The 57671-nt window shown below is 44.5% G+C and carries 52 protein-coding genes and 1 other RNA gene (2 of these 53 cut by a window edge); 27 read left to right on the top strand and 26 right to left on the bottom strand.

What is annotated here, in order from left to right; genetic code table 11:
* Positions 1-291 carry the end of a DMT family transporter gene (locus ACVBIO_RS07290; protein ID WP_447172300.1) on the top strand. Its footprint begins 594 nt before the window's first position, so 291 of the gene's 885 nt are visible here — the last part of the coding sequence; the start codon falls outside the window, past its left edge; it ends in the stop codon at positions 289-291.
* Between the two features lie 30 nt (positions 292-321).
* Here ACVBIO_RS07290 and ACVBIO_RS07285 read toward each other — a convergent pair whose 3' ends face one another.
* The 4 genes from ACVBIO_RS07285 to ACVBIO_RS07270 form a co-directional block, all read right to left on the bottom strand.
* Positions 322-891, bottom strand: a complete 570-nt coding sequence (locus ACVBIO_RS07285; protein WP_447172299.1) for a BON domain-containing protein — start codon at positions 889-891, stop codon at positions 322-324.
* Entirely contained in the window at positions 888-1481 is a 594-nt protein-coding gene (locus ACVBIO_RS07280) for a phosphoheptose isomerase (protein ID WP_012279127.1), read from the bottom strand. Before ACVBIO_RS07280 ends, ACVBIO_RS07285 begins: the two co-directional genes overlap by 4 nt.
* A 63-nt stretch (positions 1482-1544) precedes the next feature.
* Entirely contained in the window at positions 1545-1886 is a 342-nt protein-coding gene (locus ACVBIO_RS07275; protein ID WP_447164039.1) for a YraN family protein, read from the bottom strand.
* A gap of 110 nt (positions 1887-1996) precedes the next feature.
* A complete protein-coding gene (locus ACVBIO_RS07270) occupies positions 1997-3871 on the bottom strand; it encodes a penicillin-binding protein activator (protein WP_447172298.1) in 1875 nt (624 codons plus the stop codon).
* A gap of 102 nt (positions 3872-3973) precedes the next feature.
* Here ACVBIO_RS07270 and rsmI point away from each other — a divergent pair, with 102 nt between their 5' ends.
* The gene (rsmI, locus tag ACVBIO_RS07265; RefSeq protein WP_447161830.1) at positions 3974-4816 is read left to right on the top strand and encodes a 16S rRNA (cytidine(1402)-2'-O)-methyltransferase; all 843 of its coding nucleotides are present in this window, start codon (positions 3974-3976) and stop codon (positions 4814-4816) included.
* A gap of 72 nt (positions 4817-4888) precedes the next feature.
* Positions 4889-5240, top strand: an RNA gene (gene rnpB, locus ACVBIO_RS07260) — RNase P RNA component class A.
* 228 nt (positions 5241-5468) lie between these two features.
* On the opposite strand, the gene ACVBIO_RS07255 is transcribed toward rnpB, so the two are convergent.
* The 6 genes from ACVBIO_RS07255 to ACVBIO_RS07230 form a co-directional block, all read right to left on the bottom strand.
* Positions 5469-6752 carry a carbohydrate porin gene (locus tag ACVBIO_RS07255; RefSeq protein WP_447172297.1) on the bottom strand — a complete coding sequence of 428 codons (1284 nt, stop codon included), beginning with the start codon at positions 6750-6752 and terminating at the stop codon, positions 5469-5471.
* Complete coding sequence (locus tag ACVBIO_RS07250; RefSeq protein ID WP_447172296.1) at positions 6752-8014, bottom strand: quaternary amine ABC transporter ATP-binding protein; 1263 nt, start codon at positions 8012-8014, stop codon at positions 6752-6754. The genes ACVBIO_RS07255 and ACVBIO_RS07250 overlap by 1 nt, the downstream gene beginning before the upstream one ends.
* A complete protein-coding gene (locus ACVBIO_RS07245; RefSeq protein WP_447169671.1) occupies positions 8007-8906 on the bottom strand; it encodes an ABC transporter permease in 900 nt (299 codons plus the stop codon). The genes ACVBIO_RS07250 and ACVBIO_RS07245 overlap by 8 nt, the downstream gene beginning before the upstream one ends.
* An 84-nt stretch (positions 8907-8990) precedes the next feature.
* On the bottom strand, positions 8991-9992 hold the full coding sequence (locus ACVBIO_RS07240) for an ABC transporter substrate-binding protein (RefSeq protein WP_447172295.1): 1002 nt from the start codon (positions 9990-9992) through the stop codon (positions 8991-8993).
* Positions 9993-10456: 464 nt separating this feature from the next.
* Complete coding sequence (locus tag ACVBIO_RS07235) at positions 10457-11665, bottom strand: NAD(P)/FAD-dependent oxidoreductase (RefSeq protein WP_447172294.1); 1209 nt, start codon at positions 11663-11665, stop codon at positions 10457-10459.
* A gap of 282 nt (positions 11666-11947) precedes the next feature.
* The gene (locus ACVBIO_RS07230) at positions 11948-12823 is read right to left on the bottom strand and encodes a LysR substrate-binding domain-containing protein (protein ID WP_447161824.1); all 876 of its coding nucleotides are present in this window, start codon (positions 12821-12823) and stop codon (positions 11948-11950) included.
* Between the two features lie 345 nt (positions 12824-13168).
* On the opposite strand from ACVBIO_RS07230, the gene ACVBIO_RS07225 reads away from it, so the two are divergent.
* From ACVBIO_RS07225 to ACVBIO_RS07205, 5 genes are all read left to right on the top strand, one after another.
* Positions 13169-13435, top strand: a complete 267-nt coding sequence (locus ACVBIO_RS07225; RefSeq protein ID WP_447172293.1) for a DksA/TraR family C4-type zinc finger protein — start codon at positions 13169-13171, stop codon at positions 13433-13435.
* A gap of 236 nt (positions 13436-13671) precedes the next feature.
* Positions 13672-14802 (top strand): S-(hydroxymethyl)glutathione dehydrogenase/class III alcohol dehydrogenase, encoded by a 1131-nt coding sequence (locus ACVBIO_RS07220; protein WP_447161823.1) that lies wholly within the window; start codon positions 13672-13674, stop codon positions 14800-14802.
* A gap of 95 nt (positions 14803-14897) precedes the next feature.
* Positions 14898-15737: an S-formylglutathione hydrolase gene (gene fghA / locus ACVBIO_RS07215; RefSeq protein ID WP_447169666.1), complete on the top strand. Its 840-nt coding sequence runs from the start codon at positions 14898-14900 to the stop codon at positions 15735-15737.
* Positions 15738-15937: 200 nt separating this feature from the next.
* Positions 15938-16264 carry a DMT family transporter gene (locus ACVBIO_RS07210; RefSeq protein ID WP_447167106.1) on the top strand — a complete coding sequence of 109 codons (327 nt, stop codon included), beginning with the start codon at positions 15938-15940 and terminating at the stop codon, positions 16262-16264.
* A gap of 507 nt (positions 16265-16771) precedes the next feature.
* Positions 16772-17314 carry an outer membrane protein gene (locus ACVBIO_RS07205; protein WP_447172292.1) on the top strand — a complete coding sequence of 181 codons (543 nt, stop codon included), beginning with the start codon at positions 16772-16774 and terminating at the stop codon, positions 17312-17314.
* A gap of 74 nt (positions 17315-17388) precedes the next feature.
* Here ACVBIO_RS07205 and ACVBIO_RS07200 read toward each other — a convergent pair whose 3' ends face one another.
* Both ACVBIO_RS07200 and ACVBIO_RS07195 read right to left on the bottom strand, forming a co-directional pair.
* Positions 17389-18987, bottom strand: coding sequence for a ShlB/FhaC/HecB family hemolysin secretion/activation protein (locus ACVBIO_RS07200; protein ID WP_447172306.1), 1599 nt, complete (start codon positions 18985-18987; stop codon positions 17389-17391).
* Positions 18988-19216: 229 nt separating this feature from the next.
* Entirely contained in the window at positions 19217-20437 is a 1221-nt protein-coding gene (locus tag ACVBIO_RS07195; RefSeq protein ID WP_447164028.1) for a threonine/serine ThrE exporter family protein, read from the bottom strand.
* 213 nt (positions 20438-20650) lie between these two features.
* Between ACVBIO_RS07195 and ACVBIO_RS07190 the strand changes: the two genes are divergently transcribed.
* From ACVBIO_RS07190 to ACVBIO_RS07180, 3 genes are all read left to right on the top strand, one after another.
* Positions 20651-21049, top strand: coding sequence for an MAPEG family protein (locus ACVBIO_RS07190; protein WP_447172291.1), 399 nt, complete (start codon positions 20651-20653; stop codon positions 21047-21049).
* 249 nt (positions 21050-21298) lie between these two features.
* Positions 21299-23638, top strand: a complete 2340-nt coding sequence (locus ACVBIO_RS07185) for a YgiQ family radical SAM protein (protein WP_447164027.1) — start codon at positions 21299-21301, stop codon at positions 23636-23638.
* Between the two features lie 126 nt (positions 23639-23764).
* A complete protein-coding gene (locus ACVBIO_RS07180; RefSeq protein WP_447172290.1) occupies positions 23765-24106 on the top strand; it encodes a YkvA family protein in 342 nt (113 codons plus the stop codon).
* 30 nt (positions 24107-24136) lie between these two features.
* On the opposite strand, the gene lpxL is transcribed toward ACVBIO_RS07180, so the two are convergent.
* Positions 24137-25066: an LpxL/LpxP family Kdo(2)-lipid IV(A) lauroyl/palmitoleoyl acyltransferase gene (gene lpxL, locus ACVBIO_RS07175; RefSeq protein ID WP_447161816.1), complete on the bottom strand. Its 930-nt coding sequence runs from the start codon at positions 25064-25066 to the stop codon at positions 24137-24139.
* A 189-nt stretch (positions 25067-25255) separates the two neighbouring features.
* On the opposite strand from lpxL, the gene ACVBIO_RS07170 reads away from it, so the two are divergent.
* Positions 25256-25840 (top strand): hypothetical protein, encoded by a 585-nt coding sequence (locus tag ACVBIO_RS07170; RefSeq protein WP_447161815.1) that lies wholly within the window; start codon positions 25256-25258, stop codon positions 25838-25840.
* A 122-nt stretch (positions 25841-25962) separates the two neighbouring features.
* On the opposite strand, the gene ACVBIO_RS07165 is transcribed toward ACVBIO_RS07170, so the two are convergent.
* From ACVBIO_RS07165 to ACVBIO_RS07150, 4 genes are all read right to left on the bottom strand, one after another.
* Complete coding sequence (locus ACVBIO_RS07165) at positions 25963-26529, bottom strand: YSC84-related protein (RefSeq protein ID WP_447161814.1); 567 nt, start codon at positions 26527-26529, stop codon at positions 25963-25965.
* A gap of 167 nt (positions 26530-26696) precedes the next feature.
* Positions 26697-28757, bottom strand: coding sequence for a prolyl oligopeptidase family serine peptidase (locus tag ACVBIO_RS07160; RefSeq protein WP_447172289.1), 2061 nt, complete (start codon positions 28755-28757; stop codon positions 26697-26699).
* 162 nt (positions 28758-28919) lie between these two features.
* Positions 28920-30464 (bottom strand): MFS transporter, encoded by a 1545-nt coding sequence (locus tag ACVBIO_RS07155; protein WP_447161812.1) that lies wholly within the window; start codon positions 30462-30464, stop codon positions 28920-28922.
* A gap of 27 nt (positions 30465-30491) precedes the next feature.
* Positions 30492-31523, bottom strand: a complete 1032-nt coding sequence (locus tag ACVBIO_RS07150) for an HlyD family secretion protein (protein WP_447172288.1) — start codon at positions 31521-31523, stop codon at positions 30492-30494.
* Between the two features lie 204 nt (positions 31524-31727).
* Here ACVBIO_RS07150 and ACVBIO_RS07145 point away from each other — a divergent pair, with 204 nt between their 5' ends.
* Positions 31728-32321 (top strand): TetR/AcrR family transcriptional regulator, encoded by a 594-nt coding sequence (locus ACVBIO_RS07145; RefSeq protein ID WP_447164022.1) that lies wholly within the window; start codon positions 31728-31730, stop codon positions 32319-32321.
* Positions 32322-32359: 38 nt separating this feature from the next.
* Here ACVBIO_RS07145 and ACVBIO_RS07140 read toward each other — a convergent pair whose 3' ends face one another.
* Positions 32360-33277: a hypothetical protein gene (locus tag ACVBIO_RS07140; RefSeq protein WP_447161809.1), complete on the bottom strand. Its 918-nt coding sequence runs from the start codon at positions 33275-33277 to the stop codon at positions 32360-32362.
* A 159-nt stretch (positions 33278-33436) separates the two neighbouring features.
* The gene (locus ACVBIO_RS07135; protein WP_447172287.1) at positions 33437-36094 is read right to left on the bottom strand and encodes an ATP-binding protein; all 2658 of its coding nucleotides are present in this window, start codon (positions 36092-36094) and stop codon (positions 33437-33439) included.
* A 103-nt stretch (positions 36095-36197) separates the two neighbouring features.
* Here ACVBIO_RS07135 and ACVBIO_RS07130 point away from each other — a divergent pair, with 103 nt between their 5' ends.
* Together ACVBIO_RS07130 and ACVBIO_RS07125 are read left to right on the top strand one after the other, a co-directional pair.
* Entirely contained in the window at positions 36198-36692 is a 495-nt protein-coding gene (locus tag ACVBIO_RS07130; RefSeq protein ID WP_447161807.1) for a hypothetical protein, read from the top strand.
* A gap of 2 nt (positions 36693-36694) precedes the next feature.
* Positions 36695-37735, top strand: a complete 1041-nt coding sequence (locus ACVBIO_RS07125) for a hypothetical protein (protein WP_447172286.1) — start codon at positions 36695-36697, stop codon at positions 37733-37735.
* 120 nt (positions 37736-37855) lie between these two features.
* Here the strand turns inward: ACVBIO_RS07125 and ACVBIO_RS07120 are convergent, their stop codons facing one another.
* From ACVBIO_RS07120 to ACVBIO_RS07100, 5 genes are all read right to left on the bottom strand, one after another.
* The gene (locus tag ACVBIO_RS07120) at positions 37856-38182 is read right to left on the bottom strand and encodes an Hpt domain-containing protein (protein ID WP_447169658.1); all 327 of its coding nucleotides are present in this window, start codon (positions 38180-38182) and stop codon (positions 37856-37858) included.
* Positions 38183-38264: 82 nt separating this feature from the next.
* Positions 38265-38708: an ATP-binding protein gene (locus ACVBIO_RS07115; RefSeq protein ID WP_447161804.1), complete on the bottom strand. Its 444-nt coding sequence runs from the start codon at positions 38706-38708 to the stop codon at positions 38265-38267.
* 109 nt (positions 38709-38817) lie between these two features.
* Positions 38818-39150 (bottom strand): STAS domain-containing protein, encoded by a 333-nt coding sequence (locus ACVBIO_RS07110; RefSeq protein WP_447161803.1) that lies wholly within the window; start codon positions 39148-39150, stop codon positions 38818-38820.
* 13 nt (positions 39151-39163) lie between these two features.
* On the bottom strand, positions 39164-40360 hold the full coding sequence (locus tag ACVBIO_RS07105) for a SpoIIE family protein phosphatase (RefSeq protein WP_447164017.1): 1197 nt from the start codon (positions 40358-40360) through the stop codon (positions 39164-39166).
* 196 nt (positions 40361-40556) lie between these two features.
* On the bottom strand, positions 40557-40952 hold the full coding sequence (locus ACVBIO_RS07100; protein ID WP_447161801.1) for a nitrous oxide-stimulated promoter family protein: 396 nt from the start codon (positions 40950-40952) through the stop codon (positions 40557-40559).
* A 629-nt stretch (positions 40953-41581) separates the two neighbouring features.
* On the opposite strand from ACVBIO_RS07100, the gene ACVBIO_RS07095 reads away from it, so the two are divergent.
* The 9 genes from ACVBIO_RS07095 (at position 41582) to ACVBIO_RS07055 (ending at position 52481) form a co-directional block, all read left to right on the top strand.
* Positions 41582-44158, top strand: a complete 2577-nt coding sequence (locus ACVBIO_RS07095) for a TonB-dependent receptor (RefSeq protein WP_447172285.1) — start codon at positions 41582-41584, stop codon at positions 44156-44158.
* Between the two features lie 189 nt (positions 44159-44347).
* Positions 44348-46357, top strand: coding sequence for an EAL domain-containing protein (locus ACVBIO_RS07090; protein ID WP_447172284.1), 2010 nt, complete (start codon positions 44348-44350; stop codon positions 46355-46357).
* A 195-nt stretch (positions 46358-46552) separates the two neighbouring features.
* The gene (locus tag ACVBIO_RS07085; protein WP_447172283.1) at positions 46553-47488 is read left to right on the top strand and encodes a hypothetical protein; all 936 of its coding nucleotides are present in this window, start codon (positions 46553-46555) and stop codon (positions 47486-47488) included.
* Positions 47489-47610: 122 nt separating this feature from the next.
* Positions 47611-47904 (top strand): hypothetical protein, encoded by a 294-nt coding sequence (locus tag ACVBIO_RS07080; protein WP_447162710.1) that lies wholly within the window; start codon positions 47611-47613, stop codon positions 47902-47904.
* Between the two features lie 60 nt (positions 47905-47964).
* Positions 47965-49428 carry a protein adenylyltransferase SelO gene (locus tag ACVBIO_RS07075; RefSeq protein WP_447172282.1) on the top strand — a complete coding sequence of 488 codons (1464 nt, stop codon included), beginning with the start codon at positions 47965-47967 and terminating at the stop codon, positions 49426-49428.
* 49 nt (positions 49429-49477) lie between these two features.
* Entirely contained in the window at positions 49478-49774 is a 297-nt protein-coding gene (locus ACVBIO_RS07070; RefSeq protein ID WP_447162708.1) for a DUF3630 family protein, read from the top strand.
* 82 nt (positions 49775-49856) lie between these two features.
* Positions 49857-50885, top strand: a complete 1029-nt coding sequence (locus ACVBIO_RS07065; protein WP_447162707.1) for a serine/threonine protein kinase — start codon at positions 49857-49859, stop codon at positions 50883-50885.
* Between the two features lie 129 nt (positions 50886-51014).
* Positions 51015-51626, top strand: coding sequence for a thiol:disulfide interchange protein DsbA/DsbL (locus ACVBIO_RS07060; RefSeq protein WP_447162706.1), 612 nt, complete (start codon positions 51015-51017; stop codon positions 51624-51626).
* Positions 51627-52268: 642 nt separating this feature from the next.
* Complete coding sequence (locus ACVBIO_RS07055; RefSeq protein WP_447162560.1) at positions 52269-52481, top strand: DUF1107 domain-containing protein; 213 nt, start codon at positions 52269-52271, stop codon at positions 52479-52481.
* A gap of 9 nt (positions 52482-52490) precedes the next feature.
* Here the strand turns inward: ACVBIO_RS07055 and zapB are convergent, their stop codons facing one another.
* Positions 52491-52694 carry a cell division protein ZapB gene (gene zapB / locus ACVBIO_RS07050; RefSeq protein ID WP_447162561.1) on the bottom strand — a complete coding sequence of 68 codons (204 nt, stop codon included), beginning with the start codon at positions 52692-52694 and terminating at the stop codon, positions 52491-52493.
* Between the two features lie 180 nt (positions 52695-52874).
* Here zapB and ACVBIO_RS07045 point away from each other — a divergent pair, with 180 nt between their 5' ends.
* Positions 52875-54362 (top strand): Na+/H+ antiporter NhaC family protein, encoded by a 1488-nt coding sequence (locus ACVBIO_RS07045; protein WP_447164012.1) that lies wholly within the window; start codon positions 52875-52877, stop codon positions 54360-54362.
* Between the two features lie 100 nt (positions 54363-54462).
* Here ACVBIO_RS07045 and ACVBIO_RS07040 read toward each other — a convergent pair whose 3' ends face one another.
* Entirely contained in the window at positions 54463-55071 is a 609-nt protein-coding gene (locus ACVBIO_RS07040; protein ID WP_447162563.1) for an outer membrane beta-barrel protein, read from the bottom strand.
* 242 nt (positions 55072-55313) lie between these two features.
* Here ACVBIO_RS07040 and ACVBIO_RS07035 point away from each other — a divergent pair, with 242 nt between their 5' ends.
* The gene (locus tag ACVBIO_RS07035) at positions 55314-56660 is read left to right on the top strand and encodes an esterase/lipase family protein (RefSeq protein ID WP_447172281.1); all 1347 of its coding nucleotides are present in this window, start codon (positions 55314-55316) and stop codon (positions 56658-56660) included.
* Between the two features lie 247 nt (positions 56661-56907).
* Positions 56908-57671 carry the 5' portion of a virulence protein gene (locus tag ACVBIO_RS07030; RefSeq protein ID WP_447162565.1) on the top strand. The gene runs 130 nt beyond the window's last position, so the window shows 764 of its 894 coding nt (coding positions 1-764); its start codon is at positions 56908-56910; the stop codon falls past the right edge of the window.

Genomic DNA, 57671 nt, shown 5'->3' with positions numbered 1-57671 from the left:
AGCTGGGGCTTAATCGGCATTGCGGCACTGAGTAACAGCTTCTTACTGGCGTATCACTGGTTGTGTGTATTGGCTTACCGTAAAGCGCAGGCGAGTCAGATAGCGATTGCTGAATACACCGGATTACTCTTTTGTGTGTTGTTTGGCTGGCTGCTATTCGATGAGTGGTTAGACGGTTTGAGCTGGGTTGGTGCAGGCTTTATTGTACTGCCATCGCTAGTTATTCCATGGATAGTTGCAAGAATGGCTAATTTAAAACCCAAAAAAATCATCGAGCAAAAGGCGGGATGATCTTTTAGGTGTTGGCGAAGGGCATTGTGATTAAGAATCTGTATATTCAAACACCTTAATCACTTTGCGCACGCCGGCGGTATTACGCGCCACTTCCACGGCTAACTCGGCTTGAGCGCGTTCGACATAACCAATTAAGAACACCTCACCATTTTCAGTGACGACCTTAATATTGGTTACATCTAAGCCTTTCTCATTGAGCATTCGACCCTTCACCTTAGTGGTGATCCAGGTATCGTTACTACGAGTCGTAAAAGAGGTTGGATTACCAATACGGATCTGGTTATGGATCTTGCCGCCAATCTTTAGCTCTTTAACAGTACGAACCGCTTTATCTCGCAGCATTGAGTTCGGCGCTTGGCCAATCATCAATACATTAGCGTTCATAACAATCCCGCTAATATTCGCCTGGTTTTTTAAGTCATCATGAGAAGCCAATGCGCTAGAGATATTAAAGTCGGCATTGGTGTCATCAATTTGAGTCTTAAAGCTGCGCTCGTCATTAACCATCATTGCACCGCCGACTGCACCGACCATAACGGCCCCAGCGCAGCCTTGCAGCATTAACACAATCGCGATTAATGGGAGCACTGCTCTCATGCTTGTTCGTCCTGCGGGAATAATGTGTGGTCGATGTTGTCACACAAGCAATGAATCGCGAGCAGGTGAACTTCTTGAATACGGGCGGTGACATTTGATGGCACACGGATCTCAACGTCGTTGACGCTAAGTAGGCCTGCCATCGCGCCGCCATCTTTACCGGTTAGCGATACAATTGTCATGTCACGGCTTAGGGCTGCTTCCATGGCTTTAATCACGTTACCTGAGTTACCGCTGGTTGAAATCGCTAACAAAATATCGCCAGGCTGGCCTAGTGCCATAATCTGTTTAGAGAAGATTTCATCGTAGCTGTAATCGTTAGCAATCGCTGTGATTGTTGACGTGTCGCAGCTAAGAGCAATAGCGGGTAGTGGTGGACGCTCAATTTCATAGCGGTTTAATAGCTCCGCAGAAAAATGCTGTGCATCACCGGCGCTACCGCCATTACCGCAAGCTAGGATTTTATTACCACTAAGCAGGCAGTGAACCATCATCTCAGCGGCTTTAGCAATTGATTCTGGTAGTGCTTCAGAAGCATCAATCTTAGTTTGAATTGACTCTGTAAAGCTGTCTTTAATGCGTTCTAACATGGATAAACCCTATGTTTATTTATGTCCACTTTTGGCTGGTGGTACATATGAAAATTAAACTATTTAAAATGCACCGCGGATCCATTGGATCCCTTGGGGATCGGCCGCAATGACATCGAAACGACAAATAGCATCGATTCGATTTAACTGTATGTAATGGTTTGCTGCTTTTCTAATTCGCCTTGCTTGTGCTGGGCTCAAAGCATTAACGGCACCACCGTATTGAGATGGAGAGCGGTATTTTACCTCAACGAACACCCAATCGCTGCCATCTTTCATCACTATGTCTATTTCACCAAAACGGTATCGCACGTTTTGTTCGACAAAGGTTAGCCCACGTTGCTGCAAATATTGCCGTGCTGCATATTCGGCAATTTGGCCTTGATTTGGGTTAGCTGGTGCCAAATTCGCTCATCCTTGTCGCGTTAATTTGAATATATCTTAAAGATTGTGCCGAGACTATTTGCTTCAGCGTATTTAACTGTAAAGTTTATCAAAAGCTTCCTGCATCGGCTTTATAGCGGACGCAAGTTACCTCTTTGATAGCGGCCCCAGCTGAGCTGGCGATTCAAGGTACCGTCAGGTTGCACCGATAACAAACCGCTACGCCCTGTAAACTGATAGCCAGGTAAGGCGCGCATTTGTGCCAGTTTACCGACTAAATCGAGCGCATCATAGCCCATAATAAATAGACGTTTACGGCTGTTACTCCAGTTAGGCCATAGCTCATTGACCATACGGGTTTCAGTGTTGGGCGTGATCAGCCATGGAATGTCGCTAATCGTTAAGTTATTCAGCTCATTAGCCGTTTCTCGGTCGTTACCTTCAACACGGCTACGGCTGGTGGTATACAGAGGCACAGGCTCAGCAAACACGCTAAAGTTAACGTCGATAAAAGGCTTAAGTAGCGCTAAATCTTGGCTGGCAGAAATCATATAGATAGCATCGACATCGCGACGGGAGCGAAAATCCGCTTCAATCTTAGGAGTCAAAATAGCCTTAATGCGAGAAATACGTTCTTTACTATCGATAACGCCTAAGGCTTTTTGTACGGTGACCTTCATTTTGTCGCCGCCGTCATAGTAATGGATTTCGGCCGGATTATTAGTCAGGGTTTGCCAAGCCTTATTGAAGCTTTCCGCCATGCGGTGGCCAACAGCATCATTGCTGACTAATAGTAACGGCTGTTCAATACCATCATTGTATAGGCGCTGAGCCGCATCAATGGCTTCATCGGTCGGCGATAAGGCAAAGAAATACTTATCAGGATCGGCGGTAAAAGTATCAATATGGTTCAAGTAAAGCTGTGGAATGGTCTTGCTCACCACAGGACTCACGGCGACAGCCTCTCCAACCGCGTTAACGGGAGCGCCTACAGCAGTCATATTCTGTAACTGCTCGACTTCAGTTTGCAGTAGTGGACCAATGATAAATTCAGCGCCCGATGCCACGGCTTGCTGGTAAGCGGCCTGTGCACCTGTTGCTGTATCGAAAAAGTTGAGTGCAACACTGTCGTCACCGGTTGCCATATAGTTGGCAATAATGCCTTGCTTGACGGTGCTAGCAACGCTTGCACGTGAGCCTGTTAATGGCAGTAAGACCGCGATATTTTTTGGCTGATAAGGCTGAGTGTTAAGTGCCTTTTCTAAGTCAGTGGGCAGTTTTGCCGCTGCAGGATGATACGGGTTGAGTTGTTGCCAGCTGCCTAAGTGGCGAACCAGATCGTTAGGGTCGACGGCATAGTGTTTAGCGATATAGGCCAGTTGTACCCAACCCGCAAAAATCGGGTTAGAGGTATCGTTGCTAAAGCTTAATAGGGTTTGTTCGTTAATCGGCTGTAGAGAGCGCCAAATAGTGTCGTTGACTTCTTGAGCCTGTGAGGCCGGTAAATACTGGCTCAGTAAGCTCAATTGTCTCACTTGATCGATTGGTTGATTAACTAATTGATACAGGTGAGCCTTAAACTGGTAGTAACTGACCCATTGCCAGTTTGGCAGTGTCCAGTCGCTTGGATAATTAAGCACCTGCAGAGCATGATCATAGGTCGACGTCATCTCTAATACGCGAGCGGAAAGGTAAATATGCTCCGCCAGTAGCTCTGGTTTTTGGCTGATATCTTGCGCAATCGATTTCAGCGCTTTATCTGCAGCGCTGGCATTCCCTTCGTTGATAAAGGCATGCGCGGCGAGTAAAACATATTTATCGCGGGTTTGTTTATTTTTTTCTTTGGCAGCAAGGGCCAAATATTGCGATGACGTCTCGGTCACTGCGGATAAAGAAACTTGTGTCTTTTCAGTCTGTACCGGCGCAGAAGTCGTGCCGCAACCGAACAAAACCGCAGATAAAATTGCGATAGAAATAAATTTTGTTGTATTCAGTCTTTTTAACACGGGTCTTCACTCTGGTAAGATGCTGCTAATAGTTTAACCTGCTCTTCCGCTTGGCGAAAGTATTGTTAGAAACTCTTGCCAACACTCAATACAGAGGTAGTTATGGACCTGTCGGTCGCGCTTTACATTGTTCCCACACCAATTGGGAACCTAGGGGACATCAGTAGCCGTGCAATAGAGGTACTTAACCAAGTATCACTTATTGCCTGTGAAGATACCCGTCATAGTGGAAAATTACTGAGTCACTTCGGTATTGAAACTCGAAAAACTGCGCTACACGATCACAATGAACGTGATAGAGCGCAGTGGATCATTCAAAAGCTGGGTAATGGTGAAGCGGTAGCATTGATCTCCGATGCTGGCACACCGCTGATCTCAGATCCTGGCTACCACTTAGTTAAACAAGTGCGTGAAGCAGGATTTAATGTGATCCCACTGCCCGGACCATGTGCTGCGATTACGGCATTAAGTGCTTCCGGTTTACCTTCTGATCGTTTCTCGTTTGAAGGTTTCTTACCCTCAAAAGAGAAAGCGAGATTTGATAAACTTACCGCACTGAAAGATGATCCTCGCACGTTAATTTTTTATGAATCACCGCATCGTATTGTGCACAGCCTAGAGTCACTGGTTGAAGCGTTAGGTAGCGATCGTGAAATTGTGATGGCGCGTGAAGTGACTAAAACTTTTGAGACCTTCCTGTCAGGTCCCGCTGGTGAAGTACTGCAAACAGTAAAAGATGATCCCAATCAGCAACGCGGCGAAATCGTGTTGATGTGTCACGGCCATCGCAGCGATGAAGAGTTAGAGTTCTCGCCAACAGTGATAAACACGCTTAAATTACTGTGCGAAGAGCTGCCTTTGAAAAAAGCCGCCGCCGTAGCGGGACAGATTTACGATATTAAAAAGAACGCACTTTATAAACATGGTTTATCCATCGGCCTTTAAATATTGTGCGTGCGAAGACGGTATTTGTGAAAGTCCTTGGTTTGTTAGTCTCGCTTAGGCTATAATCCGCGCCGAGTTGGCTAGACAGTTGCCGCGTTCGCAAGAACGGGGAGGAAAGTCCGGGCTTCAAAGAGCAGGGTACCAGGTAACGCCTGGGCGGTGTGAACCGACGACAAGTGCAACAGAGAGGAAACCGCCTGCTTGATTTATCAAGTCGGTAAGGGTGAAAGGGTGCGGTAAGAGCGCACCGTGCGGCTAGCAATAGTCCGTAGCAAGGTAAACTCTACCCGAAGCAAGACCAAATAGGGTCCCGTATGGCGCTGCTCGCGTTGGGACCGGGTAGGTCGCTTGAGCCTGTGAGCGATTGCAGGCCTAGATGAATAACTGTCCACGACAGGACCCGGCTTATCGGCCAACTCAACCTTTTGATGCAGAAGGCCTCACAGAAATGTGGGGCCTTTTGTTTTTAAAACGATTAATTCTTTAGAGTGGCAGTTCGAAAAGAAAGATAAAAAGTCATTTATTTCACTCTTAAACCAGAGTTAGGGTTTATCGGATATCAATGTCACCTCTTAATAAAAAGCCCGTTTACCGAAAAGTAAGCGGGCTTTTTATTACCTGTAAATCAGGTTTGTCGGTATAAATAGTATGACTAGAAATAGTAACCGAAATTAATATTAAAGCGGGTGTTAGTGCCGCCATCTCCCACCATAGTGCCGCCGATAAAGGGTTGGTTCTCTGCAACAACAAAGTCGACATAGGTATAGAGTCCACCTGCAGCAATAGCCATACCAGTGACATTCATAAAGGTATCAGCCAGTGCCGCAGATTTATCGGTAACCAGCGAATAATCGTTATAGAAAGTTAGATTGGATATTGGCCCAATTTCTACTGGTAGGCTGTATGCCACGTTGGCGATATAAGTCGTCGCTTCTGCTGGAATAGAGTCGTAAAAATGATATGCGGCTACCACAATACGTTCTACATCCATGCCATCGACATCGTATTTGTAGTCGGTCAGCTGTAATTTAACGTTCCAGCGATCGTAGTTAACCACGCTGTGAATGGCTGCTGCGACATTATCGCCATCGGTGCCATTGGCAATATCAAGCTGTCCGGCTTGGATTGACACGCCCAGTTCAACTTCGAGCTCATCGAATATCAAATTGTGAGCATAACGACCATTGAAGGTATTCACCTCAGCTGCAGCGTAACCGTCACTGGGGGCATCATAGACACCTTCTCCAGGCAAACGGATACCAACAACATCGTAGGCATAACGATCGGTTCGGTCTGAGACAAAGCCATCAAGGCCGCCTTGTTCGTCATTCTTATAGAAGGCAAAATCAATTTGGTTGTTATCGCCTTTATAGGTGTAGTTCAAGCCCATATCATGGTCATCTTCAAGTCCGAGATAGAAGTTAGAGCTGAAGAAGTAGTTGTTTGATGCGTAAGTTAACATACCAAAAGGCACTTGAGTGACACCAATTTTACCTTGTTGTTTGTCATCAAAGTTGTAACCAATCCAAGCGTGCTGAATCACATTCATGTACTCAAACCAGCGGTACTGGGCAGAAAAGATTAGGTCTTGATAATTGCCTGACACATCGATACGGAACAGGTCAAAATCAAAATCGCCACCACGGTCAGCATTGTCGTCATCATAGTCTTCATAGGTGTAATTGACACGCACGGCGCCGCCAAAATTGACGCTGCTCTCTGGTTTCTTTTGTTGCTCTTCGACGACGAGCAGTTCAGGTTCAAGCTGTTGAGGCTCAAGTTGTTCAGGTTCAAGCTGTTGAGACTGAAGCTGCTGAGCCTCAAGTTGCTCGATGCGGGCTTTTAACGCTTCTAGCTCTTCATTAATTGGGGTGGCGCTTGCATTCGCGGATAATGCAAGGGCGATACATGCAGCTGCAAGTGTGTAGCGGATCATCATTTATCCTTATGAGTTAAGTTTGATTTTTGTAGGTCTGTATTGGCTGTGCTGTCGGCGTCGCTATAGAAATCCGATAGCACGTCGGCTAAGTGAGTCCGCGAAAGTTCGCCTTGTAGGTCGCCATCGGCATCGACAACGGGGAGGGGGTAATCAGACTCCATTGTCGCGGGAATAATGCTTTCAAGCAGTGCATCTTGTGAAATAGGGGTTAGCTCTTCTACCTTGAAGTCTTCCATTAGCGCTTGTTCATCAGCTTTGACGGCATCTTCTAGCGCTGCTTGGCACACCACCCCCTGAAAGCCTTCATCGGTAACGTAATAGGCATAGTTAGCAGGAATGCGTTTCATCTGTTTAAGTGCTTCTCCTATCGTGTCGGCAGTGAGGCGAAATGCGGGTGGCTTCATAACCGTTTCAACTGTCAGGGCTCGCGGACGGTTTACATCTTTGACAAAAGCCTCTACATAATTATCAGCAGGGTTGAGCAAGATATCGACTGGCTCACCGACTTGAACCAGTTCACCGTCTTTGAGAATGGCGATACGATCGCCAATGCGTAGCGCTTCATCGAGATCATGGGTAATAAAGATAATGGTTTTACGTAGCTCTTTTTGCAGATCAATCAGTTGGTCCTGCATCTCACTGCGTATAAGTGGATCTAATGCGGAGAAAGCTTCATCCATCAGCAGGATTTCGGCATCGGTACACAGGGCTCTTGCTAGACCGACACGTTGTTGTTGGCCACCTGAAAGTTGAGAAGGATACTGCTCTTCATATCCGCTCAAACCGACAGTTTCCAGCCATTGTTTGGCTTTGGTATTTCTAGTGGTTTTGTCTACCCCTTGTACACTGAGACCGTAGGCCGTATTTTCCAGTACGCTTTTGTGGGGCATTAAGCCAAAGCGTTGGAACACCATGGCCATTTTACTGCGCCGAAACTGTTCTAGCTGCTTGGTATTGAGCTTCATCACATCCAAGCCTTCAACCAGTATTTGGCCTTCGGTAGGATCGATTAATCGATTGAAGTGACGAATTAAGGTTGATTTACCGGAGCCCGATAGTCCCATAATCACAAAAATCTCGCCTTGGTGAATATCGAGATTAATGGCTTTAAGGCCCACTGTATGGCCAGTTTTAGCTAGAATTTCATCCTTAGATAAACCTTCTTTTACTAGCGGAATAACCTTGTTTGGTTTTTTGCCAAAGACCTTATAAAGATCTCTAATTTGAATGAGTGGCTCTTTAGATGAGTTGTTATTCATGATGGCCACTTCGCGTATGTTTTTGTGACCGTTTGGCGTAGGCCTGCGAGGTGCGATCAAAAATGATAGCGAGTGCGACAATAGCCAAGCCGTTAAACAGCCCAAGAGTGAAATATTGGTTAGTGATCGACTTGAGTACTGGCTGGCCCAAGCCCTTAACGCCAATCATAGATGCGATAACCACCATTCCGAGTGCCATCATTATCGTCTGGTTAATACCGGCCATAATGGTGGGAGAGGCCAGTGGTAATTGAACTCCCAGCAGGCGCTGCATCGGGTTGGCACCGTAAGCCGTCGCCGCTTCTAGTACTTCTTTGTCTACTAAGCGGATCCCTAGGTTAGTTAGGCGAATAACAGGTGGAATGGCGTATATGACCACGGCAATAACGCCGGGGACTTTGCCAATACCCAGTAGCATGACCACTGGGATCAAGTAGACAAAGGCAGGCATGGTTTGCATCACATCCAAAATGGGCGTCACCACTGCCTGAGTACGATTACTGCGAGACATTAAGATACCAATGGGTACGCCTAATGTGATGGCCAATAGGGTGCAGACAGTAATGATGCTAAGGGTGCGCATGGTATCTTGCCACATGCCAAAATAACCAATCAGCATAAATGAAATAACAACGCCTAAAGATAGCTTCCATGAGCGGCTAGCAAGGTAAACCAAAGCGGTGATACACAGCAGTACAGCCCACCATGGCGACTGCACAAGCAGCTTTTCAAACCAGATGAGAAAGTCGAGCAGCGGATCGAATAAAGACTCGATAACATCGCCGTACTCGCGAGAAAAGTCCCGAAAAGCACCGTCTAAATATTTACGGATCCCCAGCAAAGTGGAGCGATCCATTTTCGGAAATTCGCTGAGCCAAGAAAAGTCAGCCATTACGACCTCTATTATTGTTATTAGGGATAATCTAGATGAGGATAAAAAAGCGAGGCTTAACAGGCCTCGCTTTGATAGTGACTTTTAGAGATCGGCGATGGCCAATTTCACTTTAGTGGCCACCTCTGCGGGAACCCATTCAAGCCAAATATCTTGATGATTGATTAAGAAGTACTCGGCAGCGATAGTGCCATCAGCCTGATTATCTTCCATCCAGGCCAATAAGCGGTTCATCTGTGCATTGGTTAAGGCGCGCTTGCCAAGATACTCAAATGCAGACGTTGATTTTTTAGCGAATGCTGCGGTAGTAATTGTTTGTACCAAGGCAGCAGGGTACATAGTGACTTTAGGATCGGCACACTCTGCTTGAGAGATACAGTCACTAAATTCTTTTGCATCGACACCACTACCAAAGTCCACTTTGACCATTTTGTACTTGCCTAGTACCGCAGTGGGCGCCCAATAGTAGCCAAACCAAGGTTGTTGACGCTCATAAGCTCGGGCAATCGAGCCCGCTAGACCGGCTCCTGAACCGGGATCGATAAGATCAAACCCAGCATCACCGAGCTTGAGTGCGCGAAAGAGGTTTTCTGCAGAGAGTTGGCAGCCCCAGCCTGCAGGGCAGCCATAAAAGGCACCGCGCTCTGGATCTTCAGGGTGCTCAAAGGCTTTTACATTGGCGATCACTCCCTGAATGGTTTTCAGGCTGGGGTTTTTGTCGACCATGTACTGCGGCACCCAAAACCCCTCTTCACCGCCATCAGATAGCGACTTGCCGGCAATAACCAAACGCTTGTCAGTGACTGCTTGTTCGATAAGCTCTTTAACGCTGTTACTCCAGATTTCAGGCGCGATGTCTGGCTCGCCTTTTTCAACCATAGAGGTGCTGGTGGGCATGGTATCACCAGGGGTTAACTCGGCTTCGCAGCCATAGCCATGTTGTAAAATAAAGCGGTCAACGTTAGCGATTAATGAAGCAGAGCTCCAATTCATATCGGCGATAGTGACCTTGCCGCATTGTTCTTGGGCTAGGGCTTGATGTGTTATGCCGCTAAGAAGGCAGCCAATTAACAGTATACGTTTCATAAGAACTCCGTGCTTGAGGTTAGCGATCCTTTGCGCACGTGCCGTCTCTGTTAATCATTAGAGTTCAAACTAGAGGCAGTGCTTCACTTTTTCTGGTAGCAGCCTTGTTGCAGTCTAGTAAATTAGTTTGCAACAGATTTAAGGCTAGTATCGATCAAAATTAACACAGCTGCTTGGTGGTTAACAGTTAAGCAATCTTGCTTTGTGGTGTAGGGCAAAAAATACCTGCTAGATATGTTTAGAGTTCGAACTACTTTCTACAAATAGGGCTATTCACTTACAGGGTTACTCTATTGGCTTTCGTGCTCTCGCGTTATTGGCTCTACTATGATTGGCACCACGATTAAAGTTGGTCAGCGGTATGAGATTAGAAATTAATGGCTAATATTCAAAAAAACCGCTTATCGAAAGATAAGCGGGCTTTTTTTAGCTGTAATTTACGCAGGTAATTGCAATAGTTCTGCTTAAGCGGGTTTAAACAAACACTTTAGTCGTTTGAAAATAATCAAACGCGAAATGGTTAAGTAACCACTAACCGTTTTTTGATGTAAACGGAAAATCGTATCGTAGAGGCGGCGCACTAAGCGGCCTTTTAAGATTAACCTGTCATTCATCATGGTGCTAATTGCAAAGTTATGCCCGATAGCGACCACCATTCCGCCGTCGTTGTAGACAAAAGGTTTGAGTGGCTTCCCCTCTAATAGGGCGACTAAGTTTTTAGCTAAATGCACTGCAGCGCGGTTAGCTGCCTGAGCTTTAGGTGGTACTTTGCTACCATCTGCTTGTGGAATTGCGGCGCAGTCACCGAGTGCAAAGATTGATGAATCAAAGGTTGTAACAAGCGTTTGCTCAACAACCAGTTGGTTAATCGAGTTGCTCTGCAGGCCGCCTATCTCTTTTAGCCAGTCAGGGGCTTTAATACCTGCTGCCCAAAACTGCACATCGGCATTGAGCACTAGGCCGTCGCTGGTGAACATACGATCGGCTTCAACGCTAGCGATGCGAGTATTAAGCATCACATTAATCTGATATTTCTCAAGTCTCAGTAGCGCTTGCTCAGACATTTTAACTGGGCCGTTTGGTAATACTCTATCGGCGGCTTCAATCAAGTTGATATTAAGCCATGCTGCATAAGGATTTTCGCTCAGTTCTGCACTTACTTTGGCAAGCTCTGCTGCGAGCTCTAGACCCGTCGCGCCAGCACCGACAATGTTGATGCTGCAATCTTTACCTGATCGCAGCAAACTGCTGATTTTGTGCCAGCTATCACGGGCTTGTTCTGGTGTGTCTAAGAACAAGCAGTGCTCTTTTGCACCTTGGGTCGCAAAATCATTACTGATCGCGCCAATGGCGATGATTAGGTAGTCGTAATCGAGTGTATCTGTTTCACCATTAGGCTTACGTACGGTGAGTTTCTTTGCTGCTCGATTAACGTCAGTCATCCAGGCTTGATAGTGCATGTAACCATTTTTAGCACCATGGCTAAAGTAACAAAGACTATCAAGATCGGTATCAAAGGTACCAGCGGCTATTTCATGAAACCGCGGCTTCCAATAATGGTGGGTTTCGCCTTCAACCAAAATCACTTCATCTTGGCTATTCACACTGCGACCTAGCATACTTGCGATTTCAAGGCCTGCTGCGCCGCCACCAACAATAACAATACGAGACATAGTAATTCCTCTAAGCATCAACAGATGCCGATGTAATTTGATAAGAGCCTTAGGACTAAAAGGGGATACGAAAGGTATGACCGAGTGCAGGGCTTTAGATGGCGCTCATTATAGTTACCGTTCTTTTTGGAACAATTAGCTCAAAAGGTAAATTACTTTTGCACACAGGTAACAATTGTTGGGTGAGGAATTATTGTTTATTGATTTTTAAGCATTTTACTTGAATTTTGTCATATGTATTTTGACCCACGCTCTGGGGTGTAGGTCAAAATAGTGGGAGTGCTAGGCTTGTTTAAGGCCGTGGCTTAAGTGATCAAGTAGCATACGTACCTTTGGTGAGAGGTGGCGATTTTGCGGATAAAGCGCCCAAATCCCCTCTTCTGGTTGGCGGTTTTGCTCAAGCAAAGGCGTTAGCTCGCCTGACTCAATAAACGGCAATACGTAATAATCGGGCAATTGTACTATGCCGATGCCTTTAATGGCGGCATCAACTAAAGCGTGGCCACTATTACAACTTAAACTGCCTCTAACGCGTACATTTCTGGTTTTGCCATTTTCTTGAAAGCGCCAATAATCCATGGTGCCGATTAGGCAGTTGTGCTGATCTAGCTCTGATAGCGAGTGCGGAATACCATAGGTTGAGATATAGCTAGGCGACGCGCACACATATTGGGTACGACTGCTTAGCTTCTTGGCCATCATGCTTGAGTCTTCTAAGTGTCCAAGTCGAATCGCCAGATCGTAACCTTCATCAACTAAGTCTAACTTTTGGTTGGTTAGATTGAGTTTGACTTCCAGCTCTGGGTAGAGCGATGCAAAGTCATTAATTAATGGCGCCATGGTCATTTCGCCATAGGTGACCGGCGCGGTGATTTTGAGTAACCCGCGTGGGCTTGTCTGCAAATTAGTAATTGCACGCTCGGCTTCTTCTAAGCCATCTAATACTTGGCGACAATGTTGATAATAGATGCGACCAACTTCGGTTACCGATACCTTGCGGGTGGTGCGGTGAAACAGCTTAGAGGCCAGTCTGGTTTCAAGTGCACTAATTTGGCGGCTGACTTGTGCGGTTGATATCCCCAATCTTTGTGATGCCTTGGTAAAGCTTTCTGCTTCAGCAACGGCGACAAACTCACTCACACCTTCCCAATTGAACATGATGACTCCTTATGCGACAAGCTGACTCAGCCTTTATTACTGTATGGTAAAAGAGATTTGTATTAAGAGCTAATTATCATTCTATTTGAAATAAATATAATGAGCCTCATCAAAAGGTGAGTCATTGTCGCTAATCAGGTTAGCTAACCTGCAGCCGGGTGACATGGACTGCTTATATCTGGAACTGTCTATATCTGGAGCGACTTCGCTCTCAGTTCGCGCTGGTCACTCAAGGGCGAAATACAGTGGATTGTTAGACGCAATCCCAGCCTTCGACTATAGATTAATAGGCTGCTAAATCGACTTATGCTCAGCAACCGCGAATTGTCATAGAGAGGTACTAACATGGCTGGTGGATGGTCAAGAGATGGTGCGGTGCAAGATCAAATCGACAGCAGTGTCGACGATGCCGTGTCAACCGCTAGAAGTAAACTGGTTGGCGGGATTAGCCTGCAACATTGTGAAGAGTGTGGCGAGCAGATCCCTGAGGCTCGACGTATGGCGGTGGCAGGTGTACGACTCTGTGTTCATTGTCAAAATGCACTCGATGGTGCTCAGGCAAAGCAACAGCTGTTTAATCGCCGAGGCAGTAAAGATAGCCAGCTACGTTAAATTTGCTGTGGCAAAAACCAGTAGAGATTAATTTATAACATGGCTTTGAACTAGCTCAAGCCCTAGAAAGCATTTCAGTAAATAATGAAGCCACGTTCCTAAAGATTATTACCATATGGTAAAGGTAAATTACCTATTGATGGGATTATCAATATTGAACAGGTCGTTATAATCTTTGCCATACCCACAGCGGTGACACGCCGTATATAAAAGTTTATTAAGAGTAGGAATACAAGATGACAGCACAAACAATCAAATCAAAAGCCGCAGTAGCTTGGGCTGTTGGCCAGCCACTATCTATGGAAATCGTAGATGTAATGCCACCACAAAAAGGTGAAGTGCGCGTTAAGATGATCGCCACTGGCGTGTGTCACACCGACGCATTTACATTATCGGGCGACGATCCAGAAGGCATCTTCCCTTGTATTCTTGGTCATGAAGGTGGCGGTATTGTTGAGTCTATCGGTGAAGGTGTCACTAGCGTTAAAGTAGGCGACCACGTTATCCCACTTTACACTCCTGAATGTGGCGAATGTAAATTCTGTAAGTCTGGTAAGACTAACCTTTGTCAGAAGATCCGTGAAACTCAAGGTAAAGGTTTGATGCCAGATGGTACTAGCCGTTTCTCTAAAGATGGCCAGATAATCTATCACTACATGGGCACTTCAACGTTCTCTGAGTACACAGTATTACCTGAAATTTCGTTAGCGAAAGTCAACCCTGAAGCGCCACTTGAAGAAGTTTGTCTTCTAGGCTGTGGTGTCACAACCGGTATGGGCGCGGTAATGAACACCGCTAAAGTTGAGGAAGGCGCAACCGTTGCTATCTTCGGTATGGGTGGCATTGGTCTGTCAGCGGTTATCGGCGCAGCAATGGCTAAAGCGTCACGCATCATTGCTATCGATATCAACGAAAGTAAGTTCGACCTAGCCCGTCAATTGGGTGCAACTGACTGCATTAACCCTAAAGACTATGACAAGCCAATCCAAGATGTGATTGTTGAGCTGACTGATGGCGGCGTTGATTACTCATTTGAGTGTATTGGTAACGTTAACGTCATGCGTAGCGCACTTGAGTGTTGCCATAAAGGTTGGGGCGAGTCAGTGATTATTGGTGTTGCAGGTGCAGGCCAAGAGATCTCAACGCGTCCATTCCAGTTAGTGACGGGTCGTGTTTGGAAAGGTAGTGCATTTGGTGGCGTTAAAGGCCGCTCTGAATTACCAGAGTACGTTGAGCGTTACCTTGCAGGTGAGTTCAAGTTAAGTGACTTTATTACTCATACAATGGCGCTTGAGCAAGTTAACGAAGCATTTGATCTTATGCACGAAGGTAAGAGTATTCGTACAGTAATCCACTTCGACAAGTAATTAAGTCATATAAAATAACAAGCGCTTTCGGGCGCTTGTTGTTTTTAAGAGGCTTGATTGCTCTCGATGTAAAAATTTATAGGAGTCGGCATTAAATGACCGTTGAAAATATCAGTGTCAACAAGAGCTTTGGCGGCTGGCATAAGCAATATAGCCACCAGTCTACAACCCTAAATTGCGCCATGCGATTTGCGGTTTATCTGCCGCCTCAAGCGTCAAATGGTAAAAAAGTTCCCGTGCTTTATTGGTTGTCAGGGCTAACCTGCACCGATGAAAACTTTATGCAAAAAGCCGGCGCACAGCGAATGGCTGCTGAGCTGGGTATTGCGATTGTTGCGCCAGATACCAGCCCTCGAGGCGATGATGTTGCCGATGATGCGGGTTACGACTTAGGTAAAGGCGCGGGCTTTTATGTCAATGCTACCCAAGCACCTTGGAATCGCCATTACCGCATGTACGATTATGTGGTTAATGAATTGCCTGCGCTTATTGAGTCTATGTTCCCGGTGAGTGATAAGCGCTCTATTGCGGGTCACTCTATGGGTGGCCACGGTGCGTTGGTGATTGCCATGCGTAACCCACAGGCTTATCAATCTGTGTCGGCATTTAGCCCGATTGCAAATCCAGTAAATTGCCCTTGGGGCAAAAAGGCATTAACAGCCTATCTAGGCCGTGATACCACAACTTGGGTTGATTACGATGCCAGCCTATTGATGCGTAAAGCGACTGAATTTGTGCCAGCTTTAGTTGATCAAGGTGAGGCTGATGACTTTCTTATCGAGCAGTTAAAGCCAGAAGTACTAGAGGCCGCAGCTAAAATGAGCGGCTACCCGCTAACGCTAAATATGCAAGAAGGTTATGATCATAGCTATTACTTCATCTCTAGCTTCATTGAAAACCACTTACGTTTTCATGCCGAGCATTTAGCGCAGTAAAACGCAATTTTCACCCGAAATACCGACGCTATAAGCCGCCAATAGGGCGGCTTTTCTATTACCTTTAAAAAGATTATTACCCAAGAGTAAAAGTGATTTGTATTGAAGGGGGATTATCATTATTTATCAGGAAAATATAATACGGATATTGATTTTAAACGCCTTTGCAAACAATTGCGGAGCACAATTAAGGTAATAAAATGAGCTGGATGTTTCTTTTTCTGGGTGTGGTGGCAGAAGCCTTGTCTCATGTGGCGTTAAAAGCCACCGATGGTTTTAGTAAGCCGTTACCTGCCGCTTTAGTGCTTCTAGGCCACCTAACGGCATTTATCTTTTTAGGCCAAGCGATGAAGGGCATGCCTGTTGGTGTAGTACACGCGCTTTGGGCGGGGTTGGCCATTGTTACTGTGACTTTATTGTCGGCGCTATTTTATCGCGAGCATTTAGATATGACGGCGTGGATTGGTATGGTGCTGGTGGCGGCTGGCGTGATGATGATTAATGTTTCACAAGGACACAGCCATTAACCGCGAATATTGCTGTTTAACTGAGACGACTATAAATTAAATCGAATGGTTGATTTTACATGTTGGTTTGATTGATTTTGCTCAAGGGGATTTGTGATATCGAGTTTGGGCAAGGTTACTGCAGGTGTTGATTCAGTTTTAACGGTGTTAGCTCCTAATGATGAAGTCACAGATAAAGGGCATTTTGTTTTAGTGTCTTAAAGGTGCGTTTATGGTTGCGCTTTTCATTACAATAACATCGCTTATTAACTGGTGACGCCACACATACACAGATTGCCACCTTGCTGTCCGCATATGATTAATAAGAGTATATTTTTGTTATTGAATACTTATCTCGCTATCTACTTAGCGTTGAGTCAATGATTCAGAATTGAGTTGTTGATTGTCATAATTTTCGATACAAACTGATTGCCAACAACCTGTTTTTCCTCCTCCAATAAGTCGCTAATCTAACCTCAATGTCGCTTACACAGGGTAAGAGATAAAATTCAATTGAGAGTGAGGTTGATGATGAAAGCAAACACTATTTTAGCAAGCGTATTATGTTCAGGCTTAATGATTAGCAGCGTTCAGGCCGTTGAAGTCGATTTTTTTGCGGGTGCGGCTGCTGGCTACCAAATGGATAAAGTTGATGGTGCGGTAAGCCATGACACTGAAGATATGTCTTGGCAGGGGCGTATTGGCGTGCTGATTGAACAGCAGCATCGAATCACTGGTACCTTTGCTTATATGGAGGATGAGTTCTCCAATTCATCAGCTGACTATAAACAAGAGCAGTATAGCTGGTTGTTGTCTTATGATTACCTTATCCCTGTACATAAAGATGTAAACCTATTTTTGGGTGTTAGCGCGGGTGTGAATGACAATAAAATTGCCGGCCGCTCATCCACAGACTTTGTATATGGCGGACAAGCTGGGGTGCAATATAAATGGACAGAAAACTTATCATCTGATTTAGGTTATCGATACTTAGCGCAGGATTATAGTGAAAACGGTATCGATATTGATAATAGCCAGCAGATCTATTTATCGTTAGATTATAAGTTCTAGGCAACTCCCTAACGCTTAATGAACTAGGAATGGCTAAGTGGAATGGACTCCGCTTGCTAGTATTTTTAATACGTCTAAAAGCGATTTTTTACCTGAAAGCGCCATTCCCAACTATTCACTTCAACCCCGGAGGTGAATGGCATACTTATATCAATATGAGCGACATTACCGTAGCTTGATTTTGATGAGTAAATCCTTGCACCAATACCAACGCTGCCGATGGGGGAAGATACTGCGTTATTTTCATCGTCACCACCAAATGCATGACCTACATCGGTAAATACGGCCCAACCGAGTTCCGCTAATTGGTATAAATTGATATTAGGATAGTTTCTTATCTCTGCGGTAAAGGCCCATTGATTGTCACCATATTGGTAATCATTGGGGTAGCCACGAACCCCAGTGTCATCGCCAAGAGCAAAAGGTTCATCCAAGTAGTTATTTTGTGAGGTGCTTAATCTGAGCTTCGAATAGGCAGTCCACTTGGGACTAATATGATAAAAATACTCGGCGGCGACATTGAGTTTATAGAAATCTTTTTGGCTGGTGGCAAATACGCCCTCACCATCCATCTCCAATAAAATCAGTTGATCCTCACCTTGGTAGCCGCGACTCGATTGCCAGTTTATGTGGTAACCAATCGGTGAGCTGTCGTTTAGGTCTCGGGTTTCGATACCTAGCTTAAAGTAATGCTGCCAACCAAAGTTAAAGTCCTCGTTGTAATTAATTAAATGCACATTCTTGAGGACTTTGAAATCATCTTGTAGATACTGATAAGCAAGCCATGGATAAAGAAAGTCTCTATCTTTTGGCAGCTCTGAGTTTGGGTAGCTATCGATATGGTTAAACTCGTGCTGGTCTTGAGTTATCCCGGTAATAAACCTAGAAACTTCCTCGCTATTGTGGTTTATCAGCCAGCCAAAACGGGCATTATTGTAGAAAACGGAGTGCTGAAACTCATTAATATCCATCCCGTTTTGTTTAAGGGTATCGACACGGAGATCATCTAGGTATTCGGCGGAATACATATGGCTGCCATCTAAGGTATAAAATGGTTTATTAAAATAAACATGTTTAGCCTGACCATCGCTATTATCGTAAAAGTCTGCGGCAATAGTGGCGTATTTTATGTAGTTAAATGGTGCCTCAACCCCAAATTTGTAACCCGTTCTGTCGGCATTTGACTGATATTTGATACGAGTACGGATACCGTAGCCGAGTAAGTTATCTTCTTTGATACCGATGGAAAACTTATTTTCACCGCCGCTTCGACTGGCACTAAAGGTGGGTAACAGTGACCAGTTATCCCAAGTTTCGACCAAGATATTTTCGCCTTCATCAGCAAGGTCTGCATCGGGAGCGGGTGCTGAGTAGCTAATTTTAGCGTCACGAATATAGGCCTGTGAGCGCAATATACGTTGTGCTTCGTCTAGGTCCTTTTGGCTGACTTCATTTCCTTCTGAAAAGCTAAGTTTGTCGCGGATCACTGAGTCTCGGGTGTTAATATGTAGGTAGTTAGCCCAGCGATGAATGAAAAAAGTATCGGGGTCGGAGAGATCAAAAATATCGTTACTCTTGATCACAATATTCTTGGTCGGTTTTTTTTGCTCGTAATCTTCAGCGTGGTTGTTATCAGGAACTGCAGTTTTATTTTCAGCCGAAGCAACATCCATCTGGATGCTAAAAAAGAACACTAAGGTGATGCTGAAAACCCGCTTCATTATGTCACTCTACTCCTTGGCGAGAATTAATAGCGGCTAAGGTGTAACAAAACTATAACACAGCGTAAGTGTAGATTAGTCAAGTCATAACAGGCAGTTTTACTTAATCAGAAAATGATTTAGCGCAATAAAAAAGAGCGCCTTTAAGCGCTCTTTCTTTGGTGATTATTGCTGCTAGCGCTTACAAGGTACGCCTTGGCGGAACGGCAACGTTGGCAAAAATTAAGCCTGCAATAATGGACATAAAAATTAAAAAAATCTGTATCCCCAAATGAGATTGGTTAAAGATGGTCTCACCGAGAATTAAGGTATTAAGGCCGATATAGGTTTTACTACCAGGTACTAAGATCACTATGCCTTGCAATAATGCGATAGAAGCGGGTGCCTTCATCCAACGAGAAAACAAGTTGGAGTATACGCCGACGGCTAATGCGCCAAAGAAAATACCAATCGATTCGCCAAAGTAAATCCCGCCCAATATCGCCGAGAAAAAAGCGACAATGCCAGCTAATATGCCCCAGGGGGAGTCTTTTATTCTGGCTTTAAAGATAACAACCAGTGCCGTAGATAAGATTGGCACTGAGATAAATGTCGCCCATTGAGGTAGTGCTTCAGGAGGAATATAGCTTGTCTCGCCAAATAACGCCTTGCCAATGGCCATGCCGAGGATCACCCCGAAATAGAGCTTAAATAGCAGCATGAAGGCATCCATCACCCTTGCCGTACCTGAGATAAGGTCACGCGCGGCGAGTTCAGCTAGCCCCAAAGTGAGGGCAAGGCCGGGAATAAAGATAATAATGCCGGACAAGATCACCACAGGGATATTAACCGAAGGGTCGACGCGTGCGATAGCGAAGGCTGCAATAGCGCAGAGGATCGCGGCAAGGGGCTCAAGCATTTCTGCCATACGTTTAGAACGTTCGGCGCGATAAACTAAACCGTAAACCATCAGGCCTAACATGCTAGACCAAAAAGCATCGTTCCAACTCGTGCCCATTAGCATGGCAAAGGCACCTGCCGATACACCAAAGGCGAGTAGGGTTAGTTTGGTACCGTATGGATTAGGTTTATTGGAGATCTCTTCTAGGCGTTCAAGCGCTTCACTGAGTGTGCGCTGACCTGACATGAGTTCTTCAACCAGTTCGTCGGTTCTGGCTAATGAGCCCAGATCTAGCTCACCGGGCTTCACTCTGGCGACGTGGTTATACTCTTGGTCTTCGTCGTGTTGTAACACAAAGGTCATCGCGGTTGGCGAGATCAAGAAGTAACCTTCAATGCCAAGCACGTTAGAAACACCTTGTAGGTGAGTCTCTAGGCGATAGGCTGGCGTACCAAATTTATGCAGTGCTTTACCGAGCCGTATGATGAAACGGCGCTTTTCTAAAAATTCTCGATTATCCACAATCTTGCTTCGCTGTAGGTGACTTCAGGATTATTTATTTTTATTAAACAAATGCTTATATTGTTTTTATCGTTTGTTCTATACAGATGTTTATTTGCCCTGTTTTGACGAGCGCATCTTAACCTATTTGAGCTAAAAAGGTTGCCATTTATTTTACATAATGTTCGATAATTGTAATGCTGTGGTTTTGCTTGCTACTGAATAGGTCAACGTATGCCACTTGCTATATCCGCTTTGTTTATCAGCCTTACTGCACTGTTAACGATTGCGCTCTCTTTTAGGGTAATAAAACTGAGGCGCAGACATAAAATTGGTCTCGGTAGTGCGGGTAATGAGTCACTTGAATTGGCGCAAAGAGTGCACGCTAATTTATTGGAAAACGCGCCTATTACTTTGTTGCTGTTCGTGGTTGCAGAGATGAATGGCACCGGTGCGCTATTACTTTACGTATTTGGCACGGTATGGATTGTTGCTCGTTTGCTGCATGCAATTGGGTTAACTCAGGGGCGAGGCGGTTATCATTTCGGTCGTTTTTGGGGCATCTTGTTAACTTGGGCTGTGATGTTAGCTCTAGTGCTGGCAAATTTACTGACTTTTATCTCCAGTTTATAGCGCTTAGCCAATGTCAGCCAAAAGCTAATAAGCCTTATTGTATCGACTTCAGTACACTGTAAAGTCAGGCTGAATAATACCCACAGCCAAATTATGGGATAAGGGGCTATACTAAAAAAAGCATCAACTTGATGCTTTTTTAGTCACACCTTGCAGGCGGAGCCTGTTATACTCCGCGTCCCCAACGTGAGAGTAACGTGGGGCGCGAAATCTGCGTAATTTTTGTATTTCAGTTAGGCTGCCTAATCCATGCAAGTAGAATCCACGTTATTTACCTTTCCAAAGTATCGCCCTGAGCTTACTCGCCCAGCGCCCTTCTTGCCTATGTCTCGCAAAGAGATGGCTAAGCTAGGCTGGGATAGTTGCGACATCATTATCGTCACCGGCGATGCGTACGTGGATCATCCAAGCTTTGGTATGGCAGTAATTGGCCGCATGCTCGAAGCGCAAGGCTTTAGAGTCGGGATTATTGCCCAACCTGATTGGTCAAACAAAGAAGACTTTATGAAGTTAGGTAAGCCTAACCTCTATTTTGGTGTGACCGCCGGTAACATGGACTCGATGATCAACCGCTATACGGCCGAGCGGCGTATGCGTCATGATGATGCCTATACCGCAGGAAATATTGGCGGTAAACGCCCCGATCGTGCCGTAACGGTTTACACCCAGCGCTGTAAGGAAGCCTTTAAGAATGTGCCTGTGGTGATTGGCGGTATCGAAGCGAGCTTACGCCGTATCGCTCACTACGATTATTGGTCCGATAAAGTGCGTCGTAGCGTTATTTTAGACGCCAAAGCAGATATCTTGGTTTACGGTAATGCTGAGCGACCTTTGGTGGAGTTGTCACACCGTTTAGCCGCTGGCGAGCCTATCTCTGAGCTGCATGATATTCGCGGCACGACAGTTATTCGTAAAGAGCCTTTGCCTGAGTGGAAGGGCATGGATTCACGAAAAATCGATCAACTACATAAAATCGATCCAATTCCTAACCCGTATGGTGCCGATGATGTCGGTTGTAAAAACCTGTCGGGCCCAACGGATGAGAAAATATTCGATAATGATGCGCCAAAGGCGATCAGTATCCAACCTGCCAGACCTAAGCCTTGGGAGAAGACTTATGTCTTACTGCCTAGCTATGAAAAAGTATCTGAAGATAAGTTTTTGTATGCCCATGCCTCGCGTATTTTGCATCAGGAGCAAAATCCCGGTTGTGCGCGCGCGTTATTTCAAAAGCATGCCGAGCGTGCCATTTGGGTTAACCCACCGGCATGGCCGCTGAATACTGATGAGATGGATGGCGTATTTGATTTAGCTTATCAGCGCGTACCGCATCCATCTTATGGCAAAGAAAAAATTCCTGCCTACGACATGATTAAGACCTCAATCAATATTATGCGTGGCTGCTTTGGTGGCTGTTCTTTCTGTTCGATCACCGAGCATGAAGGACGAATTATTCAAAGTCGTTCTCAGGATTCGATCGTTAAAGAAATTAAAGACATTCAAGATAAAGTGCCTGGATTTACCGGGGTGATCTCCGATCTGGGTGGCCCAACGGCCAACATGTATCGCTTAGGCTGTTCTAGTGTTAAAGCTGAAAGTACTTGTCGTCGTTTATCTTGCGTATTCCCGTCAATTTGTGGGCATTTAGATACCGATCATCAAGCGACTATCGACTTGTATCGCGCCGCTCGAGATGTACCAGGGATTAAAAAGGTATTGATTGCCTCTGGGGTGCGCTATGACTTAGCCACTGAAGATCCGCGCTACGTTAAAGAGCTGGCAACCCATCACGTGGGTGGCTACCTGAAGATTGCTCCAGAGCATACCGAAGAGGGACCGCTCAATAAGATGATGAAGCCGGGAATGGGCACTTACGATAAGTTTAAAGAACTTTTCGATAAGTACTCAAAAGAGGCGGGGAAAAAGCAGTATTTGATCCCTTACTTTATCTCGGCGCATCCAGGCACCACCAATGAAGATATGGTGAATTTGGCGCTATGGCTGAAAGGCGAAAAGTTCAAGCTGGATCAAGTGCAGAACTTCTATCCATCACCCATGGCAAACGCAACGACGATTTACCATACCGAGCTGAACTCACTTAAAAATGTGAAGCACAACAGCGAACAGGTTTCGGTACCGAAAAAAGGCCGCCAGCGTAAGTTACATAAAGCTTTGTTGCGTTATCATGACCCAGCAGGCTGGCCGCTTATTCGTGAAGCGCTTATCGATATGGGTAAAGAAAAGTTAATTGGTAATGGCCCATCTTGCTTAGTGCCAGTAGAGACGCGCCAGGAGCGTGAAGCGAACCGCAACAATAAGAAGCTCAATACTAAAGATGACGGTAAAGGTAAAAAAGCCTTTACCCGTTTCTCTGCTGATCAGTTTGATGACCGCAAGTCTGGGCAGGGTAAATCTGCTCAGAGTAAGCCGAGTCAGAATAAGTCAGGCCAGAGCAAAGCGGCGAACGCTAGCACGGCTAAGCAAGGCGCTAAAACAGGTGGTCAGGGAAATCCAAATTCAAATAAAGCAGCTGCCAAGCGACCGCCTAAAAAGAATGCTTGGGGAACCACGCCGAAACACCAAAGGTAACGCACCCAGAGTAAAACAACGCTTGGGACACTCAACTGTCCAAAGCATCAGCGATAAGCTTGCTGTAGCTAATTAAACTAAAATAAGGGAATATCAAGGATATTCCCTTATTTTTTTGGCTGGATCATGACTCAAGAAACGAATGACACAAACGATTATAGCGATGAGAACTTTTGGCTGAAGGTGAAAATGTTTGCCAAAAAAGCCGGACGTGAAGTGATAGATAATGCGCTGTGTTTATATTATGCCGCGAAGCGACCAGATACGCCTAAGTGGGCGAAGACGGTGATTTTTGGTGCCTTGGCTTACTTTATCTCGCCGATTGATGCAATTCCAGACTTAACCCCTATACTGGGATTTTCCGATGATCTCGGGGCATTAGCTGCTGCGCTGGCTATGGTATCTATGTATATCGATGATGATGTCAAAAACCAAGCCGCCGAAAAGTCGTCAGCCTGGTTTGATTAGTGAAGCATTGATACAGAGAGGCTTCACCGGTTAATACAAAGAGCTTTCGCCATCAGGGCGGTTCTTAAAGCGCCTATGTAGCCACATATATTGGCTTGGCTTAGCCATAATTGACTCTTCAACAATCTTATTAATAAAGCACGCGCCCGCGTGTTCATCTCCCTTAGGAAACTTATCTATCATTGGTTCTTTTATAGTGAGAGTGTAGTGGCCACTGTCGTTGTTACGTACAAAAACAACAGGCACTATGGCGCAGTTGGTGTTATCCGCTAACAAACTGGTGCCAGTGGTAGTACAAGCATTTTCAACTGCGAATAACGGCGCAAAAGTCGAGCGACGGCGACCATAGTCATGATCCGGTGCATACCACATGAAGGCACCATCATTGAGCGCTTCCAGCATAAACTTGACGTTCTTGCGATGAATCAACGTATGCCCACCTTGCGAACGTCCTTTTAGCTGGAAGTAATCAAAACATGGATTGTTGTTAGGGCGGTATACCGCCATGCCCTTTGCATATTGGCCAAATGCGCGGCCACTAAGCTCAAGGTTGAGTGAGTGCACGGCAATTAGCAGTGCACCACGACCTTCAGCCTTTAGTTTGTCGATATGCTCCATGCCAACTACAGTGGTGTGTTTAGCAATACGTTCATTCGACCAAAACCAAGCCATACCGGTTTCTAATAGGGCTAAGCCGGTGTTTTCAATATTCAGTTTGATTAAGTTATCGCGCTCAGCGTCACCCATATCTGGAAAGCACAGTTCAAGATTGCGCTTAATGGTGTGCTGGCGCTTCTTCATAAAGCCGATGACAATACGGCCAACAAGCTTACCTAAGCGTATTTGAATCGCATAAGGCAACAGACTGCAAAGAAAGCTAAGGCTAACGATGAGTAATACACCCCAATATTTGGGATGTAACATTGCGAGCGAGAAGGTTGGAACTGTGTACTTACTCATGAGGGGTTGAGCTTTTAGTGATACTGAAAAATGTCGCGCGAGTATACGCCATGTTTAGAGGTTGAGCGCTGTCTTATATTCGTTAATTGCGCTAAAACCAAGGCACAGCTTGATTTATAAAGACTTTAAGCTTTCAGCTAAAATTTATCTCTTTGTGATAGTGTTAGTCACAAATCATCGGAGATAATAATGAAAACAATAAAATACTCACAAATGGCCCTGTTAGCGGCGAGTGGCTTTGCATTGCCTGCAATGGCAGTGACCTCAGAACAGGCTGCTTTTTTCGATAATCTCGCTGCTCATTGTGGCAAAGCGTTTGAAGGAACTGTTACTGCGGGCAATAGCGCAGACTCGGCATTTAGTGGCAAGAAGCTTGTTATGCATGTGCGTGAATGCAGCGATACAGTACTTAAGGTGCCATTTCATGTGGGTGATGACCACTCTCGTACTTGGGTGATAACTAAAACGCCTTATGGCCTGCATTTAGCTCATGATCACCGTCATAAAGATGGATCTGAAGACAAGGTGACTATGTATGGTGGTATGACAGCCAATATGGGCATCGCTACTGAGCAGTCATTCCCCGTCGATGCTTACTCGATTAACAACTTTAGAGAAAATGCTTTAGATGTGTCGGTGACTAACGTGTGGCACATGTACGTCAAGCCGCAAGAATTTACTTACCGTTTAACTCGTGAAAATCGTGATTTTAGAGTCGATTTTGATCTGAGCAAGCCAGTGGCATTGCCACCAGTGCCATGGGGGCATAAATAACGAATTCTTATCCTGTAAAGGGGTGTGAAGAATGTGATTTACCTCGGTTCTAACTTTGAAGGACCTAGGACCTAGGTCCTAGGTCCTATCCGTCTCTGCATTTCCTAGAACCTTCTTGTTCTCTACTTTTCTTCAAAAGTAAAAGATTGCCCTGCTAGAGCAGCTTCAAACATTAAGCCGCCTTTGGCTACGGTAAATACCGCCATACCATTAATATAGGCGGCAGTAGCAGCACTTTTACCGGCGCCCGCTGAGTTACCTGTGGTACCAGCCTGAGCATTGGCACCTATGTTGATGGCAACGGCCGAAGCTTGAGCGCCAAATTCAAAACTGCCACTGGTAAAGTCTTTATAGGCGGCCTCATTTTTAAAAAAGATGATCTCGCTGTAGGCCTGACCACCGAGCTGAAAACCAAAAGAAATTTGAGTTAGGCTGGTATTACCGGCATAGCTGCCAGCACGATACACTTGTCCTTTACCATAGGCGGCACCAATACCTATACCGCCTTTTCCTACCGTAGGAAATAGTGCGTAACCATAAGCGCTGTCAAAGAATTTTTGGGTTTCATTGGCTTGCTGAAAAGTGCTCTTAGCTTGCGCATAGCTGTCTTCTGCGAGCGCCTGCGGCGCTATCAATACGCTAGCAAGTAGACATAAGCTAGCGGTGACTCTTTTAATAAAACCTATCATTGGATTCTCCTCATTCCATTTTCGCTATGTCATAAACTGCTTAAACCTTAGCATAGCCTTACTGAACGGAAAGTGAATACACTTTTACAAAGCGATTGTTATCTAAAAAATTAAAGCGCCAACAGGGCGCTTTAATAGAGTTAGCTAAACGATGATAAACAGCGCGTTTACTCTACAGGCTGGCCTAATACATAGTGATTAAACCATTTTTGATCCCACTCCATCTTAGCCTTGCGGTGCTGGTATTTACTTAAACCATGGCCTTCATCGGGGTAAACGACTAACTCTACAGGTACATTGAGGTAGTGTTGAAGAGCGCGATACAAACCTTGTGCATGACCCAGTGGTACACGCTGATCGCCTTCACCGATGTGAATTAACGTTGGGGTTTTGATGTTATTAGCATGGGTCAATGACGAGCCATGATCATAGGCTGCAGGCTTTTCCCATGGCAGGCCTTCCATAAAGTTAATCACATGCCCCGGAGTATCTTCAAGCATCCACTGCAGGCGCTGATCGAATACGCCAGCGCCAGAGCTTGCGGCTTTAAAACGATTATTGGTACTGATAATCGCATTGGTTAGATAACCGCCGTTACTCCAGCCCATCACGGCCATCTTGTTGCCATCGACAATACCATCAGCGATCAATTGATCGACACCGGCCATGATATCTTTGACTTCGATATCATGCTCACGACCAACAAGATCGGTTAAGAACTTATCGCCATAGCCAGTGGAGCCACGGTAATTAGGTGAAAGTAGAGCCCATCCATTAGCGGTGAAGGTCGAACGTCCGTAAGATCTATGCTGCAGGGCATAAGGCGTCGCTGATGTTGGCCCCCCATGAATTTGCACGATTAATGGCAAGGGGCCATCTTCTTTTTTGTATCCAGCCGGTAGATCGAGTATGCCTTCAACCACACTACCGTCTGGCGCCGTCCATTTAACAATAGAGACCTGCGGCAGTTTCCAGCTATCAACTTGTGGATTGATATTGGTTATACGTTTAGCCTTGGCACGGCTACTGTTGGCATCTGCAATAAACATGTCAGAGAAATGATCTAAGCCGTTATGGCTAAAAGCGACGGACTTACCATTTTGACTAAAGCTATAACTACCGATCACCATGTCACCGGGAATTACGCTGCGAGTATCGCCTTGTTCGCCATCATCGATTTCAGTACAGAACAGTTTAACGCGGCCATGATCGGCGCCGCGATAGCAGATCTCATCACTGTTTGGCCGCCAAGTAAGATCGCTTGAGTTCAGTGTCACATCGTCTGGGCGAGAGATCTCAAGCGATGGTTTATCTGTGGCTTTGGCATCGGCAATAAATAGCTGGCCTGGATGACCGTCGAAATCGATTCTAAACGCTAATTCGGTATTGTTGTCTTGCCAAGCAAGGCCGAGCAGCCAGCCATATGGCGAAGGGGCATTGTCACGCCATTGGGTGTCTGCCAGCACGCTGTTCTGCTGGGTGGTCGTATCGAAAATTTCAACATCAGACCAACCTTCTAAGAACACCAGTTCGTTATCTGTGGTGGTGATACGGGCTATCTTGCTGCCATCTTGGCTAACCTTAAACTCCCAAACAACCTTATCGTCATCTAGGAGTAATGTCTGCTTAAAATGCTCAAGGTCGAGCTGATATAGTGGATTGGTTTTTTGTTCGCCGTGGCCATACTTTGGAGCGCTGTGATCGGCGCGCATTGCTGCCCACTGATCTTTATCGGTTGTGGTTTTAGTGGTTAGAAAATACAGGCTTTTACCGTCATGACTGAGCTCAAAGCCTGTGACGCCTTCGGCTTCTTTAGTCATAGGTTGGCTATCGCCACTTGAGATGGATAAACGGAAGACTTGAGTTTTACCGTTGAATGGTGCCTTTGCACCTTCTTGCTTTATTTTTCCTAGGTAGTAAACGTATTCACCGTCTGGGCTCCACTGTGGGCTAGACTCGCTCTCGTTAGTAAAGGTCAGACGCTTTGGTTGGCGAGACTGAGTATCAACTAACCATAAGTCGCGCTGGCTTTTATCAAGCTCCTTGTCCCAGCGGGACTCTAACCACACCGCTTGCCTACCATTCGGGCTAAGGGTTACTGCGCCCATATTACCGATATCAAAGAAGTCATCAATGCTGATGTCGTGCGTTCTCTCTACCGCCATGGCGGAGAAACTGCTGCCGAACAGTGCGGCAGCAAGCAACGATAGCTTGTGTGATTGTTTCATGTATTAATTCCTACCCTTCAATAAGTTAACTTGCATTTATTATTTTTTTTTTGATATTTTCTTGAAATAAGGGCTAATACACTAGCGTAACTTTTACGCGGTTGGCTATGAAAAAAATTCATTCAATGGTGTTTATTTGTGATAAATCAAAAACAGACTTAGTTAATCTTCCGGCTGCTGATTAGCAGACTTTGCCACTAACTTTTTACCTATGATCAAGATAGGGGCAAGCACAAACAGCGAGATAATAAACCACTGGAAATTATTGCCTCCTGCAACGGCTGCCGTTTGTAGTTGCAGTTGGCTGGAAAGCAAGCTCGCGACTCGCTCTGGCGTGGCTTCCAACATCCCTTGGTTCAAGACTTGAGTCATGGCCGTTTGATACTGGATGAAATTGCTGTTCATTTGATTGAAATTTTCGCCTAGCACACCCATGGTGCTGGTGGACTCAATACTCATCATTCTAGAGAACAACGCCATGCCCATCAGACCCCCTAAGGTTCTAAAGAGGTAGAAGTAACTTACGCCCTGTGAAATATGCTCTTTTTTAAAACTCGATAAAATAGAGATAGACACGGTGACATTGAGCAAGCCGACGCCAAGCCCGCGTAAGATCAATGCTGGCAGCATATCACTTGCGCCACTACTGGCGCTGCTACCTGATAGCGAGACGCTCGAGAGCAAGATCATTAGCACACCAATGGGCACCACAGCATCGGGTTTGAGTCTTGGGTGATTACAGATCCAGATACTAATAAGTAAGCCGACAAACATGCTGGCAAAAGCGGGCACTTGCAGCCAGCCTTGCTCGCTATGGCTGTAGCGCAATACACTGCCAAGGTAAACGCTGATCAGCATAGAAGTGCCAAGCACGGCAAAGCCTGCAAGGGCAGCGTTGTACATCGACACTTTATTCTTTAGCGGGCTTAATACATCGCTACGAATGAACTCGCCACGACCAAGCTGCTTCGCGATAACGAATACACATAAGAGAATCAATGCCGCGGTGACCAGAGTCATCTGAGTAAACTCTGGACTATCGAACCAGTTATAGTACTGGCCACGCATCAAGACTAGCGTGATCCCGGTGATGGCAGCGCTCATGGTAATCGCTTGTAGCGCGTTAAATTTCAGGACCTGTATCGCGTCGATATAATCGAGTGGCCGTAACCATAACCAGGCCAAAATGAGCAGGTAAAGGCTCGATTGTGCCGCAAAGATGAGTTGCCATAAGGCGTTCTCGGCTAGCTCGGCGATAAGCCAAGGGTAGACGCCCATAGGTAGCAGAGTTGTCATTAGCATCATGCAACCTTCAGCAATAGCTATGTCCTTAAGTGACAGGTTACGCAGCACCAACACCTGCACTGCCACTAACATACAGCTTGCTGCAATCCCGATAACGCCCCAGCCAATAAAGTGCCCCACGACATTGCTGCTAAAACCTAATAGTAAACTGCTTAACAAGCCAAGAGCGGTGCCCATGGTTAGCAGGCGCTTTGCGCCTATGCGGTAACTTAGCCATGAGGCCAAAGGCAGGGTCAGTAATTGCGCTAAGATATAAGCAATATTGAACCAAGAAGCATTGTCAGCCGATAGGCTTAATGTTCCGGCAATGTTACTGGCACTGGCATTGTAGATAGCCGAGGTGATGCCAAATGGGATCATTGCCAGGGTCACAATTAGCATAAGTTCGAGGCGGCGGTTCATGGAATTAACTCTGAATAAGTGAAAGACTTAGCTATTGGTGCTATTGGTGTTAATCGTGACTTCTGCCGATAGCCCTGGAACGACTCGGCCTTTTAATGCCGACGGGATCATCAGTTTGATCTTTACTGGTACTCGCTGCACCACCTTGACGAAATTACCGGTGGCATTGTCAGGAGGCAAGAGGCTGAACTGCGCACCTGTTGATGGCGAAGTGCTGCTCACCGTGCCAGTGAGTGTTGAGTCAGGGAACATATCCAGTATCACCTCTACGGCCTGTCCGGGTTGAATATGGGTTAGCTGAGTTTCTTTAAAGTTGGCTTCTATCCATAATTCACCGGTTGGCACAATGGCCAATACGCCAGAACCTGCTTGGACAAACTTACCGAGTTGTAGGGCGCGATTACCGATCCGGCCAGAGATCGGCGCTAGAATTTGGGTATCTTGCAGTTCTAGTTCGGCTAGCGCTAAGCTTGCTTGTGCTTGTTGCTGCTGTGCAAGAATGTGAGTGCGATCTGTCTCTAGGTTAATAAGCTGCTGCTTGGCTGCTGATAACTTAAACTTAGCCGCCTCAAGGTTGGCATTGGCTATGCGAGCCTTGTTCGCTTGCGCATCGTGCTGTGTTTTGCTGACAGCATCGGTCTTAACCAATTTTGCATACCTAATGAGCTCCTTTTGCTCGAAGTCATGGTTCGCCTCTGCGATCTCCAAATGAGCTGCAGTTTCGTCGATATTGACGTGTTGTAGCGCGGTGCGACTCTGGTTGCTATCGAGTGATGCACTCGCCATGGCTAACGCCGCTTTAGCCTGGTCTCGTCGGGCGACGTAATCTCTCGGATCTATGATTGCCAGTACGTCTCCGGCTTTTACCATTTGGTTATCTGTTACAAATATTTTTGTGACTCGACCAGAAGCCTCGGCGCTTATCTGGGTGATCTCACCATGAACATAGGCGTTATCGGTTTTTTCGGTATCAGCATTACTGACAAAAGTGTTAGCCGTCATTGCAAGAGTCGTGACTAAGGCAAGGGTGATAACGATGGCTTTAATTTTGGCGTTCATATTTTCTCATTAACTTATCGTACTGTACTGGACGGTACGATAAGTTATTTGGTATAACTAGATCAAGTTAAATTTTAACCAAGGTTCATAAAAGATCGTTTGAGATCGCAAATTAGCCTTGAGCAAGCTTATGGGTTACTTGGCTTAAATTGCATGAATAACACAGACCTGTTCTAATTAGGCTCATACAGGAGAGGTACTTGAATGCGTCCATCTACGCTAAAGAAACAAGAAAAAATTATCGACGTAGCGACTCAGCTTTTTTTTGAGCAGGGTTACGCCGACACGAGTCTAGATCAAATTATTGAGGTGTGCGGTGGCTCTAAGCAGACCCTTTATAGCTATTTTGGTTGTAAGCGCGGAATTTTGATTCAGGTGGTCACTCGCTGTACCGAACAGGTGGGCAGTGCTTTTCAATTTGATGCTCAAGCGGATTTAGCTGAACAGCTTAATCAGTTTGGCTACGAATACCTTAAGGCTTTGTGTTCTCAGCCTATTATCGATATATATCGGATTATTGTGACTGAGTCTCGTCGAGATAAAGAGCTGGTGGATTTTTTCTTATCTCGTGGGCCCCATCGTTTTTATCAAATGTTGAGTGATTTTTTACAACTACAGGCTATTCAAGGACAGTTGAATATTGACGATCCTGCCCAGACAAGCAGTCAGTTGATCGGGCTTTTGCGAGGTGATTATTACCAAGATGTGGTCTTGGGGTTAGGTGTCCCTTCGGAAGAGGAAATTAAGCAGTATTCGGCGCAAGCGATTAAAATTTTCCTACATGGCTGTAAAGCCTAACGAATATGGACCTATCACGCCGTGGACTTCAGCAAAGCCTATGGCGGGTTATTTTTCTGATCCTCTTCTTTCTCCTCCAGCATTAACTGCTGCAAATAAGCGAGCTCTTCAGAGCTAAGTAGCTGTTGGCTGGCCCGCATCGGTTGTTTCGGATGTTGTTTCGAATGTTGTTGAGTGAGTTTGCCGCGCAAAAAGGCGGCTCGGGTGATCTGCTTGAGGCCGTAAATAGCCAATATATAGACAGTCAATAACAGGGCTAACTTGGTCGCGGCTTGGTTGATAGCAATAAACCTATCGCCAAAGTAAAAAGGCAAGATCACCAATACCGTCCTGATAAGCCAATTGCCCATTAACGCGAGAGTTAGCACCAACAACCAGCGAAACTTAATATCTTTGAGGCTATCTTGATGCACTCTTGATACTCGGCCGGGATAGCGGCTAAGCATTTTAATGATGTAATAAAAATAGAGCCCAGTCTGAACAAATAGCATGGCAGGAAGTACCATGCCTAAAAGGCTTAAATCAGTCAGAGTCGGCGGCTGACTCAGTTTAATTTCAGGCCAATTATGCTCAAAGGTGATTCGGTAACTGGTGGCTAATACCACAATAATAGCGATGATAACGGCGGGGTAGAAGTGACGTGAAAAACCGATTGGCCGTTTTATTTCATTAAGGCTGCGGTCGCAATAGAGGTAGAGCAGGGGCATCATTAAAAAGTAGACGGGAATAATTAAGATGAAAAGTAAGTGGATGGGGGCAGGGGCGTTATTTATGTTGAGTAACCCAGTAAAAAAATACAGCGCCATTAAACTGAAAATGCCACCCAGAATTTTATGGTTACCACTTTGCTCGGTGTAAATGTAGCGGATATACAAGCCTAGCCCGAGGCAGTGTAGACCGCCAAGCAATGAGAGCCACCAATAACCTTGAGAGAAGAACTCACTAAATTCATTCATGCCGATATCATTTCAACGTATTACTATCCCAGATGCAAGTGTTGAATTTTTAGTCATAGCTAGCCTACATCTATAGTATGTGCTTGCTAGGAAATGTAACGCCGCTATTAACGTCATGGGATGCTATGAGTATAGCGTGGCTGTTAGTCAGTGGACGATTTAACTCGCCTGCTTAGATATCGATTTAAGCTTATGTAGTAACGCCTCTTTTTTAAAGGGTTTTGCGAGGTAATCATCCATACCTGATTGATAACACTTCTGAATATCTTGATCGAGTACGCTCGCAGTTAGTGCGATGATAGGTAACCTTGGCTGAGAATGTAGACTTTCCCACTCTCTGATCTTTTCGGTTGCCGTAAAGCCATCCATAACCGGCATCATGCAGTCCATTAAAATGGCGTGGAAGGCTCTACCAGCGCTGATGAATTCAAAGGCTTCCTGGCCATTACTCGCAATAATAAAATCAAAACCCGCCTGTTTGAGTTGTAAAGAGGCCACTTTCTGATTCACTAGGTTATCTTCTACAATCAGGATAACCACTTTCGATTTCTCTGTTTCAGCGGGCTTGTTTATCGGGTTGAGCTGATTCTGTGGTTGCTGTTGCTGCCTTAGTTTTCGGTTTTCTATGCCGTTATGTATGGCGTTCCTAAAACGGTTGCCTAATAAGGGAAGGGTTACTATTGCATCTATATTATCTAACTGTCGCTTCTCGCCCAGAGCGTTAATGGCAATGGTAAAGATGTCTTTTTGCTTAAGCAATTCAGGTAGGCTCGCAAGTGTACCTCTTGTCGATGACTGGATATCGAGGAACAAAAGATCAATTGTTTGCCTATCTTGAAGCAGGTCAAAGCAAGACTGATAATGGTAGTTAAGGCTAAATCCTTGGCGCTGACATTCTTTGCTAATCATGTCATTGCGTTGCGAGTTATTTGAAATGATCGCAGCAGTTAATGGTTTAAATTGGTTGGAGATTGGTTTTGTGCAGCTGACTATTTTAGCTTTCAGCGAGATAGTGAAGCAGCATCCCTTTCCTTTCACTGAGCTAAGGGTGATCTCGCCCCCCATTAATTCTATAAGTTGTTTGCAAATAGAGAGTCCAAGCCCTGTGCCACCAAATTGACGGGTAATGGTGTCGTCCTCTTGAATAAAAGGAGAAAATATTTGTTGTTGCTTGCTAGGGGCTATTCCTGTTCCAGTATCATGCACGCTAATTAGCATCTTGCTATAGCTGGCACTATTGCGACACGAAACAACGACCTTAATGCCTCCCTCTAGGGTAAATTTTATCGCATTAGAGAGCAGATTCATCAGCACTTGGCGCATGCGATGTTCATCTAAGGAGGTCAGGTAAGGAGTATCTTTATCGATATCGACTTCAAGGGTGAGTTGTTTTTCGGCGACTTTGGGTAAGATCATCGAAAGCGTGTCATATACCACTTCGACAATATTGGTATTTGTATGGGTTATTGAGAGGTTACCAGATTCAATTTTAGAGAGATCGAGTATGTCATTGATAAGCAGTAACAGTGTCTGCGATGAAGTCTCAATAGTTTGTAAATGTTCACTTTGAGTGGCCGTTAGCTTAGTGCCAGCCATGATATCGGACATGCCGATAATTCCGTTGAGCGGAGTCCTGATTTCATGAGACATATTTGCCAGAAAAGAACTCTTTGCCTGATTGGCTTTTTCAGCCTCACGCTTGGCTTGTAATATTTTTAGTTCATTTTGGTGGCGCTCATTAATCAGCTTATTGAGTGTATGGGAAAATAGGCTGAATTCATCGTTACCCGCTTCGTTTATTTTCTGTGAATAGTCATGAGTTTCTTCAATTTGAGACATGGTTTTAATCACGTGGCTGAGATAGTTAGTGATGCGTCGATATAGGTTTGCGCCTATGATGGCAATAATGATCAAAGAGAAAAACAATGCTGCACAGAATAATAAGATCAAACGCTTAGATTGGCTGATTTCTCTCTGGATATTGTTAGTTAGCTGGCTGGAGAAAGTGCTCACAACATATTGAATTAAATCAAGACGCTGCTGTAATGCTTGCAAACTTGCATCTGGGGTTTGGGTTAGTGGCTGCTGATTTAAAATGTGGCTTCTTAATTGGTAGCTTTGCTCGAATGCTTTATCTGAAAAGGTACTCAGCAGCAGAGATACTTGCTCCGGCTTAGCGTTGATCTCAATAAAGCGTTCAATATAAAGTTGTTGGTGTTCAGTGATGGAGTTCAGCTGGCTAAGCAGTTCGCTTTCTCCGCGATTTAATAGCAACTGTTTGATTAACCAACGCTCTTCAGTAGACCATAGAGACAGCCACTGCAGTTGATAGAGTATCACCAGCTGTTGATTTATTTCATCGTTAACGCCTGAGTGATCTTTTTCCATGGTGCTTAGCGCTTGAACTTGCAGCTCATTGAACCAAAATGACCAGTCTCCTAATCCTTCACTATCAACTTCATTCATCTCTTTTAGCGCATTACTGGTATTACTTAACCAGGACTCCATCTCTAAAGCGTTTTCGGCACTAAAGGCTTGTGGTAGTAACAGCGCTATGTAGTTGAGGCGGGTGTTGAAAGAGTCGATGGACAGCTTAATATTGTGTTTGAATAACTGCTCTCTTGCGTGATTGATCTGTTTGTTTAACTGAGAGAAAGATTCAAGAAAGTTAATTTTGCTATTGAGGGTATTTAGCGATTCAACATTGTCGCTTTGATTTTTAATCTCTAATGCAGACAAGAATGAGGCAAAAATCAGTGGCAATAGCACCAAGGCTAACATCCGTATTTTTATTGAAATATGATTCAATAAGTTCATTTCTACTCCATGAATTGAACAAGTTAGTGGTGAGCTTGTGGTTTAACTAAGCCTTGACTATATTCAGCTTAGTACAAAAAACTATCAAGGAATGAGGGTTTTAATGTTTAAGGGATTAAACGAACGGGTTCAGCTTGTCTGTTGTCAGCAATTTCTTTTGCTGGTGCTTGTGTGTAGCTCCCCCGCCTCTCAAGCTTTAGCCGGCGTCGATGAAAGCGAAGACGTTGAGTTTGCAATTTTTACCTTGAATGACGACTTGCCGCCATTAAGTAAAAGCAAGGCTAGAATGCTTTATCGAGGCAAAAGTAAGAAAATATCCGGTAGCTTAAAAATTATCCTGGTAGACCTCCCTGAAACTTCCATCCACAGAGAAGACTTTTACAAAATGCTACTCGGTAAATCCGTATCGCAGATGAACGGCTATTGGGCTGGGCTTGCATTTTCTGGAAGAGGTACTCCCCCCGAAGAATTAAACAGTGATGATATTAAGCAGATTTTAAAATGGCTTAACGATAACCCCAACGGAATAGCCTATGCCCCCATCGATTCCGTCCCCAAAGAAGTCAATATCTTGATAACCGTGCCTCAGGGAGAATAGCCATGTTATTTCGCCAAACATTATTTATAGCGTTATTTTACCTGTTATTTTGCCCTGCTGCCCAGGCAAGTATTGAGTTAACCGATAACATTTTATTAAGTGGATTTGGCTCAACCACTATCAGCAAAAGTGATAATCGAACCCCACTATTTATTAGTCGAGAAATTACCGACGATACCTGCTACGACTGTGACACCATATTTGGCTTACAGTTAGATATCGATGTGTTCGATGGCTTGAGTGCGTCTGGGCAGGTGGTGAAACGTACCCAGGATAACTGGAGTGACCCTGAACTTGAATGGGCATATCTATCATATGGCTTTGATGATTTTGAGTTGAGAGCAGGGCGTTTGCGCTTACCGGTATTTCTGGTTTCGGAGTATTACTATGTCAGCCAAGCCTACCCGTGGATAAGGCCACCTCAAGAGGTATATGACAGCATTTTAGGGTTTACCTTTTATGATGGTCTCTCTTTAGCCTGGAATTATGATATTTCTGATGAACTGCTGTTAACGGTTTCTCCCTATTACGGTTTTGATAGAGTCAATAAGGTCGAGTTAGGTGACATTTTATTGCAGTTTGATACCGAATGGATAGCAGGGATCTATATTGATTTAGTGGGCTTTAATTACCGTATTCATAGTGGCTTTATGCAAGCCAAATATACCCAGCTTCCCTCGGTAGAGGAGGAAAAACTCGATATTTACACGTTAGGGGCGGAATACAGCTATGGCTCTTGGTTGTGGATAGCAGAGGTTGAGTCCGATCGATTACAAGCAAACTGGTATGCCTCGGCTATTTATGCATTTGACGAATTGTCACCCTATTTAACTTACGGTGAGAGCCATCAACTGCGAAAGTCAAAAGCGGTAACGGCAGGGGTTAAATATGACTTAACATCAAGTGTTTCAATCAATATTGAATACCAGATTATCTTCTCTCAAAAGGAAGGTAATCGCGCCCAGTTTGTCACTTCACCACTGGTCTACGGCGAAAGCTCAGACGCTGATTTATTATGCTTGGCGGTTAGTTTTGTATTTTGATGAAGACTAAGACTAAGACTAAGACTAAGACTAAGACTAAGACTAAGACTAAGACTAAGACTAAGCTCAATCATTTTGGGCTAGTCGTTCCAGCTTGGCTTTGACTGTGAATCGCGTCGGTTATTGTAAAATAGCGGTTATTTGGCTATTGATGGTTTGGATTTCGCTACACAAGTTGATTATTGCTATGCGCTCGGGGAGTGAGCCGCCTTTAGAGCTCGACTCAACGACTTGTGCCAAGCTTACAGCGTCTTGCGCGCACAGGTTACTGAACATGCCTTTGAGCTCATGGGTGAGACGAAATAATTCAGTGATATTTTCTGTTTGATAGCTCTGAAAAATGAGGTGATCACTTTGGCCATACTCTTCGATATAGATCGTCAGTAGCATGTTCAGCATAGAATCATCGCCGTCACAGAGTGCTTTTAATTCATCAATCTTAATCATAGCTTCCCCCCTTGCTTGTGTTGATATTAACAGCCATTAAATCGCCAGCCAAAGCTGGTATTTTGTTATGACTAGAGTGTCTTTAGCTGGTCTTTTTCAATAGTCTGAAAGTATTGCGGTTATCGTGTGAATGGTATTCTATTTTGTCTGAAAGCTGCTGAATGATTTTGAGTCCCCTACGGCTTTGTAGCCAGGTGCTTGGGTCGCATGCGAGAGGTTCAATAAAGTCCATTTTAGGTAGGTCATCAAGCAGATTTTTGGGTATCGAGTCGCCATAATCTGCGACTTCAATAATTAACTGTTTTGTGTCATTTACGTAAGAGCTAATTTCAAACTGTGCCCCATCAAGGTTAGCGTAGGCATGCTCAAATACGTTATTCACGAGTTCTACAAGGCACAGCTCCATCTGCCCGATAAGGGCTGTATCCAAGCCGAGTGAGTACCAAAAGGGCAGGATATCGGAGGCAACAGTGCGGGATGCCTCCAGGCTGCTTGAGTATTGTTGGTAAAACGTCCTTGTGTTCACATTAACCTCCCTTATTACCGCTGCGATAAAAGGGAGGCGCATTGAAGATAGGCTGTACTTCTGTGCCTTTTCCAGCGGCGAGTGTCATTCCCTTCATCAAGCTATCCTTTTAAGCGTTTGCTGTTAGCGCATCTTCTATGGTTGCATGGCTCACTATCAGCTTGTCTATTCGAGTTAACTTGAGCAAATCTAGGATCGGTTTCTGTGGGTTAATGATACTGATTTTAGTGTTGCGCAACATCTTATAGGTGCCCATGATGGCTCCTAGTCCGCTACTGTCCATAAAGCGCACATCACTCATATCAAGGAGTAAATGCTCGCGTAGGTTATCTTTTAGTTTTCCGAGTTCAACATGGAAACTGGCAGTCAGCTTGGCGTCAAACCTAGCCTCTTTAATTCGGATCACCGTGTATTGGTTTTTCGCAATTATATCGAAGTGCATGCTGTTTCCTTGATTAGCTTCCATTCCATTCAAATGCCAACAAGCTGATGTCATCATCGAACTGTGTTGTGTCTGACCAGTTGTTTAATTCCTCTACTATGGTGTTACTTTGCTTGCTAATTGTCAGCTTGGACAGCTGTTGAATTTGCAACGCTAACCTTTGCTCTGAGTATTGTTCTTTATCTGTAGATTCCGCTTCGGTAATACCATCAGAGTAGAGAAATATGCGATCGCCTACGCTCAATTGGATCTGTTCGGTTTGGTAGCTAGCAAAATCGAACATACCGGCGACAAAGCTCTCTTGTTGTATAAAGCGGCATATTTGTTGCGATGTTTGCTGCCAGATTATTGGAGGGTGACCAGCAAAGGCGTAGTTTAATTGTCCGGTTTTGGTATTCAGCACGGCGTAAATCATAGTGAAGTAGAGGTTATTATCGCCTTGATTAATATAACTCTGATTAAGCCTAGCGAGCACTTCGCTGGGCTCTCTTAAGCGATAAAAAGGGTCGCTATCTTGTTGGTGTTTTACATGCGAGTTACTGCTAGAGTCGATACTTTGCTGGATTGCAAAAGACATCAATGCTGATTTTACTCCGTGGCCAGCGACATCAAAGAGGTAAACGGCGATATGGTCTTCATCTAGCGGCATACATCCGAGCATATCGCCACCAATTTGAGCACTCGGTATATGAGTGTAGTGCAGCTCAACGCCAGGGAATTTTTTTTGGCTAGGTAACATCCGCTGGATCAATAAGCTGGCCGAATCGAGATCTTGGCGTATGGTGGCATAAGCTTGGTCTAGTTCAATATTTTTGGCAACTAACTGGTTGTGTAGTTCTAGACTCCTAAATCCCGCTTTAAGGCGAGCATCTAGCTCATTGATATTAGTATCTTTAGCGACAAAATCATCGGCGCCAGCGTTAATGCCTTCGACAATTGATTCTTGATCATCACGTCCTGAGAGCAAAACAAAAAAAATATAACGGTTATAGTCGGGGGATTTTAAGTGATAACACAGTTCTATGCCGTTTAAATCAGGCATCATCCAGTCACTTAAGACAAGCTGAATAGAAGGGTGTTTTTCGAGTTGAGTGAGTGCATCAAGGCCATTGATAGCGTTAATGACATGGTAACCTCGCGAGGAGAGCATTTTTGTCATCAGTAGCAGCATGACCTTATTATCCTCTACGAGTAGGATCTCTTTGCTCAAATCATCAGCCTCCTTGCTGCATTCGTTACTGAGTCCATTTTATATTCAGTTTTCGACAAGTATTCTTACTTTTCAAAAGTCTAGTCGTGAATGTTAAATACGACAAGGGGGCGGCACTGAAGGCGTGGAAAATAACGTTATGACAATAGGTTAGCTTTATATTTTGCTTAAATGTTATCGCGCTTAGTAAAATTGACTAATCTTTTGTGGTAACTTTTATGCGTTGGTGGCGGTTAGAGCAAGCTTCGGGGGGCTTACCTGGCGCAGGATGACGTTCGCAGAGTAAATGACGAATAGCCATAATAGGGTGAGGTAGTAGCATTCTAGGGCCTGCGAAAATCATGATCTCGCGCGCCTTGGCTTTCATATGAGGCTTATAGCAGTGTACTGGGCACTTGTTACAGGTTGGCTTATCTTGACCATAGGGGCATCTATCAAGGCGAGTATGGGCGTATTCGATAAAGTCTTCACACTCTTCGCAAGGGTGAGATCCCGCTTCCTTATGGTGCGCCTTACAGTAGATTTTCACCATAGCTGAAATCGTCTCAAACTCTCTGAGAAGTTTGCCACTGAGTAGTTGTGCAAATGCCATGGGATACCTTAGTAAGTTACTTGGTTATTATCATCATAAAAGGGTTCGCTTTTGCTGACAAAATATTAGCTTCAAACTTTGAAGGTGTGCACAAAATAGTGCTTTAAGCTAATCAAGAAAAACGGTTTATCACTTCAAGCTAATGTTTTTTTAGTTTATCCCCAAAGCGATATATTAAAATATGCTTGTCAGAATCATTTGCGCTGGATTAAAATCCGCCGCGGTGTTTGATGGTGTAATTTTCCTCATAAAACATTATTGATGAAGGAGGCAATCTACCTCGTGATATAGTGAGATTGTCTAGCGTTGAGATTGATTACAATGGGGCCTTAAATTCAGGGCTTTATCATTTCTCGGTGGCTTAAAGTCACTGACCTCTCCGACTCAAGCAAAGGTAAAATTAACTTCCAATATCGCCTTAAATAAGTCGATATTAAGTTTGCAGTAAACACTAAAACCACTTTATTCAAGGGGATATTACTTATTATTCCCTTAGGTTGGCTGTGCGCCGAACTAGGCTTTCAGCTCATATTGATGTGGCATTACTTGTAGAATGATAATTGACTTTAAGATCCCCCCCTTTGATGACGCGTGTAAAAATAAGACGAACAAGTTTTAAGGTAAGCTTAATGGCAACCGCTGCACTACTGCTAGTGAGCACTCTGCTACCTGCTATTGTTACAGCGAACCCAATAGAGGATGGCAGCGTCATTGGGTCATCAATGGAAATTATTGAGGTGCGTGGCATTCAGGCCTCCATGAAGGCCTCTATTAATACTAAAAGGTTCTCCAATGCTGTTGTCGATGCGGTAACCGCAGAAGATATAGGTAAATTCCCTGACAGCGATGTGGGTGAGTCTTTGGCGCGAATGCCCGGTGTTTCGGTTAATCGTCAATTTGGCCAGGGTCAGCAAGTGTCTATTCGTGGCGCATCTAATCAGTTAACCAGTACTTTGTTAAATGGTCACTCTGTTGCATCGACAGGTTGGTTTGACCAACAAACAACTGATCGTAGTTTTAATTACTCTTTGTTACCGCCTGAAATAATAGGTGAAATAGAGGTTTATAAATCTTCTCAAGCCGATATTACCGAAGGTGGGATCGGTGGTACCGTTATCATTAATACCCGCAAGCCGTTGGATTTAGATACTAACTCAATTTTCTTTAGCAGTAAGCAAGACTATGGCACCGTTTCTGAGCAAGTAGACCCTGAATTTTCTGGTTTGTATAGCTGGAAAAATAGCACCGATAGCTTAGGTGTGCTGCTCGCGGTAGCAGATGCCAACACTCATTATCAGCGTAATGGGATCGAATCAAGCATCGGCTGGGGAGAGATAGTGCCGACGACGTTCGAGCAGCAGCGTGAGCGCTCTGCTATTAATGCGGTGTTGCAGTACCGGCCAACAGACGAATTGGAGCTTGGCTTCAATTTCATGAGTCTTGATATGCAAGCCAACAATGCCAATACGTCGTTATTTTTGATGTTTCCTGATGATAAAGAGGCTGCTTGCGAGCAAAGAAATGAGGCCGGAACCTGTATCTTTTATCGTCGTAATGCCGATGATGCTAACCCGGCCTGGGCGCAAACATGGGTGCGCGAATCGAGCATGGATTCCAATACTTATGACTTTGATTTTAAGTATGAAACGGATGACTATACGGTAGATGGTGTACTGGGTAATACTCGCTCAGAAGGGGGAACCAACACGACAGCTAATTACGGTTTTTGGTTGGGGCAGGCCAGCGATTTTGCAGGCACTTATGATGCCCGCAGTGATGTGATAAATATCGACATAGCGAACAATTCATTTACGGCAGAGGACTTTAATGGCCCCTTGGCTCCAGAAAGTTGGTCGCTGCGTAAACAACCCAACTCAGATGAAGAGACTTACCTTAAGTTAAACCTTACATTTCCTGTAGAGCTTGGCTTTATCAACACAATTAAAACCGGAGTAAGCTGGGCTGAACATGACGTTAAACAGGAGTCTTTTGAAGGCATAGTTAACCCCGAGATTATCGCAAAAAATGCATCTGCGTACTACTCTGGTACGGTTTCATCAGGAGGCGGCTTTACTCTGCCGAAACCTATTTTTGATACCATGCTCAACGATGCCAAGGCTGCAATCACTGGCTTTGATAGTAATGGTCAGGTATATAAGTCGGGTTACGGTACCATTAACGAAACCAACCTAGCCTTATATTTGATGGCTAACTTCGCATCTGAGCGTGTTAGAGGCAATATCGGGCTTCGCTATATCTCGACCAATGTCGCTTCGGATTATTACCAGCTTACCTCAGAGGGTACTTACGCTGATGATTTGAGTACATTAGGGGCAAACTATCGTGATTTACTACCAAGTATCAATGTTGCATTTGAGGCCACTGATGATGTCATTATCCGAGCGGCGGCATCTAAAGTCATTTCTCGACCCAATTATGACGATATGTTCGCCTCTTCTGCACTATCGGGCTATGGCGATGGCATTCCGAATAACGAAGTAATCGATCAAGGTAATATCGCTCTAGAGCCGTTTAAAGCGATACAGGCCGAGCTGGGCGTGGAGTGGTACTTCAGCCCTGAAGGAATCATATCAGCGACTTATTTTGTTAAAGATATCAACTCGTTTATCACCTCAGAGCAATTATTAGATCAAAGTGTGGGCATTGTTGATCCTGACTCTGGTGAAGATAGTTGGACTGTTTCTAACAAGAAAAATGGCTCAGGTGGGCTTATACAAGGTGTTGAACTACAGCTTCAAAATGGGTTCGAAAACGGATTGGGCTATGCAGCAAATTACACTTTTGCTGATTCACATGCACCTGCTGAATATTATCCTGATCAAGTTGATGTGTTTTCAGATTCATCAAGGCATGCGGTTAACTTAGTGGGTTATTATGAGCGAGATAGCTTCTCTGCCCGCTTAGCTTATAACTGGCGTAGCGCCTATATGATCCGTGAGTTACCAGGTTATTACGGTAATCGTGAGCATCAAGCTTATGGCACGGTCGATTTTAGTAGCACTTTTGATATAACCGAATATTTTTCGCTAACTTTTGAAGTGGTTAACTTGTTTGAAGAAGATAGCATTCAGCTTGGGGTGGCATCTGATTTAGCTGAAGTTAAGCCCGAATTTAAAAACAATTATCCTGTATTTAGTGCCGAAGGAGAGGCGCGTTATAAATTAGGTGTAGCGGTTCGATTCTAGATCTCGAGTATCCATCCTTTCGTGAGCCACTGCAGGCTAATTGAGTATTATTTTTGATTTTGAGCTAACACAAAGTGGCTCGGAACAGACCAGAAACAAGAGAAATAGAATGAACGTCGCTTTCTTCGCACTTTATTGTTGGGCTAATAATGTAGGGCTTAATGCTAGCACTACAATCGGTGCTAACTCATGATGTTTAGTCAAATGTTGGCAAGAGTGTGTAATTGGAGTAAAGGGTCGAAACTCTATTTGACCGATCTGGCTGCGATTGCGCTGTTGCTGTTACCGATAACACTAGCCAACTCGTTAGCTATGCTATTAGGCCATGCCTTTAGAGTGATGGAGATTAATTACGTTTCAGAGCTACTCTTTTATATTTCAAATATCTTAATTAATCTTTACCCAACAACATTTTGTATTGTTGCGAGTTATTACCTTTCGCAAAAAGCTAACGCATCCAGTGCAATATTTATCATCTATGCCTTGCTTCTGTTTTATATTTTGTCCATAGAGCATCTAGATTTTTCAACCAGTTATTCATTGCCAAACAATCCACTATTGGCGTTATTAAGCGCTATAGTGACGTATTTATACTATTTATATTTTCCGATCCGGCTGTTAGATCCTAACTCGTTTGATTTTGCTTCTCGATTAATAAAATATATTGTGCATATTTTTTGTTTTTGCTTGATTGCATTGCTGCTGTCGCAATTAGCGACCTATACAGGGTTTTCTGTTAAATCAGTTATTTTGTCATTAGGACTGGATCCTATGACGTTTACTGGTGGTTTGTTATATCAAGCGTTTCTTGGCATCTTGGGTGCAGTTGGTATCAACGGGCACAATATGTTGTTTACTATCAAGCAGCAAATCTATGCCGATACCCTAGCGAATATTGAAGCTTGGCGTGCCGGAGAAGCTTCAATCAATATCATTAGCCAAGGCTTCTATGACGCATTTTTGTCAATGGGAGGCTCAGGTAACTGCATAAGCTTATTTCTCTGCGTGCTTATCTTTAGCCAAAAATACAACCACAAGATGCTGGCAATCGTTGCCATACCTATGGTCATGTTTAATATTAATGAAGTTTTATTATTTGGCCTGCCAATCCTGTTTAATCCGATCATGATCATTCCATTTATTCTTGTCCCTTTGGTCAGCTTTGTGATCGTGTATGCTTGTATTGCATTAGGTATCGTCTCTCCCGTTGTTAGTATTGTTAATTGGCTAACACCGCCTATTTTTAGTGGTTACTTCGCTATGGGAGAGCAGTTAGATGGGGCTGTTTTGCAATTAGTCGTTATTATTATCGGCATTTTTATCTACCGACCATTTTACCTGGCCTACGTTGGCAAACACTTGATTTCGGTTGATCCCAATACTCGTTACGCTGCAGCTGAGGGCTCTATTTTTAATCATGTATTGCGCAGTGTAAGGGACTCAACCAACGACAATATTACTCAATCTTCAGTGCAGAATCGGGTAGCGAAGATTTTAAGAGAAGGTACTCTGGTGATGTTTTACCAGAAAATACAATCTGTTCATGATAAATCACACTATAACTACGAGGCATTAATTCGTTATATAGATGATAAAGGGATGCTTTGTCCGCCAGTATTCATTGCTGACTTTCAATTACTCAAAGCGATGCCAATGTTAGATAAAATGGTTATTGAGTTGGTATTACAAGATATGCAGAAAATAGAGTTACCTGTAGGGGGGCGTATATCCATTAACGTATCTGTCGCCTCCATCGAGGAGCCTGATTTTGTGTCGCATTTACTGTCTAGATTAGAGTACTACGCTATTTCACCGTCTAAGGTAGAAATTGAAATTACAGAGGAAGCGATGTTAAGTGACAAGGTTTACTTAACTCGAGTAATGACCGAGCTTCAGGCGCAAGACATCGCTATCTCAATGGATGACTTTGGTTCAGGCTACGCTTCATTTCCTCACCTACTCAAGTACCCATTCAATAAAGTTAAAATTGACAGGTCGTTATTATTGGATGCGACATCGAGTAAAGGAAAAGAGATCTATAAGTTAGTTGCAAAGCTTGGCCAAATTGCTAACTGTAAAGTCGTTGCCGAAGGAGTAGAAACACAGCAGGAATATCAATTTATCCAAAGTTGTGGTGTTGATTTAGTCCAAGGTTTTTATTTTGCTAAGCCTTTACCCCTTGAAAAGTTGTGCTATTAGGATAGTTAGTGCTTTGTTTATTTATGTTTTGTAACACCTAAAAAAGCGATTATTTTTGATACCCGATAAAAAAATGATATAAATAGTTGATTTTATAAAAGACAATGCATTAATAATAACGTTTAAATTTTGCACATTTTAGCTACACAAACGCGTGTATTAAATGTGTTCGTGGCTAACCCATGGTGGAAAACAATGAAAGAAATAATCATTATACTGCTGATTGTAGTAGGTTTTTATCTTTACAATCGCACTCAAAAAGCGGCTAAAGCTGAAAAAGAGCAGGCAGCTAAGCGCTCTGAAGAGGCTCAAGATGCAGCCGAGAGTGAGATGAAAGATATCACTCCAGAGACAACAGAAGAGGTATCGACGCCCACCGTAGATGGGGTGAGCTTTGAGTCTAAGGTGGATCATGAAGCTGAAGTGAAACAAGCTGCTGTTGAGCCAGAGCCAGAGCCAGAGCCAGAGCCAGAGCCAAAATTAGAATCGGTTGTTGAAGCCCAAGCAGAGCCAGTGTCTGAGCCATTCTCTGAGGTTGAAGAAAAAGTTCAGCCTGTGGCGGCACTAGAGCCAGAATCAGTATCTGAACCTGAGATACTAGCTAAGGCAGAAGTTGAAGTTAAAGCTGAGCCGGAAGTAAAGGCTAAGCCAAGCGTTGAACTTGAGCGAGAAGTTAAATCAGAAGTTCACGCAGAAGCTAAACCAGAAGCGAAACCAGAAGCGACAGCAGACCTATCATGGGCAAACCCGAAATTGGCTAAGGCTGCCAGCGACCTTGTCGCTGCCAATGGCGTCACAGAGCAACACCTCGCGCTGTCAGGCGTCATCGCAGAGTGTTATAAGCAGCGCAAGTTGAGTGAGTATGTGCAGTATGGTGCAAGCTTGTCTCAAGATTACCTTGAACTGTTTGCCGCATATGTCAAAGGCCTTAAGGCAGAGAACCCTGATGCAGAAGTTAAAGGCACAGGCATGATGCATTTATCGACCTTGCTTAATGATAACGGTGATTTCGATAGCGCGATTTCAATCTGTAAAACCGCAATTGAATACGGTCTTGCAGATGGTACGGTTACTGGGTTTGAGGGGCGAATTACGCGTATCGAGAAAGCCAAGGCAAAAGCGAATAAATAGCTTTAACAGCTAAAAACAATTAATCACTAACTAAGCTGTGTAGAATAAGCAGATTGGTTAGCAAAGAGGCGAACTCCTGACTTGCATTGGGACTTCGCCTTTTTATTTAGAGGAAATATTGCATGAATTTTCGTTCGCTGTGTTTACTAGGTATGGCTTCAATAGGTCTGATTGCTTGCACTCAGTCTCCTGAATGGACGCTAATGTATTACCCTGACAGCCAGACTAAACCAAGCGTTGAGCAGTCTGGCGAATTTATAACGGGCTATTATGAGACCATCGAGCAGTGCCATGCGAAAGGCAAGGGGCTTATTCGTTTAAGTGGCGTTACCGATGGCCACTATGTGTGTGGTTATCAGTGCGAAGCGCAAGGGGAGTTGTTGAGCTGTCAAAGCGTGATCACTTCAGACATGTAATCTCAGCTCTATTTTATAGCTGTTGATTCGGCCAGAATTCAAAACACTCTAGGAAGGCATATGCGATTAAAACAAGATTTTTTTGAACAACTGCCAGACTTCTACTCACAGGTATTTCCATTGGGGATCAGTGATCCGCACTGGCTTGCCTGGAGCCAAGATGCGGCGGCTCTCATTGGGCTAGATAAGCCTACAGATGAGCTGCTGCAAGGGCTTTCTGGTAATGCGAGTATTGAGGGGGCAAGCTATTATGCACAGGTCTATAGTGGTCACCAATTTGGTGGCTATTCGTCGCAACTCGGTGATGGTCGCTCGATTATTCTTGGTGAAGCGATAGGGCCGCAAGGCGCGTGGGATGTGGCCTTAAAAGGCGGTGGACCAACACCATATTCTCGCCATGGTGATGGCCGTGCAGTGATGCGCTCTGCCGTGCGTGAATTTTTGATCTCAGAAGCTCTGCATCATCTTCACATTCCAACCACCCGTGCGTTAGCGGTTATTGGCTCCGACTTGCCTGTATGGCGGGAAACCCAAGAAACTGCCGCAATCACAGTTCGCCTAGCCAAAAGTCATATTCGTTTCGGACACTTTGAGTTTTTTTGCCATAGCCAGCGCGGAGCCCCAGAGAAGCTGAAGCAGTTACTCGATTTTACGATTAAGCAGCATTACCCAGATTTAAGTTGCGACGCTGCTGGCTACAAGGCCTGGTTTGCTCGTGTGGTTGCCGATACCGCTAAGATGATTGCTCACTGGCAAGCGATAGGTTTTGCCCACGGGGTGATGAACACCGATAATATGTCGATACTGGGTGACAGTTTCGACTTTGGCCCGTTTGCTTTTTTAGATACGTTTAAAGAAGACTTTATCTGTAATCACTCCGATCCAGAGGGGCGTTATGCTTTTGGTCAGCAGCCGGGAGTTGGCCTGTGGAACTTGCAACGGTTAGCACAGGCATTGTCGCCCATCATTCCTTCTGACGATCTGGTTGCTGCACTGGATCAATATCAACAGGAATTGGTAACGCATTATTTAGTCTTGATGCGGGCTAAATTAGGTCTAACAGCCATTGAGGCTGCCCCTGAAGTGGTAACAGAGCAGGAGAACTATGATTTAACACTCATAGGTGGCTTCACTACGCTGATGGAGCGTAATCATTTAGATCATACCAATACCTGGCGTCGATTCGGTCAGTTAGATCCCAATTCTAGTCATTCCTCTTTACGTGATGATTTTGTCGATCTTAATGGTTTTGATACTTGGTATCAGGCCTATCAAATGCGGATCGGCAAGCTTGATGAGGTCGGGCTTTGGCAGCGTGAGCGTAACCAGACGAATCCTAAATATATTTTGCGCAATTATCTTGCACAAGAGGCAATAATCGCTGTTGAACAGGGCGACCTTCAGCCACTGCATAATCTGCAGCGCTTGTTGCAGAACCCATTTGATGAACAGTTAGAGTTTGAGGATTTAGCTAAGCGTCCACCAGATTGGGGGCAAGGGCTGATCATGTCTTGTAGTAGTTAAACTGCAGGCGAGTGTTTATCGATACACATAGAATAATAAGAGTAAACTAATGCAATTAACCTCAATTAAATTAGAGCGCGAAACCTTAAGCTTATCGGTACAGGCAGATATCGACTTTGAGCAATTTGAACTGTTTGCCGAGCCTTTTGCCAAAGTATTAGATTGCCGAGTGGTTGAGAGGCAATGGGGCGCAGATCGCCATCAGTGGCTACTGGAGTTTGAAGGCTCACACCTGCAGCTACATTATGAGTTTTATGGTGATATCTGTTGGTTGTCGACAGACAGAGAAGATGAGTTCGAGGTATTGGTTTATTTAGCAGAATTGATGAAGCCTTACTTGCTATAAATCGTGTTATATAAGCATGAATATATTTTAGAGTTTGAATGAAATCGCTTCCTCGATGCCATTCACAATTGAGCATAATGATATGAATATAAATCCTCCTCAATCAGCAACAGCAAAAGAGTCAGGTTCGGCTTTTCATTATCAGGCATTAACGCCCGATTTAATCTTAACGGCAATTGAAACCTTAGGGATCTATCCTGAAACCGGTCTTTTAGCATTAAACAGCTACGAGAACCGGGTTTATCAGTTTCGCTGTGATAGAGGGCAACGTTATGTGGTTAAGTTCTATCGTCCAGAGCGTTGGACTGATGCGCAAATTCAAGAGGAGCATGACTTCTCTGCAGCGCTTGCTGAGCATGAAGTGCCTATCGCCACCCCAGTGATTATTGATGGCAAGTCATTGCATGAATATCAAGGATTTCGTTTTGCATTGTTTCCTTCAATCGGTGGCCGTGCATTTGAAGTCGATAACCTTGACCAGTTAGAACAGGTGGGGCGTTTTATTGGCCGTATTCACCAATACTCAAAGCAGGCTGACTTTAAATACCGTGATGTGATGTCACCGAAATTATTGGGTGAAGAGTCTCTCAGTTGGCTTAAAGCTTCTGGTCATATTCCAGCGAGTTTAGAGCTGCCTTACTTTACAGTGGTTGAGCAGATCTTAGAAAAAGCGTCAGCTTTGTGGTTACCAGATAGCTATCGCTCAATACGTCTGCATGGCGACTTACATCCGAGTAATATTTTGTGGACGCCAGAGGGGCCAGGCTTTGTCGATCTCGATGACGCCAAGATGGGGCCTGCAGTGCAAGATATCTGGATGATGCTTGCCGGAGACAGACCGCAGCAGTTATTACAGCTTGAGGTGTTACTCGAAGGCTATGAAGAGTTTTGTGAATTCGATAGTCGTGAGTTGCAGTTGGTTGAACCGCTGCGAGCGATGCGCATGCTGCATTACAATGCATGGCTTAGTCGTCGTTGGGCAGACCCTGCTTTTCCAATGAACTTCCCCTGGTTTGCTGAGGATAAATATTGGGAACAACAGATTTTAGCCTTTAAAGAGCAGTTAGCAGTGCTGGATGAGCCACCGCTAAGTTTAATTCCACAATATTGATTTTAAACGGGTGATGCTCGTATTTTGTAACAGAAAAATGAACTTTTGCGCTTGAGGTCGACTCCAAAGCACATTATGTTATATCCAAATAATTAGCGTGATGCTGTGTTAGCATCAAAAGGAATCAAGATGAAAAAAGCTTTATTGGTTGCATTTGCACTATTGATGGCGCCTATGGCAGCGATGGCAGCTCAGTATGAAGAAGGTGTGCATTACACGGTAATTAACGAAGGTCCTGGTACAGCGAAGCCAGAGATTGCCGAGTTTTTCTCTTTCTACTGCCCACATTGCTATACCTTCGCTAAAGAGCAGGTACCAAAGATTAAAGCAACCTTGCCAGAAGGTGTTACCTTCAAGCAGAACCACGTTGAGTTCATCGGTCGTCAAATGGGCGTAGAGATGTCACGTGCCTTTGCTATCGCACACCAACTAAAGATTGAAGAGAAGATGGAGCACGCTCTGTTTTCAGCAATCCAAGACAAGAAGCAGAACTTCACTAACCTTGATGATATCAAAGCGCTTTTCGTTGTTAACGGTGTCGATCCTAAAGCATTCGATGCAGCAGCTAAATCATTTATGGTGAATGCGCAGATGTCTAAAATGAAGCGTGACACTGAAAATGCACAAATTGCTGGCGTACCCGCATTGGTTGTAAACGGTAAATATCGTGTTGAAACGGGTGCAATCAAGTCTTACCAAGAGCTACTTGATATTGCTTACTACCTAGCGACGCAAAAGTAATTTACGACGCTAGATAAAAAAGGAGCCAATAGGCTCCTTTTTTTGTGTCTGGAACACTTATGCCAAGGCCCATGGATGGTTAGCCTTGGTAGTTGTACATGGAAGTACTTATCCCTGCACGCAGGGATTGCGTAGGAAGGGATTTGTGTCTGGCATCTTGCAATAGAGAGTTATGCCAAGGCCCATGGATGGATAGCCTTGGTAGTTGTGTCTTGCATCTTGCAATAGAGAGTTATGCGCTCTTTATTTAAGATTGACAGGGTGGAAAACCCTGTTTGCCGCTTTCTTTGCTCTATGCGTACTGTATTTCTCTTTAACTTTTTCTAATTCTGCACAAAATCCCAGACAGAAAAAAACCGCACTTCCTGGTCGCAAGAAGTACGGCTATGGAGCTATAAGCTCAACGTTACCCTGAGTAACAGTTAAACGTTAACAGGATGTCAAAAAACTGGCAAGTGACAATTTAGCGTAACAGCATATTTCTGGTGTTCTTTATCATATTGATAGTTTTAGTGAATTTTTTCTCGTAACATTTTCGCTTAAATTTTTACAAATAAATCCTCAAAAAAATGAAACTCTCACGGTAAAATGCCTGTCCAACTAAAAAATAAATAACAACAAATAACGTTGTGGGGAGGTCTTGTGAGAGTTTTTCCTGTCTATGCACCAAAAATTATCGTAAAGCATGCGCGCATTTTTCTGACCGGAGTGATCTGGGTAAAGGATTTAGGTCGATTAGAATTTGATAAAGGAAGGTTTTTATTGCCAAGAAAAAGCCTGCCTAAGGTTAAGCAGGCTATTTTAGAGCTCAATGAATTGATTGAGACTCAAAATAACGAGATGCACATGGCATAACGTTAGGAATTAGTTTACTTCGTCGTTGAGCAGACCAACTAGGCCAGTCACTTTCTCATTCCAAGAGTTAAGCTCTTGCTGTAACTGTTGGTTTTGCTCAGACAGGCCGCTGCTTGTCTGCTTCTCTTCTTCAAGCTCCATTTTTAGTAGCTCGATAGTTTCAAGTGCAGCTTGGATTTTTGTTTCCAATTTCGATAATAGTTCAAGACTCATGGGTAGTCCCTTTGATAGCGAGATGATAGCTCCGATTCTAGCAGTGACGTGGCATTGCTGAATAGTTAATTATGCTAAATGAGTGAAAAACGCTCAATAAAATCACCAAAAACGTTTTTTTTTTGCACTTGTTACTAAGTCGTTAGTATTCTTCTATTTATTTCCTCTTGGATCGCGGCAATGACCGGCAATTTCCTGATACTTATTCCGCTGCTATTAACCCTGAGTTTGGCACTTATTCTGCGTAGAACCCTAGTCGCCTTAGGTGTTGGCATTGTATCTGGCGCACTTATTTTATCTAACTTTAACCTGCCAGATACCGTGGTTTATATGGCCGACAAGGCATGGCTGCAGGTTTATCGTGATGGCCATTGGCAGGCTTGGCATTTAAATGTGCTTGCGGCCATGGTGTTATTAGGCATGATGACACAGCTGCTAGCGCGTGGTGGAGCGGTGAAGCTTTTCGCCGATTGGTTATATCATCGGATTAAAAGTGGCCGTCAGGCCCGGGTTGGTGTGGTCGTGCTAGGCTGGGTAGTTTTTATTGATGGCATCTTCAGCTGCTTAGCCGTCGGGCATGTTTGTCAGCCATTAAGCCAGAGATACAATATGTCGCGGGAACAGATCGCTTACCTCGTGGACTCCAATGCTTCACCTTTGTGTGCCTTGCTGCCTTTTTCTAGCTGGGGTCCCTATGTGATGGCCATTTTGGCCAGTATCACCTTACTGCCACTCACGCCGTTGGAATCATTTATTGAAATCGCCAAGATGAACTTTTACGCCATCACGGTGATCTTACTGTCTTTGCTCATTGCCTGGTTTGGTATTGGCTTTAATTCAGATGTCGCACCTAGTAGTGAGCAGCAAGAGAGTGAAGATGTACCAGCTGGAAGCCCCTGGTTGTTGGGCTTACCTATGGCGACTTTGTTACTGGCATCAATAGGACTAACTTTGTACTCGGGTGCTAGCAATGCACAAGGCTCAAGCTTAAGCGATTGGGTCTCGGCAGCAGATATTGGTGCCGCCATGCGTAATGCGTGTTTATTGGCAATTTTATTAGCCATCTTGATGATTAAAATGAGTGGCCGCAGTTTCTCGTTACTGATTGCAGATCTTGGATCCGGGGTACGTGCTATTAGCTTCGCTATCTCCATCTTGCTTTTTACCTGGATGATAGGTGCTGTGATAGCCGATTTAGGGGTAGCAAAGTTGCTGGCTACTTGGGCTGAGACGTTCTTATCGGCGCAGATGTTAGTGGCTGGTACGTTTCTATTGTGCGCGATAATGGCGTTTACTACAGGTTCAAGTTGGGGAACGTTTGCCATTATGATCCCGATTGGCGCTGAAGTGGCATTAACGGTTGAGCCTACTCTTTTACTACCAGCGTTAAGCGCCGTTATGGCGGGGTCAGTATTTGGCGATCATTGCTCACCCATTTCAGACACCAGCGTAATTAGTGCGCTGAGTTCGGGCTGTGAGCCTCATGCCCATGTGATGACTCAATTGCCTTTTGCCATTATTGCAGGGATAAGCTCATTGGTTGGCTTTCAGTTAGTTAATCTTGAAGTTGCGACAGCATGGAGCTGGTTAGCCGTTATTATTGCCGCAGTCTCTATGCTGGTGGCATATCAAAAGTTACACCAAAGTGAGCGTGTTGCGATTATTTAGTCGCAGCAAGTTTTATCGGTTATAGCACATAGCATAAGGCCGCCAACTCAGTGAGTTGGCGGCCTTATTGTGTTAACAGAGCTGCTTATACTGTTGGGTATTAGAAGCGGTAGTCAACAGCCATATATAGTTGCTGGCTATCATTTAGAGAAGCGGATTCAGTAGAGCCAATGTTCATTGGCGTAGGTGTTGGTGACGTTACGCTAGCATCGTAATCTTGCTTCAGGTAACGGTAGCCAACTTCTGCGCTTAGTTGGTCATTAATCTTATACATTAGACCGGTTTGACCACCCCAGACGAAGCGGTTATCTGAGCTAACTGCATTTGTTTCAGGGCTGATGTGGTTAACACCGGCTGTTGCACCAATAAACCAGTTCAGTTTATTGCTGTCACCTAGGCCCACTAAGTAGTCATAAGACATTAAAAAGCTTTGCTGACGGCTAAAGTCATCTGAATTATAAGAGTAAGTACCATAAATACGGTTAGCATCATTTAAGTAAACACCCGCTCTTGCTTCATAAATGACATTGTTTTCGGTTTCTTTAAAGTGTTCAGCGTTAAAACCAGGGTCTACGTTTGCTTGGCTAGAACCTTTGTAAGAGTTTTGCTGGGCGCCAACACCGCCACCTATGAACCAGTCTGCAGCCATAGTCGGTGCCGAAATTGCAGTTGCCATTACAGACGCTAAGATAAGTGATTTAGTTTTCATGTTGTGCTCCCACACTAGGTCAAATTGTTTAGGTGTTGCGTTTTGTTGGACACATCATAGGGGAGGCTAGCTGAATAATAACTGAATGATATTAGCAAAGGTTGTTGTTGAGTGTTTTGATATATAGAAACTGAACGCAGCCTGTTAAGCTGTTGAAAATAATTAATTAGCTAATTTGTACTATGTAAATAAGTCGAAGTCTTTTGTCATCTAATGGCAAGTTAAACCCTATCGAGGTCACAATGGAACTGGTCTTTGTTCATGGATGGAGTGTTACCAATACAGACACTTACGCGCAGTTGCCCCAAGCATTAGCCAAGCTGATGGCGGATGATATTAACCTCACGATTCGCCATGTTCACCTTGGGCGTTATATCAGCTTTGATGATGAAGTTCGTTTAACTGATATCGCCAAAGCATTTAATGCTGCGCGAACAGAGTTACTTAGCGATAAGCAGTTTGCAGTGATCACCCACTCTACGGGAGCGCCTGTTATACGCCAGTGGCTAAAGATGTTTTACAGCGGTAACAAGCTTGCCAGTTGTCCTCTTACCCATTTGATTATGTTAGCGCCAGCCAACCATGGCTCAGCCCTTGCTCAGCTAGGGAAATCACGGGTGGGGCGTATCAAAAGCTTTTTCTTTGGCGTAGAGCTGGGGCAGCAGATCTTAGATTGGTTGGAGCTGGGCAGTAATGGTCAGCATCAATTGAATTTGCACTGGCTGGAAAATTATAGCCTCGAAGGTCCGCTGCCATTTGTGTTAACGGGCGACACTATCGATGGTGAATTTTATGATTACCTCAACAGTTATACTTCAGAATTGGGCTCAGATGGAGTGGTACGAGTCGCCTCAGCCAACCTTAATTTTAGCCATTTACTGTTAGAGCAAACGGCGCAAACCTGTGATGGTTTTGACTCTCGCTGCGTCGCCACGTTGCAGCTAATCAAGCATACTCAGCCTAGACATAATACTGCTTTTGAAGTGATAAAAAATGCCAGCCATAGCGGCAGTAACAAAGGCATTATGGGCTCGATAAGCCGCCGAAATGCAAGCAAAAAACCAGTGGTTCAGCGCATAAAACAGTGCTTAATGGTCACTAATAAATTGCAATATCAACAACTCGCTGATGAGATGCGCCTCGCTAATCGTTTAGTTAAACGTAAATTACGTGCCTGCATGCTGGTGGTGCGAGTGATTGATGATACTGGCTTGCCTGTAGAGGATTTCGATATCATCTTGCTATCAGGATCGGATTTTTTACCGGGCAACTTCAAACGTGGTTTTATGCTTGATAAGCAGAAAAACCATAATAATAACCATGTGCTGACTCTATATGTCGACGCCGATAAAGTGGCTAAAGTGAATGGTGGAAAGATAGGCATTAGGGTCGAGCCAAGGCCCAATAATGGCGTGTGTTATTACCGCAGCGTTGAATTTCATTCCGATCCTGGCCAAGTACAAAACTTGCTAAAGGCTGACCAAACCACCATGGTTGATATCATATTAAAGCGTCAAATCAGCCCAAATACATTTACCATCATACCGCCTGAGCAAGGGGGAGATTTTTCCCATTTAGTCGACAATTAACAATCATTTTTGCTCACTATTTAACAGAATAAATTCAGATTAGTTTTTAGTTGGTTAACACGTTATGATCTCTTTTTGTTTTGAGTATTTACTCTAAATATTAATGTTAATGGAGACTGTTTCAGATTGAATTCAGCTTGATGGGTAATAATTAACCTACGTTATTTATCTCCTGCCAATGAGTTCAGCGATAACCTCTGTTTAGATACTTAACATCGACTATTTTATTTTAAGGTTCAATCTATACATGCTTAAAATTACTACTATTTTGACAGCACTTTCAGTGCTGTTTTTTGTTTCTCCAGTTCTATCACAGTCAATTGAACGAGAGCCGCTAGAGGCGCGCTACGACAGAACATTCCCAATCTGGGCGCAGGAGGCGATGGATTTAGGTCATGAGTTGCCTAAGCCTTACGGCTTCTCAGTCAATTACATGACGATGGATCAACCGCTAGTCGTCGATTCTGTCGGTTTTACCGGGCTAGGCGGTTTAGATGAGATGCTCAGTATTAAGGGCAGTGAAGCGGTGCAAGATTCAGAAACCCTGACCTTGAGGGGCGATGTGTGGGTGCTGCCATTCTTAAACCTTTACGGTGTGATTGGCCACACTAAAGGTAGCAGCGTGGCAAATGTCCAGCTAGAGGCTGACTTGTCTTCAGTATTGCCGCCGAGTTACTGCAAAATTAGACCTTGTAATGTAAGCAGTGAACCATTTGATTTTATACTGGATTTTAAGGGAACGACCTATGGAGTAGGTGGCACCATTGTCGGTGGTATCGACAACTGGTTTGCACTACTTGACGTTAATTACACCAACACCAACTTGAATATCCTTGACGGTGAAATCAGCAGTATTGTGGTGTCTCCTCGCGCGGGTTATCGCACCAGCTACAACAACCATGACATCCAAATCTGGGTTGGTGCCATGTATCAAAACGTAGAGCAAACATTTAGCGGTTACTTACGTGATATCGGCTTTCCGCTTGGTGATGCCAAATTTGAGGTTAACCA

It is taken from the genome of Shewanella sp. 0m-8, from assembly GCF_052977265.1.
This window is presented reverse-complemented; position numbering and strand designations above follow the sequence as displayed.

Coding starts and splice junctions, on each gene's coding strand:
- ACVBIO_RS07250 (WP_447172296.1), bottom strand. CDS start 8,014: ATGAATAACAACTCATCTAAAGAGCCACTCATTCAAATTAGAGATCTT.
- ACVBIO_RS07230 (WP_447161824.1), bottom strand. CDS start 12,823: ATGTTCAATTGGGAAGGTGTGAGTGAGTTTGTCGCCGTTGCTGAAGCA.
- ACVBIO_RS07210 (WP_447167106.1), top strand. CDS start 15,938: ATGAGCTGGATGTTTCTTTTTCTGGGTGTGGTGGCAGAAGCCTTGTCT.
- ACVBIO_RS07090 (WP_447172284.1), top strand. CDS start 44,348: ATGATGTTTAGTCAAATGTTGGCAAGAGTGTGTAATTGGAGTAAAGGG.
- ACVBIO_RS07255 (WP_447172297.1), bottom strand. CDS start 6,752: ATGATCCGCTACACACTTGCAGCTGCATGTATCGCCCTTGCATTATCC.
- ACVBIO_RS07120 (WP_447169658.1), bottom strand. CDS start 38,182: ATGATTAAGATTGATGAATTAAAAGCACTCTGTGACGGCGATGATTCT.
- ACVBIO_RS07095 (WP_447172285.1), top strand. CDS start 41,582: ATGGCAACCGCTGCACTACTGCTAGTGAGCACTCTGCTACCTGCTATT.
- ACVBIO_RS07220 (WP_447161823.1), top strand. CDS start 13,672: ATGACAGCACAAACAATCAAATCAAAAGCCGCAGTAGCTTGGGCTGTT.
- ACVBIO_RS07205 (WP_447172292.1), top strand. CDS start 16,772: ATGATGAAAGCAAACACTATTTTAGCAAGCGTATTATGTTCAGGCTTA.
- ACVBIO_RS07245 (WP_447169671.1), bottom strand. CDS start 8,906: ATGGCTGACTTTTCTTGGCTCAGCGAATTTCCGAAAATGGATCGCTCC.
- ACVBIO_RS07085 (WP_447172283.1), top strand. CDS start 46,553: ATGAAAGAAATAATCATTATACTGCTGATTGTAGTAGGTTTTTATCTT.
- ACVBIO_RS07075 (WP_447172282.1), top strand. CDS start 47,965: ATGCGATTAAAACAAGATTTTTTTGAACAACTGCCAGACTTCTACTCA.
- ACVBIO_RS07185 (WP_447164027.1), top strand. CDS start 21,299: ATGCAAGTAGAATCCACGTTATTTACCTTTCCAAAGTATCGCCCTGAG.
- ACVBIO_RS07100 (WP_447161801.1), bottom strand. CDS start 40,952: ATGGCATTTGCACAACTACTCAGTGGCAAACTTCTCAGAGAGTTTGAG.
- fghA (WP_447169666.1), top strand. CDS start 14,898: ATGACCGTTGAAAATATCAGTGTCAACAAGAGCTTTGGCGGCTGGCAT.
- ACVBIO_RS07045 (WP_447164012.1), top strand. CDS start 52,875: ATGACCGGCAATTTCCTGATACTTATTCCGCTGCTATTAACCCTGAGT.
- ACVBIO_RS07285 (WP_447172299.1), bottom strand. CDS start 891: ATGAGAGCAGTGCTCCCATTAATCGCGATTGTGTTAATGCTGCAAGGC.
- ACVBIO_RS07150 (WP_447172288.1), bottom strand. CDS start 31,523: ATGAACGCCAAAATTAAAGCCATCGTTATCACCCTTGCCTTAGTCACG.
- ACVBIO_RS07065 (WP_447162707.1), top strand. CDS start 49,857: ATGAATATAAATCCTCCTCAATCAGCAACAGCAAAAGAGTCAGGTTCG.
- ACVBIO_RS07200 (WP_447172306.1), bottom strand. CDS start 18,987: ATGGATGTTGCTTCGGCTGAAAATAAAACTGCAGTTCCTGATAACAAC.
- ACVBIO_RS07035 (WP_447172281.1), top strand. CDS start 55,314: ATGGAACTGGTCTTTGTTCATGGATGGAGTGTTACCAATACAGACACT.
- ACVBIO_RS07180 (WP_447172290.1), top strand. CDS start 23,765: ATGACTCAAGAAACGAATGACACAAACGATTATAGCGATGAGAACTTT.
- ACVBIO_RS07280 (WP_012279127.1), bottom strand. CDS start 1,481: ATGTTAGAACGCATTAAAGACAGCTTTACAGAGTCAATTCAAACTAAG.
- ACVBIO_RS07160 (WP_447172289.1), bottom strand. CDS start 28,757: ATGAAACAATCACACAAGCTATCGTTGCTTGCTGCCGCACTGTTCGGC.
- ACVBIO_RS07070 (WP_447162708.1), top strand. CDS start 49,478: ATGCAATTAACCTCAATTAAATTAGAGCGCGAAACCTTAAGCTTATCG.
- ACVBIO_RS07155 (WP_447161812.1), bottom strand. CDS start 30,464: ATGAACCGCCGCCTCGAACTTATGCTAATTGTGACCCTGGCAATGATC.
- ACVBIO_RS07190 (WP_447172291.1), top strand. CDS start 20,651: ATGCCACTTGCTATATCCGCTTTGTTTATCAGCCTTACTGCACTGTTA.
- ACVBIO_RS07170 (WP_447161815.1), top strand. CDS start 25,256: ATGAAAACAATAAAATACTCACAAATGGCCCTGTTAGCGGCGAGTGGC.
- ACVBIO_RS07125 (WP_447172286.1), top strand. CDS start 36,695: ATGTTATTTCGCCAAACATTATTTATAGCGTTATTTTACCTGTTATTT.
- ACVBIO_RS07080 (WP_447162710.1), top strand. CDS start 47,611: ATGAATTTTCGTTCGCTGTGTTTACTAGGTATGGCTTCAATAGGTCTG.
- ACVBIO_RS07145 (WP_447164022.1), top strand. CDS start 31,728: ATGCGTCCATCTACGCTAAAGAAACAAGAAAAAATTATCGACGTAGCG.
- ACVBIO_RS07235 (WP_447172294.1), bottom strand. CDS start 11,665: ATGTCTCGTATTGTTATTGTTGGTGGCGGCGCAGCAGGCCTTGAAATC.
- lpxL (WP_447161816.1), bottom strand. CDS start 25,066: ATGAGTAAGTACACAGTTCCAACCTTCTCGCTCGCAATGTTACATCCC.
- zapB (WP_447162561.1), bottom strand. CDS start 52,694: ATGAGTCTTGAACTATTATCGAAATTGGAAACAAAAATCCAAGCTGCA.
- ACVBIO_RS07140 (WP_447161809.1), bottom strand. CDS start 33,277: ATGAATGAATTTAGTGAGTTCTTCTCTCAAGGTTATTGGTGGCTCTCA.
- ACVBIO_RS07040 (WP_447162563.1), bottom strand. CDS start 55,071: ATGAAAACTAAATCACTTATCTTAGCGTCTGTAATGGCAACTGCAATT.
- ACVBIO_RS07130 (WP_447161807.1), top strand. CDS start 36,198: ATGTTTAAGGGATTAAACGAACGGGTTCAGCTTGTCTGTTGTCAGCAA.
- ACVBIO_RS07165 (WP_447161814.1), bottom strand. CDS start 26,529: ATGATAGGTTTTATTAAAAGAGTCACCGCTAGCTTATGTCTACTTGCT.
- ACVBIO_RS07110 (WP_447161803.1), bottom strand. CDS start 39,150: ATGCACTTCGATATAATTGCGAAAAACCAATACACGGTGATCCGAATT.
- ACVBIO_RS07060 (WP_447162706.1), top strand. CDS start 51,015: ATGAAAAAAGCTTTATTGGTTGCATTTGCACTATTGATGGCGCCTATG.
- ACVBIO_RS07240 (WP_447172295.1), bottom strand. CDS start 9,992: ATGAAACGTATACTGTTAATTGGCTGCCTTCTTAGCGGCATAACACAT.
- ACVBIO_RS07135 (WP_447172287.1), bottom strand. CDS start 36,094: ATGAACTTATTGAATCATATTTCAATAAAAATACGGATGTTAGCCTTG.
- rsmI (WP_447161830.1), top strand. CDS start 3,974: ATGGACCTGTCGGTCGCGCTTTACATTGTTCCCACACCAATTGGGAAC.
- ACVBIO_RS07225 (WP_447172293.1), top strand. CDS start 13,169: ATGGCTGGTGGATGGTCAAGAGATGGTGCGGTGCAAGATCAAATCGAC.